Source organism: Nonomuraea sp. 10N515B (assembly GCF_052245915.1).
Classification (GTDB): domain Bacteria; phylum Actinomycetota; class Actinomycetes; order Streptosporangiales; family Streptosporangiaceae; genus Nonomuraea.
The window spans coordinates 57,168-114,838 of sequence record NZ_JBQQBQ010000025.1; the positions used below are offsets into that span (position 1 = coordinate 57,168).

Below are 57,671 nucleotides of genomic sequence, written 5' to 3' on the forward strand. Positions count from 1 at the left end.
CCGCCGGCCTTCGCGTGCTTGATCGCATTGGTGGTCAATTCGGAGACCAGCAGTTCGACGCGTTCAGCGAAGTGAAGGATCTCCCAATGGATCAGCATGCGGTGCGCCCACGCCCGCGCGGCGGGCACCGAGGCCGGCACCGGCGACAGGGTGTAGGAGCGCGACCGAGTGTCGTTCGACAGGCTACTCGTCATGCCCTGCAGGAAACGCTGAAGGGCCCATCCCCTCCACAGCAAATCCGTGCAGGAATGGCGCATCAATGCTGCATTAGGGCCTGCGACCTGCGGAGAAGCGAGGAATACTGGTATGAGGACTTCGCTTGGGAGCGATGGCGATGGCTAAACGCCGACAAAGGTTAACGCAACGGCGCAAAACACTGGGGCACTCCCAGGAAAGCCTCGCGCATGCGGTGGGTGTGGAGCGGTCGACGGTCGTGCGGTGGGAGAGCGGCGAGACCGAACCGCGGGCATGGCACCGTCCCAAGCTGGCCGAGGTGCTTCAGCTGCCGCTCGGCGAGTTGGACGACATCCTCGCTCCCACGCCAGACGACGAAGCAGATCGGCTCGCTTTCACGCTGCGCAACCCCGCTTCTGTCGACCTCGTGACGATCGCCCAGCTGGCGCAAGAGATCGAGCGTCTCAGCGCGGAGTATGACGCTGCCCCATCCACTTCGCTCCTGGCGGCCGCCGGCCAGTGCCACAACCAGGTGACGCACCTCTACAGCTTCGCGCGTGCCGGTCGAATCCGTCGCACGCTCGCTTTCTCTGTGGCCGAGTCGGCGACGCTCATGGGTCAGCTCATCTGGGATGCCTCGCAGAGGCGCGACGACGTCGTTCCCCTGCTGTACTTCGATCAAGCGATCTCAGCGGCGCGGGAGATCTCTGACACGGTGCTGGAGGCGCATGCCCAGCTGAGGAAAGGGTTCGTCGCGCTCTACGGAACCAAGGACCCACGCGAAGGGCTCAGGCTCTGCCGTGAGACCGCGCTCGTGAGCAACGCCACGAGCAACGTCCTGACCGGTCTTGGGCATCTCCATGTCGGTGAAGCCCACGCGATGCTCGGACAGCGACGGGACTGCGAGAAGGCGCTGGGGGCCGCGGCGGACAGCTTCACCCGGATCCACACCGATGACGAGGCCCTCCCTATGTACTCGTCCTCACAGTTCGACCGGATGGCAGGCTCGTGCTACCTGTTCCTCGGTGCGAACGGCAAGGCCGAGGAGATCCTGACCCGTACTGCTCGGAGCCTGGTCCAGTGGAAGAAGTCGCGCTCCATCGTGCTCGGCCACCTCACGCTGGCGTACATCAGGCAGGGCAAGCTGGAGGAGGCCTGCGGCACGCTGCACCAGGCGATCGACCTGATCGAGGAGACTCGTGGCGGGGGTGGCATGAACATCGCCTTCTCCGCCGGGCGGGAACTGGCGCCCTGGCGCCCTGGCGCCATGAGCCGTGGGTGCAGGAGATCAGTGATCGGCTGTTCGGGCTGATGACCACATGATGGGGTGGGCACATGAGCCTCGACCATCAGAAGAACGCCGTCAGGGAGCGGATCTGGTCGGCCCTGGTCGATGCTGGGATCTCCACTCCTGACGCTCGTGGCTACATCCCCGACTTCCTCGGAGCTGAGCGGGCGGCCGAACTCCTCGCGTCGACACCGCAGTGGCAGCGCGCAGAGACGGTCAAGGCCAACCCAGACACCGCGCAGCTTCCTGTCCGGGCCCGGGCGCTGGCCGAGAACAAGTTGCTCTACATGGCCGTACCGAAGATCGCGACCCTCCAGCCGTTCTACCTGATCGATCCGGGTCGTTCGCAGCTGTCGCCGGCGGAGGCCGCGACGAGCAAGGCCGCCGCAGCGAGCAGCCCGCTCGTCGGCACGGACGAGATGCGGCCGATCGATCTTGTTGTGTGCGGGACCGTCGCGGTCAACCGGCAGGGAGTGCGGCTGGGCAAGGGCGCCGGTTACTCCGATATCGAGGTGGCGCTTCTGATCGAGGATGGTCTGGTCAATGACGACACCATCATCGTGACCACCGTCCATTCACTGCAGGTTGTCGACGAGCCGCTGCCAGAGGCGGAGCACGATTTCCGTGTCGATCTCATCGTCACGGAAAGAGACGTCATTGTCTGTCCACGCTCACCAAGACCGAGTGGCTTGATATGGCCCAGCATGCCTGCGGAGAAGGTGGCCGCCATTCCTGTCCTGGGAATGCGAGCGCAGAGACGCTCCAACTAGGTCCACAGGTTAGTCTCCAATTAGGCATCCCGTTAGGGCACCGATCTAACTGGGAGGGTGCTGGGTGCATGCTCCCGCAGGTGGCTGCCCATCCACCAGGGTGGCGCCTGCCTCCGACTTTGGTACGGGTAACCCGTCCATAGAAGGAGGAGCAGGCACAGTAAAGCCTCCGACAGTCAGCAATTGCATTCCACTAAATCACCAAGCCATCTAACGCCATCTATTTAATATTCTCATTCATTTGCTATTCGCAAGGCCGGCCACTCCGACCTGAGAATATAGCAGAATATCCTCTCGAATTCCATTGATTCGATCTCCCATTCGCGGTTTAATTGAATTGGCCAAGAAAGGCGGCGCCCGGCACGGGAGCCGAAAGGGATCGGAGCAAGTCATGGCGAAATTCGACTCCGGAAAGTTCGTACCCGCGAGCGTGCCCGGCGCGACCCTCACACCGGAGGACATGGCCCGTGTGACGTCGGAAGACTGGGAGCAGATCCGGAAGCTCGCGCGCGGCTACTGCCGTACGGTCGACGCCACCCGATCGCGCAAGCGAATGGACGGGAGCGCAACCATCGTCAAGGGCGGTTACGCCCCCTACGGCACCGACGACGTCTCGGACGACGTCAACCAGGATGCGATTCTCCTGTTCGCTCAGCGTCTCCGCGACATCCTGAGCTCCTGCGAGCCGACTGCCGACGGATGGGTCTACGTGCGCCGGGACGGCGGAGAGATGCTCATCACCCGCACCACCCTCCAGCGGTGGGCAGTCCGCGATGCGGCGGCGCGCAACGGCTACCGCGTGGACGTCCCTCCGAGCGAGATCGACGCCACCCCCGGCGTGCAGCTCATGCGCGGGCTCCCCCACGTGGACAACGTGGCTCGGGCAGCCGTCGCCTTCTCCGCCGCTCAGCACAGCGCGGAGATCTTCCGGCAGGCGTACGGCCAGGGTGAAGGGTTCCCGACGCTTCGCCGGATCCTGCGTAAGGCGGAAGCGGCAGAAGACCTCGGGCGCGCGGGCATCTTCGCCACGATCGCCCAGGAGGAGTACGGCGGCGCGTACGGCTCCCGCCGCGCGGTGATCCGGGTGCGAGACGCGGCACGCGCGGAGGTCAGGGAGCTCTCTGAGCGCCTTGACGACGCGCGCAACGCCATGGTCTACACGAGTGCCGAAGCACCCACGAACGACTGATCCAAAGCACCTGAGCGCCCCGGCCGGCACCGGTCGGGGCGCTCGCATTTCTAGGTAAAACTGCAGGTCAGCGGACGCTTGGGCGGTTTGACGCACCGTATTTAAGTGACAGCAAGAAGCGACCGGCGGCGCCGCTCGCAGACGCTTCGCCGCGCCTTGCGGCCCACGCTTCAGCCCGGCGCTTCTCCTATGGGCTGCCCCATGACCTGCCGTCCCGATACGGGCGGCCCCCGCGTCCCCGAAAGGAAGACAGCCATGCCCGTCTTGGACGGCCTGGAGCTGCCAAGGGGCTGGAGGATCTCCTCCCGACTCCTCGCAGCGTGGCCCGTCGACAACGATCACCAACTGGAGCTCTGGCCAACCGGCCGCACGGAAGACGGGCGGATCCGGTGGCAGTACCGGCTCTCGCGACAGAACCACACGATCTTCACGGGATCCGACGTCACGTCGGGAGCCGGGGTGGTGTTCACTGCTGCAGAGCTGGTCTGTGCTGCCCGCACGGTGCTGGCGTACCTCACGCTTCAGGAGGGGGACACGGATCGCGAGTACTTCGACGCCTACACCAGCACCCAGATCGCGTGGCGCGACCAGTACGCCGAAGAGCTGTCCGTGCACGCCATGGATGATCTCTGTGGCTACTGCGGCGGCGATCACCTCTCCCCCGGTTGTCCGAACCGCGAAAGCGGGAGCTGACATGTCCGCCCGGTGGTTCGGCCTTTGGTGGGGCGGCAACGGCTACAGCCGACCGGAGGACGCTGATCTTGAAGAGTTCGTGTCCCTCGCGGACGCGAAACACAAACTGGCCGAGCGTTTCCTCCACGGCCACTGGCAGACGACCGTGTTCGCGTTCGTCCACAAGGAACCCACTCGCGTGCTCACGCCCTGCGTGACCGATGACTGCGAGATCTTGCTTTACCGCTCCCGGGACGGGGGCGAATGGCCCGACATGAGGATCTTCCTCGGGCCGCGCGGCGGCGTCCGCTCTGAGCGCTGCTGATCTCCCTTCTCCCCTGCCCCGGTCGGTCCGGCCGGGGCTTCGTCATGTCTGGAGGACACCCATGCCCGCTTCCCCTGACTCCAGCGCCCTCTACCTGCGCGATACGGCGGACTTCCTCTCCGTCGTCCCGTACCTTCTGGGGTTCCATCCGACGCTGAGTCTCGTAGCCGTCGTCTTCGATGCCGACGTGTTCAAGGGGGTCGTGCGCTTCGATCTCCCCGAGTGCTCCGTACAGAGCCCGGATCTGGCCGACGCATGCGCTCGCATCATCGCTCAGCACGCTCTCCCGAACGTCCTGTTCATCGGCTACGGGCCTGGCTGGCAGGTCACCCCGATCATGGATGCCGTCTTCACAACCGCCACCGCATCGGGCATCGAGATCATCGATGCGATCCGGTGTGAAGACGGCCGGTACTGGTCCTACGTATGCATGGACCCTTCCTGCTGCTCCCCCGACGGCGTGCCGTACGACACGACCAGCAACCCCGCCGCGCTGGCCGCTGTCCTGGCCGGATACGCCGCAGCACCGGACCGAGAGACCTTCCGCCAGCGCCTCGCCCCTGTTGTCGGTCCTGATCGCGATGCGATTAGCGACGCGACGACCGCCGCGCGCGCCCGTGCCGTGAACCAGCTCGACAGCACCGACTGGTTCGGGGAAGGCCTCCAACGGATCCGCGAGGGCTTCGATCATGTCCGGGCGGGACGACCGATCCCGGCGGATGAGGTCGCGTGGCTGGGCGTCCTGCTGACCGGCATATTCGTTCGGGACATCGCCCTCACTCTCTGCCACGAGTACGGCGAAGAGCTCTCAATGCAGCTCTGGGTGGAGCTCACCCGGAGGGTAGAGCCGGAGTTCGTCCCCGCCCCAGCCGCCAATCTCGCCTTCCTGGCGATGCGGTCGGGTGATGGAGCACTGGCCCGCGTCGCAGTTGATCGCGCGCTCGCGGTCGACCGCGAATACTCCTTCGCCAACATGATCCTCTGGGCACTCAACGAGGGCATTCCCCCGGAGCCGATCTCCGCCGTCGACTTCGCGGAAATGGCAACTCGAATCACTGAGATCGCCGCTGAGTATCCCAGCAGGGCACGCCCGGTACTCCCCCCCGCTCCCCGACCAGAGCTGATCAATCCTCCCTCAGGCGCCGGGCTCAGCCCGGCGCCTCCGTCATGTCTGGAGGAGACATGTCCAAGGAATCCCTGCAGTGGCTCAACGAGAACACGCTGATCGGTTTCACCGACAAGCGCAGTACGGCCTGGCACTACCGCGCCAGCCTGCAAGGCGCAGAGCCCAACCACTACCCCGGAGCGATCCCCGTCGGTGACGTCGAGCGACGCCTGTTCGGGTGGGACGCGCTCTCCCGAGCGATCTACGTCGACGACCCCGTGACCGGCGGGCTGTCCGAGATCCCCGAGCGTCAGGCGATCGTCCGCAGCGACAACGGCTACGTCATGGGGATCTTCTCCGACAGCTACGAACCGCATCCCTACCGCGAATGGCTGCTCGGCACGATCGCCCGGCTGCTCGACGACGACCTGTCGATCGGGTCGGCCGGCCTGCTCCGCTCCGGCGCCGTGGCCTGGGTGTCGGTGGAGGTGCCGGAGAACATCCGCACGCCGGAAGGTGTGGAGTTCCGCCCGAACCTCTTCGGCGCGACGTCCTTCGACGGCTCACTGGCCACCACCTTCAAGCGCGCGGTGACCAACATCGTGTGCGACAACACCATGGCCGCCGGTCTGGCCGAGCGCGGGCAACAGGTCAAGATCAAGCATTCGCGCCACTCCAAGCTCCGGCTCGCGGAGGCCCGCGACGTGCTCAACATCGTCTACGACGTGGCCGACGCGTTCACCGCGCAGGTCAAACAGCTCTGCGCAACGACCGTGAGCCCCGCTCAGTGGGCGCGCTTCCTGGACGAGTACGCGCCGATTCCGACGGATCGCGGCCGGTCCAGGACCCTCGCCGAGAACAAGCGCGAGAGCCTGCTCAAGCTCTGGCGGTACGACAACCGCGTGGCGCCCTGGGCCGGTACCGGCTGGGGTGTGCTCCAGGCCGTGAACACGCACGTCCATCACGAACAGATCGTGCGCGGCGCTGGCCGCGTGGAGCGTAACTATCTCCGCGCAGTGACCGGGGGCGTCGATGAGCTCGACCGCGAGACGCTCCAGACCTTGGAGAAGGTCCTCGACCGACCGGTGTTCCTGCGCGCCGCGTGAAGGTCCTCGGGTACGGCTGCCTTCGCTCCCCGGCAGCTGTACCCATGGCAGGATCGCCTTGCCAGCGACTACGCGGAGGGCGCATGAACGACGAGACAGCGGCGTTGCTCTTCGATGCGGTCGGCCGACTGGAGCTGAACATCCTCGCGCGCGAATGCCCGGCGATCGTTGTCCTCCAAGGCAACCGGCTCCTTGCGCTCAGCGATCATGACTATCTCCGGGACGACGAGACGGCCCGTTCATTCGAGACCAGAGCAGCCGCGAAAGCCCGAGAAATTGACGCTGTTCGATGGGTGCTGGCCGTACCTCAGGTCTGGGTGGTCACCTCCGGCGAGATCCTCACCCGCGCGGTGTCGAATCACCCCCTGAGAGAGGGGGAGCAGGAAGCGATCACCTGGATGAGCTTCGACCAGGAGGATGGTGTGGATTACGGCCGCGTGCCCTACACCCGCCGCCCGAGCGCGGAGCCAGTGTTCGGGGAGCCCGAGATCATCACGGTCGCGGTGCGACCTGACGCTTCGATGCCGGGAATTACGCTTCTCGATGCATTCGCATCTTTTGAGTAGAAGCGTGTTCGCAGCCAGTAGCCTAGGTGCTCATGAATAACACGAGCCTCGTAACTGAGGCTGTCGTGCTGACCCAGGTGAACAAGTGGGTCGGAGTCATCATCGCCGTCATCGCGACCCTCGTGGTCGCTCCAGACGGCAGCCGCATGCTCTTTAGCCGTACGTCCACGTGGATGCGGGCCCAGGTGAACCGTTTCCGGAAGAGGCCGCCACAATCCATTGGAGTTGTAGCTGGAGGCATGGGCGCGACCTTCGGCAATCTGACCATGACGGCCACGGCCCGCGCGTGGCATCCGAACGCCCCAGTGGATGAGCGCATCGAAGCTCTGCGCAGTCATATCTCGGATATCGAGGGTCGCCTGAACAAGACGAAGGAAGAGGTCAGCAGGGAACGATCAGCCAGAGAAGAAGTCATCGCCACCCTCACCACTGAGTTCCGCAGCAAGCTGGATGAGTTGCACCAGCTGCTGAAAGAGAAGGATCATCAGGCGGCGACCATCAACGCCCGAGCAATTCCTGTCATCGGCGCCGGCATCTTTCTCAACGGTGTTCCCGAAGCCCTGGCCGAGATTCCATGGCACCTCGGTTGGATCTTGCCCTTCGCAGGGTTCGGCCTCATGATCATTGCCGTGATGGACGCGAGGCGGCAAAGCCAAATCGCATGACAGCACTCGCAGCCGGAAGGGCCAGCAGTTGCTGGCCCTTCCGTGGGACTGCTCTTCCCATTCGGCCAAGAAAGGTGGGAGCGGTCCTCTCCAGGGTACGCCTGGTCAGCCAGGCCGTACCGCTCCCGCGTACTCCGCTTCTTGCTTGGCCGTCCAGCGTCCGACCTTCACCGTGCTACCGGTGTATGGCGCATGGACATACCGCTTGCCGTCGATATTGATCACCACGTGGTGGATGGTTGAGGGGCTCCTCGGATTGGTGGCGAAGAAGATCAAATCTCCTGGCTTGAGCTGGGAGCGAGCCACTCGGGCGCCCGCACTCCACTGCGTGGAGGTGTGACCCCCAACCTTGACGCCTGCCTTTGCCCAGGCGTACTCGGCTAGCCCGGAGCAGTCGAAGCCCTTCGTTCGGGCTCCCCTGCCGATACCCAGACTCGGACCGCCCGGCCCGCCGCCGCCCCAGGAGTACGGCAGGCCGATCATCTTGAGCGCTGCCTGGACTGCCACGGCGCCGCGGCCGGACTTGCCGATGGCTTCCAAGGTCTTGGGATCAAGAACCTTGTCGATCTTCTTGGAGAGCTCGGCGCACAGCCGTTTCGCTGCGGCGTCGATGATCTGCTCGGCGAGCTTGGCCAGGTCGTCAGTCTTCTCGGCACTTGGCAGCAGACCGCTCTGCAGCCCGGCGGCCACGTCCGCGATTACCGCTGAGCGGGGGAAGCCCAGAGAGATCGCCGCCTCCAGGCTGGTCCGTACGATCTTCGCGTCTTTGGCCGAGAGCTCCACCGGGTCGCGGCTGACGGACGGAGCCTGAGGCTTCCCGCCGAGCGCGCTTACGATCTTCTCGGCTCGGTCCTCGTGCTTGGCGTATGCATCGGGGAAGGTGGAGCGCTGAACCGTCTGGGCTGCCACCGTGAGGGGCTTGTTCTCCCAGTCCTTCACCTTCACCAAGCGCGAGAAGAATTTGCGCGCGGCGTACTTCGGATCGGAGACCTGAGCGTGGGAGCCCCATCCGTGCTGAGGGTGCTGCTGGAAGATGCCGAATGCCTGGCCGTGGTCTCCGACCACATCGTTCTTCAGATAGGACTCCTGGAGCGCGGTGGCGACGCCGATGACTGCAGCCCGTTTCGGCAAGCCGAGATCGTCCGCCGTGTCGACGATCGTTCGGGCATTCGTGGCTTGCTCGGAGGTGAGGCCCAGCCCCTGCGGCTTCACCCTGGCCGGCTGCCTGGTCCGCTCCGGGGTTTGCTCGGTGTAGGTGCAGGCGATAGAGGCGAGCTTGTCTGGATCAGCCTGCGCCTTGGCATACTGGCCACCTCCCGCCATGCCCGCGATCAGCGCGACGGATGAGACGAGGCCTCCGCCCGCGGCAACAGCCTTGAGGATTCCAGCTTCGAGGATCACTCGTCCACCTCCTTCATCGGCCCGAGGCCCGGCCAGTGCAAGGCCAGCTCGGCGAGCCGTACGCGCGGACCGTCCTTGTCGGTGGGGAGCCACCGCGCACCGGCCGGTCCGTCGTCGACCGAGCCGGCGTCGGCGCCGGGGTAGCCGGTGGCGATGGGGACGAACATGCGCGCCGGATGGTGCTTGAGCTTCTTGCGGAGATTGGCCTCACGCCGCTCGCCCTGCACCCAGAACAGGACCGGGGTCACGATCCGGCTGGACTCGGTGAGCTTGATGTAGCCGTCGAGCTTGTGCGCGACGCGATCCAAAGGCTCGGTACCGGTGTCGTACTCGAGGAAGAAGTCGACGCTGAGACCGTCCTCCCGCCACCGGCCGTAGGCGTCCGGTCGAGCGAGCGCTCCCCACTCCGCCTTGCATCGGTTCTCAGGCCACCAAGTGGTCAGCTCGCTTTCCGGATGACGGCATGCGTAGCCGTACAGGCTGGCTGCGATGCCGTTCGTGCCGACCGTGTGCCCGAGGCTGGAGGCGAAGGCAATGCCGATCGTGCGGTCGCGGCGGTAGCCGGAGTCGGCGAGGTCTACGCCGTCCTCCGAGGCGAGCACCGCGGCGGCGGTCTCCCCGATCACGTAGTGGTACGGCGCTGTGCCCATCGAGGGCGGGAGGTTGGGCCGGAAGCGCTCCAGCACACCCATGCGGGACAGGACGAGCAGCCGCTTCCGCGCTGAGTCGGCGGTGTCGAAGTACATCTCGGCGATCTGTGCCGAGGTCAGGACGCGGAAGTCACGGATCATGCGGATGAGCCGGCGGTCGCGGTCGGTGAGGCGGACCGCGAGCGCGTTGAGCATGCGTGGGGTGAACTTGGTGGTGGACATGGTGATCTCCTTCAGAGGGTGTGCCGGGCGTCCGGCTTGGGGGTGCTGGCGCTGGCCGTACGGCCGTGCGCTTGTGCGGCGACCGCCCGGATCCGCCGTGCGACGTCGGGGTCTGGATCAGGAAGTGGGCGCGTGCGCAGGGTGAAAGGCGGGGCTTCGGCCGAGCGCACGACGAGGCGGGCAGCGGCCTGGAAGGCGTCGAAGCCGCCCAGATCGTGGCTGGTCAGGTAGGGCGTGAAGTGGTGCTCTACCTCGCGGGCGTCCTCCGGCGAGAGTGAGAAATAGATCTTGTTGCGGGCGTCGGAGGAGATGGCTTGCCGCAGCTCGCGGGGGAGTTGGGCGAGATGCTGATGCGCCAGGATCAGCGAAACCCGGTAGGCGCGGGCCTCGGCGAGCATGTCGGCCAGGGCGTGCGGCAGGGTGAGGAAGTTGTGACACTCGTCCACGTAGACCGCGGCGGCGTTGCGCGACTGGCCGATCTTGGCCCGTCGGGCGGCAGCTTGCCAGACCTGGGCCAGGATCATGGAGCCGAGGAGCCGGGCGGTGTCGTCGCCGAGCACGCCCTTGGGCAGCCGGACCAGGAGGATGCCGCCGTCGAGGACGTCCGCGAGGTCGAAAGTGGAGCTCGTGGCGCCGAGCACGTCGCGGACGAAGGGACGGAGCAGGAAGGCCCGCAGCTTGTTCATGATCGGGGCGGTGACGTGGGCCTGCGCTTGCTCCGACAGCGCGGAGTACCAGGACCAGAAGCCTCGGAGTAGCGGATCACCGATCGTGGCGATCTGCCGTTGCCGGAAGGCGGCGTTGGACAGAAGCTCGGGGACGTCGGCGAGGGTGCCGCCGTTGCTGGCGAGCGTGAGGGCGCAACCGCGCAGGATGTCGTCGGTGCGTGGACCCCAGTAGTCGGCGTAGATCTGGTGGAAGATCCCGACGAGGTTGTCGACACCCATGGCCAGGTCGCCGCCACCGAGCACGTTGAGGGACGGCCGCGGGTGCCGATCGTCGGGGTCGATCAGCACGACCTTCTCGGCATGATCTTCGGGGATGAGTCCGAGGAGGTCGCGGACCAAGTCCCCCTTGGCCTCGATCACCACCACGCCGCGGCCGGCCTCGATGTCGGAGAGGATCATCTGGGCCAGGAGCGTGGACTTGCCGGTGCCGTTCGGCCCCATGACGTGCACGTGGTGGAAGGAGTCCGGCACCCGAAGGGCCACAGGGCGCTCGTGACCGGAGTCGGAGAAGCCGAGCACCTTGCCGGTGCGGGAGACCGCCGGCGAGGGTGGCACGCTGTTGGCTCCTGCTCGCTGGAGACCAGGAACTGCGGCATCGAGCGGCAGATGGGCGAGCGCGGCGAGCTCCGGCACCGACAGGAGGAAGCCGCGACGCATCCGACGCGACGCGAGCCGGTGCGCCGGAAAGAGCAGGCGGCTCCGTTCGAGCCGGTTGTGCCCGCTGAAGAGTGCGAAGGCCGCGGCGATGGCGTGCGCGCGCCCGGTGATCCCGTTATGGCGGACCTCGGCGAGGGCTTTGGAACTCGCCGGATCTGCCTGTACGGCGTAGCGGATCGCGACCTCGTACCTGGGCCGCTGGGCCTTCTCGCGAATCACCCGAGCTTCTGCTGACTCTGCGAGGAGCGAGACACGGTCCGGCCAGGGCGGCCGTATATGCGCAGGTCCAGGGACGATCAGGTCCAGGAGGCCGCGAATCAGGTTGGCCGGGAGTCGCCATCCTCGAAGCCGACGCCCGGTGGCGGGGCGAGCGAGGATCTGAACGCTGGCATGCTGCCACGCGGGCATACCGACCGCGGCACCGTTGATCGCCCGGAGCGGGTCGCTGCTGAAGTCGTGACGAATGGGGAGGCGCTCGGTGCGGGCGAGCACGAGCTGACCACCGGCGGCCTGGCCGGCGAGGGGGACAGGCTCGGTCGGCTCGCGGATTAGGGTGCGAGCGGAGGGCCAGGCGGCTTCGATCGCGTGCTCGACGAGTTCCTGCGGGATGCAGCCCGGCACCCAGAGCCGGATCCGGATTCCGCCGACACCGAAGAGGTATTCGAAGGCCAGGTGCGGCTGGCCGAGCAGCAGGCGCTTCCAAGCCGGCCGGAGTAGCCCGATCAGGTTGCCCCAGAGCGCCTCGGCGCCCGGCATATCGGCCACGGGCGGGGCGAGGATCTCGACGCAGCGGGCTCGCCGTGTGAGGTAGCTCTGGCGGAGCCGTACAAGAGCTGCTCGGAGCAGAACGAGCAGGATCTCAGCACTCAGGACGATCGCGGCGAGCTCCCATGCATGGACGATCAACCACCCGAGCAGCTCGTCCAGGACAGCGGTGGGGTCGTTGAGCCAGTCGTAAATCACAGGTCCGCCTCCTCGTACTCGGCGAGCTCCTCCGGCGAGGAGGTGACGAGGTCGTGCTCGCGGGCGCTGGAGATGACCTGCAGGGGGCAGCGCTGGCCGCTGACCCCTGCTGTGAGCAGGCCCGTGCCGCGTTCGGCGGAGAGCAGGAGCTGGCGCTCGCCGTCCGAGAGCCGGAACGCCTCGGTGACCTTGTCGATGGCCTGAGGCGCCTGGCGGAGCAGGATCTGGGTGGTGGAGTTGGCGACAATGGCCTGGCCCATCTCACTGCCGAGCAGGTCGGCTGCGTCCTGGGTGACGACCGACAGACCGGCCCAGTGCTTGCGCGCTGCCTTCGCCATCCGCAGCAGACTTGGCGCCTTCGGGGTCCTTCATCAGCAGCCACGCCTCGTCGACCACGACCAGTCGCGGGCGGCGGTTGAACGGGTCGGAGACGCGGCGCCAGACGGCATCCAGGGTGAGCAGCGTTCCGACGGCCTTGAGCTCGTCAGGAAGATCTCGGAGCGAAAAGACGATCAGGTGGGAGTCGGGGCGGGTGGTGGTGGGGCCGTCGAAGAGCTGGCGGTGGCTGCCCGTGACGTACGGCGCGAGCCCGGCGGCCAGGTCCTTGCCCTGGGGATCCTCGTTGAGGACTTTGGCGAGATCACGCAGGAGAGGCGGCCGGCGGTTCCAGGTGTGCGGGTCCTGGGTGATCCCATCCTTTCGGTACGTGGCCAGAATCGCGCGGTCGAGCGTGGCCTTTCCTGCGTTGCCGAGCGGCTCGCCGAGCATGACCGTGATCAGCGTGTGCAGAAACAGCGCCCGCCGGGTGAGCGGGTCATCCCCTCGCTGGTTCTTGGGCGGCAGGTCGAAGGGGTTCAGCCGAACCTTCGGAGCGCCCAGGTGAATGTAGGCGCCGCCGACGGCCGAGCAGAGACGGGCGTACTCATCCTCGGGGTCGATGACGGCGACCTCGATCCCCGCGTAGAGGGAGCGAAGAGCCTCAAGCTTGGCCAGGTAGCTCTTGCCGCTGCCGGAGCGGGCCAGGATGACCGAGTTGTGGTTGTCCTGGGCGAACCGATCCCACGCGACGAGGGAGGCGCTGGAGGTGTTGGCGCCATAGAGCACGGCGGTCGCACCCAGCTCAGTAGTCAGGTCAGGACTCGTGAACGGGAATGCCGAGGCGAGCGCGGGTGTGTCGAAGGTCCGGCGCATGGCCAGGTTGTCGTAGGCCAGGGGGAGACTCGACACCCAGCCCTGCAGCTGGCGGAACGCGACCTGACGTGCGTCCAGGAGCAGGGAGGCGGCCAGCGCCCTGACCTGCGCGCAGGCGTCATCGAGGTCCTCAACGGTAGACGCGTGGACGGTCAGGTAGATCGAGGCGCGGAACAGCTTGGCCTGGCCTCTTGCGAGCCTTGAGGCAAGCTCCTGCGCGTCCTCGGCCGCGGCTTCCCTACCTGGGTCCAAGAGCCGACCGTGCTCGTGATCGGAGCGCAGCCCGGACTCCAGCCGGGCCAGCTGCTTGCGCAACCGGTCGGTGGCCACCAACGAGGGAACCGGCTCGATGTGCAGGGAAACGTCCAGCCGTCCTGGATAGGTGAGCAGCGGCTCCAGCCAGCCGGGGGCGACTTCGCGTGGATAGCCGGTGATGGCCAGGGTGGCGCACACGCTGTCGCCCACATGCAGGCGACGGGCTTCCACGTGAACGACATCGGGGCCGAGGCCGGTTGATTGCGGGTTCGTACGGCGGGGCAGTCGGATCTTCACCACGGCTCTCCTCGCGTGATGACCTCACCGGGAAGGGCGATCTCCTCCTCGGGCAAGGCCGGGGCGGACGGGTCGAAACAGGAGGCCAGGAGCCCGCCCACCGCGCGAGCGTCCAAAAGCCGGGCGGTGAGCCCACAGGCACCGAGCACACGCGATGCCTCATCAAGGCGACGAAGAGCACGCGCCGCAGCGGCGTCACGGCCGTTGGTGCCGACGACGGGCTCACGGATGATCAGCAGGACCTGGCGGCGGAGTAGGTCATGGCACGCGGACAGATCAGCGAGGAAGGCAGAGTGCTCCAACGCCGCGCCGGCCAGGGCCGGGTGGGGGAGTCGGCGGGCGTTGTCCTCCAGGGCGCCGATGGTGTCCGAGAGGTCGACACGTTCGGCGCGGACCAGGATCTGGGCGGGTCCGGAGAGTGAGTTGAGCCATCGGCCGAAGACCGCGACCAGGGCGTCCTGCTCGTCCGGTGTGCGTAGAGCGAAGCTGACGGTGGATACCTCTGCGACGGCCGCGACACCATCAGGTCCGAGGTCGATCAGCCCATCGCCCGCGACGCCTCGCGCGGGGAGCTTGAGCGGGGCTGGCTGGGGTCCGGCTGTGGCGGCGATCCAGGTAGGTGGCATGGGGATGTCCTCAGGCATGGAGACCAGGTGTTTGGGGGACTGCTGGTGCCGGACGGCGGCGAGAAGGTAGCGATCCAGCGAGACGCCGTCGTGCTGGCCGATGGCCAGGAGGATCCCGACGACGGCAATCGGCAGGGCGACCACGGCGCAGACGATGAGCGACACCTGCTCGCCCACGGCCATGTAGGCGCTGTAGAGCAGGAGGCCGGTGCCGCCGAGGATGGCGAGCTGCCGGGCGGAGAACGAGCCGAGGATCTTGTCGGCCTGCTCGACATCGGCGGGGATACGGGCCACGGAGGTGTCCCAGGTCATTGGCTGCCACCCCCTCGCGGTTTGCGCGGGCGACGTCTCGGCGTCGGCGGGGGAGTACGGCGGGCGCCGGGGTTCTCGGGCCAGTCGACCTGGCCGGGGATGGGTGCGTTGGGTGGCACGATCGGCCGGACTGGGCGCTGACCGGTCGTCGGCGGCTCGATGGCCAGCCGGGGCTGCCTCCGGAGTGCCTGCATCTGGCCGAGGCCGGCCGGACCGTTGGCGTAGAAGCTTTCGCGGGGGTAGCCGTACACCGGCGTGGTCGGCTTGATCGGCTCCTGAGGCCGCGGCGTGGTCCGGTACTTGCCGGCGACCGGCGGGGCGGTCGGCGCATGCTTGACCGGTGCCGGCTCCCAGTCCTCAGCTCGGACGGGACGGCGGGCACCGACGGGCGCGTGCTTGATCGGTCCCGGCCCACCCCGTGCCGCCGATGCCGCGGTGGCAGCGGTGATTGCCGTGGATGTTGCCGCGCCTGCCGGTCCGCCGATTACCTTGCCGGCGATGGCAAGAGCTGCCGTGGCTTTGGAATGCCCTCCTCCGCCCCTTCCGAGGTGAAGGCCCTTGAGGACCGGCGCCGCGAGCTTGTACGCCACCGCGGTCTTGAAGATCCGGGTGATCATCGATCCACGTCCGCCCTGGACGAAGATCTGCCGGGAGATCCAGGACGGGATGCGGACCAAGATGATCAGCAGGCAGATGGCCAGAACGAGGTTGATCAATTGACCCGTGGGCTCGACGCCGAGGATGAAGCGGCCGTCCTGGTTGAAGAAGACGCGGACGGCCAGGACGAGCGTGAGCGACTGAGCGATCTGGATGACGAGGAGCCCGGAGAAAGCACGCCACCAGAAGCGGGCCACGGCCTCCGTGTGGGGGAGAGCATGGCAGGCCAGCCCGAGCGGCGCTGCGACGACCAGAAGCAGCACCAGGGCGCTGCGCATGATGAACGTGATGAGCAGCAGGATCAGCAGGACGACCGCGACGAGTGCCAGCAGAATGTAGAAGATCTGGCTGTTGCCGGGCGGCAGGATCATGAACTTGATGGATGTAGCCGCCTGCTTGGCGTCGAAGTCCTGCCCGAGCAGCGCCCCGGAGAGCGCGTTTGCGACTTCGATGATCTTGCCGCAGAGCAGGAAGCTGATGTTCGTGGCGAGGACGGCGATCCCCAGCCTGGGGATAACTTCCTTGACCGCGTAGCGGGTCTGGATCGTCTGATGCCCCATTGCCGCGATGGCACCGATCGTGGCAAGGACGAGGAAAGCGGAATTCGCGATCGCCGCCGTTGCCTTCCACAGGTCGAAAACCCTGCCGCTGGCAGATACGTCGGGCGTGGCCAGAAGCGTGTTGCCGAGCATGTCGAGCAGCGGCCTGATCGACATCGCGACCAGGTTGCCGAACCAGGCGTTGATCTGGCCTGTGATCCAGTCGCCGATTCCGATGCCGATCGATGGCTTGGCAGGTCCCCAGTCGAGTTCGGCCGCCGGGGCGGAAGGAAACGGGGACGGGGACGGTGTGGGTTCCGCCCAGGCCGGAAACGCGATGAGCAGCGGCAGGCAGGCGGCAACGAGCGCTACGCGAGCGATTGCCATGGTGTTCACCCGCCCACCACGCGCTTGAGCACGTTGACGAAAAGCGGGGCGAGGATGGCAAGGCCGTAGCCGAACGCTGCCGCCTTGAGTGCCGCCTTGGCCTTTTGCACCTCGCCCGGATCGCCGCCGGCAACCAGGTAGCGCAGGCCGCCGATGGTGAGCATCAGCGTTGCCAGGGCGGCAAGCAGGCCGATCAGCCAGTTCCGGAGGTTGTCGAAGACCTTGTTCAGGTCAGACGGGCACCCGCGCGGCCAGGGTGTGCGTCTCGGCCAGCACCGCGGTAGCCGTACCGGCAAGCAGTACGACCGCGACTGCCACGATCAGCGCGACCTTTGCCAGGCGGCGCCAGCGGCGCTTCGGGATGGAGAGTGCGGTCCGCGCGGAGCCGGTGAGGGTGCCCCAGCCTCCCTTCGATTCGGTAGTGACGGTGGTGGGCTGCGGATCTGAGGTGATCCGGCTCCGCGCGGAAGTCTCTTCCACCCTTCTAGGGGCAGCAGATGTGATCGTTAGGGACAGGGCGGCTTCGACTTCTCCGGCCCGGACCGCCTCGACGAGGATGGGCTCACTGCGCTGACGCCGCTTCTTGGCGGCCTCCACCGTCAGCCCGAGCCCGGCGGCGGCCTCGGCCAGGGTGAGTTTCTCCAGCCGGGTAAGGCCGATCAGCTCGGCGTCCAGCTCGCTGACGACTCCCTTGGCGACTGCGTCCGCCAGAACGAGATCCAGGTGCCCCCAGGGCACGGCCGGCGCCTTGGAGGCATTGTCGGAGATCTTCCTGGCCACGTTCGCTTCGGCGTTCTGCCGTGCTCGCTCACCGGCGCGGTAGGCGGTGTCGCACATCCGGGGCAGGACGTTGGGCCGGTCGACATCGATGGTGCGGACCGCTTCGATGAACGCGGTGAGCACCTCGGTGTCGATGTCGACCGGATCGCCCGCGACGAAGCCGCGGCACAGCCTCCCTGCGATCCCGCGCAGCGCCGGGACGGCCACGCCCACCGCGCCGACGAACCACTGCGGACCATCGTTGCGAGCGTGAAGGACAAGCCGGCGCCAGACGGTGTCGCGGGTGCTGTTGGTGATCGCGCGGGAGGTGAGCAGATCACGCAGTTCGGTCAGCAGGATTGGGCGCCGGGGGAGTTCGCCGCAGAGCGCCCGGCCGTCCACGGTCAGGCCGGCGGGGTCGCTGGCGACGAGTCGGAAGACATGCTCGGCTACGGCCAGCGGTGAGCTGTTCGCGAGAGGCGTCTCGTGAAGGTCGGTACTCATCGGGTTGCTCCACTACGAGAGGCATTTCGTTCTCGTAACCCGGTGTAGAAGCCACCTCTGGCGACCTTCTGGCGAGCGCTGAGCAGCGCAAACAGCACCTCTGGCGCCAAAGGTCAACTCTGTGCTCGCCAGAGCTGCGCCAGAGGGTTGCTCAAGATCGTTGTTCGACTGGTGGTGCGCCTGGTTCGGGATTGCGGCCCAGACGGGCGCTACGGATCTGAGGCCCGCCCCATCCGGCGATGACGAATTCCCTCAACGCCACCCACCACGCCGCCTGTACGGCAGGCATCTCCAGCAGGAGGTGCGCGCCGTGAGGCAGCCCTACTGGACCAACGGCCCAACCACCCTCTACCTCGGCGACGCCCGCGAGGTCATGGCCGAAATGCCCACCGCCTCGGTGGACTGCATCGTCACCAGCCCGCCCTATTACGGCCTACGCGACTACGGTGTCCCCGGCCAGTACGGCCAGGAGCCCACTCCGGCCGAGTACGTCGAGACCCTCCGCTCGACCTTCGCCGAAGCCCGCCGTGTCCTGGCCGACGACGGCACCCTCTGGCTCAACCTCGGCGACTGCTATGCCGCCAATTCCGACGGCTTCGCCCGCGGCGCTGACTACAACGACCGGCAACCGGCTATCCGGCCCCTATCTCGGCTCGCCGTCCCGCCCAAGAACCTGCTCGGCATGCCCTGGCGGGTCGCCTTCGCCCTCCAAGACGACAGCTGGATCCTGCGCAACGCGATCGTCTGGCACAAGCCGAATGCCATGCCGCAGTCTGTCCTGGATCGCGTCTCCGCCCGCTACGAACTGATCTTCCTTCTCGTCAAGCAGCGCCGGTACTGGTTCGACCTCGACGCCATCCGCGAGCCGTACACCGGCGACCGGCCGCTGTCGCGCCGCGCCCGCGCCGGCGGCAGCAAACCGAACAGCATCAAGAGCTCCTGGCCACCCGCAGGCAAGTACTCAACTGAGACGGAACCCTTCTGTGGAAAGAACCACGGCGCCGCCATGATGCCTACTGGCAGCGGGCACACCGCGGCACACGAGCACGGCAAAAATCCCGGCGACGTCTGGTCCATCTCCACTCGCCCGCTCAGGGCAGCTCATTTCGCCGCATTCCCCATCGACATCCCGCTCCGAGCCATCGCGGCTGGCTGTCGTCCCGGCGGTACCGTCCTCGACCCCTTTGCCGGAGCGGCAACCACAGCACTGGCCACGCGGCAACTCGACCGCCGCTTCATCGGCATCGAGTTGAACGAGAGCTTCTGCTCGCTTGCCAAAGCTCGCGTCCAAGCGGATCGAGCCACGAGTGGGGGCGACGGCGTATGGCCCCAATGACCATCGCAGAAGTCCAAGCTCTTCCAGCGGTTGTTCCCCTGCTCACTGCGGCCAGAGCTCTCGGGCTTAGCCGGAACACGGCATATCGACTCGTCGCGCGCGGCCAGTTCCCGTGCCGGGTGATCCAGACGGGGGACAGCTACCGAGTACCTACGGTTGAACTACTCGCGCTCCTCGGACTCGCCCCGAGCAAGGACGAGTAGCCACAGGAGAGCGACGGTCTCTAGCCTCTCATCGACAAGAGGCTAGAGACCTCTATGCAAGCACAGCGAAACCCAGCCGACTCTCGGGATTCGCAACAAAGCGCTCAGCCAGTGCGAACCAGAGGTTTTGCGCTGTCTCTTCCACCAACACTCCGCCCACCGCCTTGATCGCTGTGGCAGCTTTCACGCGTTCCTCGTGATCAGCCATGAACCCGTACGACCAGGCTCCATGATCGATCTTCTCGGTTAGCTCCTTGAGGAGATCCGTCGCCTGTGGATGAGCAGACAGGGCCAGCCCTGCTTGGCGACAGGCCCACTCGCTTGTTCGTACGTAGCCGTCCCGATCGAGGAAGAGCCCCTCAACCAATCCCGCGCGATACCCGCCAGGCCAGAGGGTCAGGTCGTTGCTCGACGCACAGGCTTCAACGCCGTCCGCCATGACCATGAAGGTTCCAGTCATGGCGCGTTGGGCTACAGCGACGCCCAGGAGGTGCTGGTCAGGCTCCTCGATGTCCGACAGGTTGGCAGCCTTTAGGCGAGTCGCAAGGGCGTTCCGGGTGAAGATGCCGCCGTCACGAAGATCTCGGACGAGAGCAGACGGCTGGCCGATGATGACATGGGCGAGACGCCGAAGTGCCCAGCGGACCCACAGCAGGCAGGCATCGATCCCAACAAGGACCAGTTCCTCCGCGATCTCCGGCTGGTGCGCCCGCCCGTGACCCGTGCCGAATTGATTCCTGATCTCCGCCAGTTGGCTAACGATGGTGAGAGCCCCCTGAGCGACGTTTCGGACCGGGGGCGCCGCCATCCGGCCGGGGGAGCGCGAGATCCATGACCTCACTCTGGTACGCCGAGGGCCCAACCACTGAAGGCTCTGAATGAACTTGCCTGCGTGAAACAACTTGAACACCCAGAGCATCGGTCTATGCCAACGCGCCACGGTCAAATGACGGTCAAACGATCAAAAGGCCGCTCCCCGATCTCCGGGAAACGGCCTCTGAACTGGGAAAACTCTGTGGGGCTAAGAGGACTTGAACCTCTGACCTCTTCCTTATCAGGGAAGCGCTCTAACCGTCTGAGCTATAGCCCCGCGCACCGAACGCTACCGCATCCGCAGATCAGAGGCGAACCGGTTGTTCGGACGAGGAAAAGCTTACCGCCTCCGGCATGCTGCTCGCGCCGCCCTCACCCCGAGCACAGCGCGAACAGCATGCCCCATGGCGCTTCTACTCGGCCTCGCTGAAGGTCACCTCAACGCCTCCGACCAGGTCAGAGGAGATGTTGTAGATGACCGCCCCCAGCGTGGAGAGAGCCGTGATCAGGACCACGTTCACGGCCCCGATCAGCGCGGTGTATCCGAGGATCCGCACCGGCTCGAACCAGGAGGCGATGTCGATCGGGATCGAGCTCTGCCCCTGCTCGCCCTGGCCCAGCTGGTTGACCAGGTCCACGATCGAGTCGAAAACCCCCAGCGCGGACAGCACGCCGTACAGGACGGCCACTGCCACGAACAGCACCACGAAGCACACCAGGGAGACCACGAAGCTGAACTTCATGGCCGACCACGGCTCAACGCGGCGCAGGACCAGGTGGGCCTTGCGGGGCAGCCGGCCCGCGCCGGCGTTCGAAGACTTCTTCTTCGGCAGCTCGAGCGCGGGCGGGGCCTCAGTGGCCAGCGAAGGCCGGATGCGTACGGTGTCGTTGCCCTCCGTCTGAGGCGCAGGAGGATGCGGCGCGGGCGCGGAGGCAGGAGCCTGCGACCGCTGCTGCGCGTCCTCCTTGGGCGGGACAGGCTTGCCCTGCGCGGGCGAGGTGATTTCCTGTCCTTCGTCGACCGGGTTGAAAATCTCGGTTTCTGCGGGCTTGTTTGGTTGCTGTCCGTTACCCGAAGCCGCCTTTGTCCTGGCGGCACCACCACCCTGGGCGCTCATGGACTACTCTCCTCCCCCGTCTTCCTCAGTTTCCACCGAAGTCTCCATCGACTCCGCGTTCCGGGCGAGGGCCACCACGCTGTCGCCTTCCGCGAGATTCATCAATCGCACTCCCATGGTCTGGCGGCCGGACTGCTTGATCTCGCCGGCACTCGTCCGGATCACCCCGCCGGCGGACGTGATCGCGAAGACCTCGTCCTCTGGGTTGACCATGACGGCTCCGACCAGCTTGCCACGGGAACTCACGATTTTCGCCGTCAGCACGCCTCTACCGCCACGGCCCTGAACTGGATACTGCTCCACTGGCGTCCGTTTTGCGTACCCACCCTCGGTGGCGATAAGCACATCTTGACCGTCGGCCATCCGATTCATGGAGAGAAGTTCGTCACCCTCGAGGAACCTCATGCCGATGACACCGCTGGTCGCCCGGCCCATGGGGCGAAGCGCCTCGTCGGAGGCGGTGAACCTGATCGACTGGGCTCCCCTGGAGACCAGCAGCAGGTCGTCTTGCTCGGAGACCAGGCGGGCTCCGATGACCTCGTCGTCCTCCCGCAGGTTGATCGCGATCAGACCGCCGGACCTGGGGGAGTCGTATTCGGACAGGCGGGTCTTCTTGACCAGGCCGCTGCGGGTGGCCAGGACGAGATAGGGGGCGACGTCGTAGTCGCGTAGGTCGAGAACCTCCATAACTGTTTCGTCGGGCTGCATGGCAAGAAGGTTCGCCAAATGCATGCCTCGGGCGTCACGCGCGCCCTCAGGAAGCTCGTACGCCTTGACGCGGTAAACCCGGCCCTTGTTGGTGAAGAAGAGCAACCAGTGGTGCGTCGTGGTGACGAAGAAGTGGTCGACGATGTCGTCCTGACGCAGCTGCGCACCGCGTACGCCCTTGCCGCCGCGCTTCTGGGCGCGGTAGAGGTCGGTCCTGGTGCGCTTGGCGTAGCCGCCCCTGGTGATCGTGACGACGATCTCGTCCTCGGCGATGAGGTCCTCGATCGACATGTCGCCGTCGTAGGCGATGATCTCGGTCTTGCGCTCGTCGCCGTAGCGGCCGACGACCTCGGCGAGCTCGTCGTTGATGATCTCCCGCTGGCGGGCCTCGCTGGCCAGGATCGCGTTGTACTCGGCGATCTGCGTCATCAACGCCTCAAACTCGTCCTGGATCGCCTGGCGCTCCAAGGCGGCGAGCTTGCGCAGCTGCATGTCGAGGATGGCCTGCGCCTGCACCTCGTCGATCTCCAGCAGCGCCATGAGGCCCTGCTGGGCGTGCGCGGCGGACTCCGAGGCCCGGATCAAGGCGATGACCTCGTCGAGCCGCTCCAGGGCCTTCAGCAGGCCGCGCAGGATGTGCGCCCGCTCCTCGGCCTTGCGCAGCAGGTAGCGGGTCCTGCGAACGATGACCTCGACCTGGTGCGCCACGTAGTGGCGGATGAACTGGTCGAGGCGCAGCGTCCGCGGCACACCGTCGACCAGCGCCAGCATGTTGGCGCCGAAGGTGTCCTGCAGCTGGGTGTGCTTGTAGAGGTTGTTGAGGACGACCTTGGCGACCGCGTCCCGCTTGAGGACGATGACGAGGCGCTGGCCGACCCGCGAGGAGCTCTCGTCGCGTACGTCCGCGATGCCGCTGAGCTTGCCCTCGCGCACCAGCTCGGCGATCTTCAGGGCGAGGTTGTCGGGGTTGACCTGGTAGGGCAGCTCGGTGACGACCAGGGCCTGCCGGCCCTTGTCCTCCTCGACCTCGACCACGGCGCGCATGGTGATCGAGCCGCGCCCGGTACGGTAGGCGTCCTCGATCCCGCGCCGGCCGACGATCAGAGCCTTCGTGGGGAAGTCCGGCCCCTTGACCAGCTTGATCGACGCTTCGAGCAGCTCTTCGTCATTGGCCTCGGGGTTTTCGAGATACCACTTGACCGCCGCGGCCACCTCGCGCAGGTTGTGCGGCGGGATGTTGGTCGCCATGCCGACGGCGATGCCGCCCGAGCCGTTGACCAGCAGTTGCGGGAAACGCGCCGGCAGGACGTCGGGCTCCTGCGACTTGCCGTCGTAGTTGGGGCGGAAGTCGACGGTCTCCTTGTCGATGTCCCGCAGCATCTCCATGGCGATGGGCGCGAGCTTGCACTCGGTGTATCGCATGGCGGCCGCCGGGTCGTTGCCCGGCGAGCCGAAGTTACCCTGCCCGTCGACCAGCGGGTAACGCAGCGACCACGGCTGCGCCAGGCGGACCAGCGCGTCGTAGATCGAGGTGTCGCCATGCGGGTGGTAGGTGCCCATCACGTCGCCGACGACGCGGGCGCACTTGAAGTAGCCGCGGTCGGGACGGTAGCCGCCGTCGTACATGGCGTAGAGCACCCGCCGGTGCACCGGCTTCAAGCCGTCGCGTACGTCCGGCAGCGCCCTGGACACGATGACGGACATCGCGTAGTCCATGTAACTGCGCTGCATCTCGGACTGGATGTCCACCGGCTCGATGCGGTCAGCCGGGGGAGTGGTGTTCACGTCCGTCACGGGTAATGGTCCTTCTTAAACGTCGAGGAAACGCACGTCGCGGGCGTTGCGGATGATGAAGTCGCGCCGGGCTTCCACGTCTTCGCCCATGAGCACGCTGAACAGGTCGTCGGCCTGCGCCGCGTCGTCGAGCGTGACCTGGCGCAGCAGCCGGGTCTCCGGGTTCATCGTGGTCTCCCAGAGCTGGCCGGCGTTCATCTCGCCCAGACCCTTGAAGCGTTGTACGTTGTCGCGCGGCCGCGGGTCCGGCTTGCCGTTGGCGATGCCGTCGGCGATGACCGCGTCGCGCTCGGGGTCGGAGTAGGCGTATGAGGCGTCCTCGCCCTTGCGGTCCCACTTGATCTTGTAGAGCGGCGGGCACGACAGGTAGACGTGACCGGCCTCGATCAGCGGCCTCATGAACCGGAACAGCAGCGTCAGCAGCAGCGTGTTGATGTGCTGGCCGTCGACGTCGGCGTCGGCCATGAGGATGACCTTGTGGTAGCGCAGCTTTGCGATGTCGAACTCGTCGTGCACGCCGGTGCCCAGGGCCGTGATCAGCGCTTGGACCTCGTTGTTCTTCAGGACCTTGTCGATCCGGGCCTTCTCGACGTTGAGGATCTTGCCGCGGATCGGGAGGATCGCCTGGAAACGCGAGTCGCGGCCGCCCTTGGCGGAGCCACCGGCCGAGTCGCCCTCGACGATGAACAGCTCGCACTTCTCCGGGTCGTTCCACTGGCAGTCGGCCAGCTTGCCCGGCAGGCCGCTGCCGGACTCCAGCAGCGACTTGCGCCTGGTCAGGTCGCGGGCCTGGCGGGCGGCGATGCGGGCGCGCGAGGCCTGCAGCGACTTGTTGATGATGTCCTTGGCCTCGCCGGGGTTGCGCTCGAACCAGTCGCGCAGGTGGTCGTTGCAGGCCTTCTGCACGAACGACTTGGCCTCGGTATTGCCCAGCTTGGTCTTGGTCTGGCCCTCGAACTGCGGGTCGGACAGCTTGACCGAGATGATCGCGGTCAGCCCCTCGCGGACGTCCTCACCGCTGAGGTTGTCGTCCTTGCCTTCCTTGAGGAACTTCTGCTCGCGCGCGTAGCGGTTGACGATCGTCGTCAGCGCCGCGCGGAAGCCCTCCTCGTGGGTGCCGCCCTCCGCGGTGTTGATCGTGTTGGCGAAGGTGTAGACCGACTCCGAGTAGGAGTTGTTCCACTGCATGGCGATCTCGACCGCGATGCCGTCGCCCTCCTCCTCGAAGGAGATGATCGACGCGTGCGCCGCCTCCTTCTTGGTGTTGAGGTGCTTGACGAAGTCGGCCAGACCGCCCTCGTAGTGGTATTCGACCGTGGTGGGCGCGCCGTTGACGTGGTCGGGACGCTCGTCGGTCAGCCTGATCTTCAGGCCCTTGTTGAGGAAGGCCGTCTCCTGGAAGCGCCGCGAGAGCGTCTCATAGTTCCACGTCGTGGTCTCGAAGACGTCCTCGTCCGGCCAGAACGTGATCGTGGTGCCGGTCTCGTCGGTCCCCTCGCCCTTGGCCAGCGGCGCGACGGGCTTGGAGTGCTCGTAGCGCTGGCGCCAGTAGTGGCCGTTCTGCTTGACCTCGACATCCATGGCGGTGGACAGCGCGTTGACGACGGCCGAGCCGACGCCGTGCAGGCCGCCGGAGACCGCGTAGGACTGGCTGTCGAACTTGCCGCCCGCGTGCAACGTGGTCAGCACCACCTCGACGGCGGAGCGTTTCTCCACCGGGTGGATGCCCGTGGGGATGCCGCGGCCGTCGTCGACCACGCGCACGCCGTTGTCGGCCCGCAACGTGATGTCGATGGTGGTGGCATAACCGGCCAGCGCCTCGTCCACCGCGTTGTCCACGATCTCGTAGACGAGGTGGTGCAGGCCGCGCTCCCCGGTGGAGCCGATATACATACCCGGTCGCTTGCGAACCGCCTCAAGTCCTTCGAGTACGGTGATTGAGCTAGCGTCGTAGGACAACTGCGAAATCCTCCTGCCGCGGACACGCGGCGGGGGAGGCCATCAAATCGCAAAGCTGCCCCTGCCGTGCCCGTCACCGTCGTGAGTGCCCCGATGCGCGGTCACCCGGGGGAGTCGGCTTGCTGCCGGGGTGACACGCAAGCGGACGTGTCCGGAATCCTTTTTCATTCTACCGCCTCCGGAGGCCTGAGGTGGCAATGAACGCGCCTGTGATGCCCGCTAGCTTGATTTGCCCCCGGGCCAGCATCCCCCCTCCGGAAAGGGGGCTTATCGCGTCTGTGGCTTTCTGATCGCCCCCGGCGCCCAACCGCAGCGGCTGGACGCCTCTATCCGTAGGTGTCCCTTGGGCCTCTGCTTCCGGTCACCCGCAATCCACCTGAAGGTCGGGGCGCGTTCTGCGGCGCCCTGACCTTGACTTTCGTCACCGTGCCGTCGCCCAGTTCCTCATTGAGCCTGCGTACGAGGGTGCGGGCGAGCAGCCGCACCTGCGTGGCCCAGGCGGTCGAGTCGGCCGCGATCAGCACCTCACCGTCCTCGAAGGACTCGGGCTTGGTGTGCGCGGCCAGGTCAGGACCCACGATGTCGGCCCAGCGGCCGAACACGCCGCCGACCGCCGCCGACCGCTCCCAGCCGCGAGCGGCCAGCAGATCCGCGATCGCCCGTCCGAAAAGTTGTGGATCACCGCTGTCCCTGCGCGGCCCCTTCCGCCTCGGCTCACGCCGGGGGAGCTGGCCGCGCTTGGCCGCGTCCGCCTTGGCCTGGGCGAGCTTCTCCCTGGCCATGGCCACGCCCTTGGCCGTGGGGTTTTCCTCATCGGACACGGGTCACGCTCCCCTCCGCGACGTCGAATCTGGCTCCGGTCAGCTCATGTGGCACGTCATCCGGTACGGCGGCCGTGATGAGCACCTGCTCGGCGGGCGCGACGATCTCGGCCAGCCGCCGCCTGCGCTGGCTGTCGAGCTCGGCGAACACATCGTCGAGTATCAGCACGGGATCGCCGCCGTCGGCCCGCAACAGGTCGTAGGCGGCCAGCCGCAGTGCCAGCGCGAACGACCAGGACTCGCCGTGGCTGGCGTAGCCCCGGGCCGGCAGGTCGCCCAGGCCGAGGATCAGGTCGTCGCGGTGTGGGCCGACGAGGGTGACGCCGCGTTCCAGCTCCGACTGGCGGACCTCTATTAGCCGCTCCCGCAGCCGTTCTTCAAGGGTTTTCCCCAAGTCTGTGGATAACGTCTGTGTATCGAAAGATCCGCGCTCACCGGCGATTTCACCCTCCGGACCCCCCTCATCGGCATCCCCACCTGTGGACAACGTGCTCCGGTACGCGAGCGTCGCCGGGGCGCTCGCCGGGGCCAGTGCCGCGTACGCGCCCGCCACCAGCGGCCGCAGTGCCTCGATGAGCTCCAGCCGCGCCCGCAGCAGCTCGGCGCCGTGCTTGGCGAGGTGGGCGTCCCACACCTCCAGCGTGCTCAGCACGTCGCCCGCTCCCGCGGCGGCGAACGCGGTGTCGCTCTCCTTGCGCCGGGCGCTCCTGCTGCCCCTGCGGGCCTGCGCGGCCGTACGCAGCAGGGCTCCGCGTTGCTTCAGCACCCGGTCGTAGTCGGCGCGGACACCGGCGAACCTGGGGGCCCTGGCCACCAGCAGGTCGTCGAGGAAGCGGCGGCGCTCGGAGGGGTCTCCCTTGGACAGTGCCAGGTCCTCCGGCGCGAACAGCACCGTGCGCAACAGCCCGACGACGTCGCGAGCCCTGGACACAGGGGAGCGGTTGAGCCGCGCGCGGTTGGCCCGGCCCGGGTTGATCTCCAGCTCGATGAGCGCCCGCCGGTTGTCCCTGTGGACGGCGCAGCGAATGATCGCCCGCTCGGCACCCCTGCGCACCAGGGGCGCGTCGCTCGCCACCCGGTGGCTGGAGTGCGTCGCGACATAGCCAAGGGCCTCGACCAAGTTGGTCTTGCCCTGGCCGTTGGGCCCCACGAAGGCTGTGGCGCCCGGCTCCAGGCCGAGCTCCACGGAGGCGTAGGACCGGAAGTCGGTCAGCGACAGGTGGGCGACGTGCACCCCAAGAAGGTTAGTGCGCCCCGCCCATCACCGGGGTCACGGCACGCTTGCTATCGGTCGGTCTCGCGGGGCGGCGTCACGTCCGCGCCCGGTGCGTCGGCGCCTTTGCCCGTGCTGCCCTCGGTCGAGGTGATGGCGTGGCCGCCGAACTGGTTGCGCAGCGCCGCGACCACCTTCATCGAGGGAGAGTCGTCCTGGCGCGAGGCGAACCTGGCGTAGAGCGCGGCGGTGATGACCGGCAGCGGGACCGCGTGGTCCACAGCCGCCTGCACCGTCCACCGGCCCTCGCCGGAGTCCTGTGCATAACCGCGCAACTGGTCGAGGTGCTCGTCGTCGTCCAGTGCCCGCACCAGCAGGTCGAGCAGCCACGAGCGGATCACGGTGCCGGTGCGCCAGCTCTTGAAGGAGCCCTTGACGTCCTTGACGACGTCGGAGGCCTCCAGCAGCTCCCAGCCCTCCGCGAAGGCCTGCATCATGCCGTATTCGATGCCGTTGTGGACCATCTTCGCGAAGTGCCCGGCACCGACCTCACCGGCGTGGACGAAGCCGTCCTCACCCTGGGGCTTGAGCGTCTCGAAGATCGGCATCAGCCGGTCGACGTTGGCCTGGTCGCCGCCGCACATGAGCGCGTAGCCGTTCGTCAGTCCCCAGACGCCGCCGCTGACGCCGCAGTCGACGAAGCCGATGCCCTTCTCGGCCAGCTCGGCGGCGTGCTTCTGGTCGTCCGCATAGTGGGAGTTTCCGCCGTCGACGACGATGTCGCCCTCATCGAGCGCCTCGCCGAGGTCGTCGATCGTGGACTGGGTGGGTTTGCCCGCGGGGACCATGACCCAGACCACGCGCGGCGCCTGCAGGCGCTCGACCAGGTCTTTCAGGCTGGTCACGTCGCTGATCGACGGATCGCGGTCATAGCCGACGACCTCGTGACCGCCGCGGCGCAGCCGTTCGGCCATATTGCCGCCCATCTTGCCCAGTCCGACCATGCCGATCTGCATGTTGTCCTACCCCCTCGTCAGGCTTCCATCATCCCCGATGACAGGTTCAGCCTGACAGGCGGATGGGCATGATCAGATATCGGTAGTCGGTGGCGGCGCCGTCCTCCACAGGCTTGCCACCGGTGAGGATAGCGGGCTTCGTCGATGTGGTCATCTGGAGCCTGGCCACGTCCGAGTCGATGGCGCCCAAGCCCTCCAGCAGAAACTGGTGGTTGAAGGCGATGTTCATCTCCTCGCCCTCGTAGTCCACAGGCAGGGCCTCGACAGCCTGCGCCTCGTCGCCGCTGCCCGCCTCGAGCACGACCTCCCCGCTCTTGAACGCCAGCCGTACCGGCGTGTTGCGCTCCGCGACCAGGGCCACACGCTTGACCGCCTCCACGAACGGGCCTGTGGACAAGTCGGCGCGCGCGGAGAACTCGGTGGGCAGCAGCGACCGGTATTTGGGGAACTCAGGGTCGAGCAGCCGCGTGGTGGTCCGCCGGCCCGCGCTGGAGAAACCGATCATGCCTTCGCCGGTACCGCCCGCGGAGCTGAGCGCGATCTCGACCTCCGCGCCGGTGCTGCCGAGGGCCTTGGCCGTGTCGGCGAGCGTCTTGCCGGGGATCATCGCGATGGCCGCGAAGTCGGGCTGACCCGGCTGCCACTTCAGCTCGCGTACGGCCAGCCGGTAGCGGTCGGTCGCGGCGAGGGTCACGGTGTCGCCCTCGATCTCCATGCGCACACCCGTGAGCATCGGCAGCGTGTCGTCCCGGCCGGCGGCGACGGCGACCTGGCCGACGGCGGAGGCGAACACGTCACTGCCGACCCGGCCCGCGGCCGGCGGCATGGCCGGGAGCGACGGGTAGTCCTCCACCGGCATGGTCAGCAAAGTGAATCGAGCGCTGCCGCAGGTGACGACCGCCTTGGCGCCGTCCACCACGAAGTCCACAGGCTGTGCGGGAAGGGCGCGGGTGATCTCGGCGAGCAGCTTGCCCGAGACCAGCACGACTCCCGGCTCCCCGGTGTGGAGTTCGAGCGTCACCTCAGCGGAGACCTCGTAGTCGAATCCGGACAGCTTCAATCGCTGCTCGTCGGTGACCTCCAGGCGCATGCCGGCGAGAACGGGCACCGACGGGCGCGCCGGGAGGCTGCGTGCCGTCCATGCCACCGCCTCAGCGAGGACGTCTCGCTCGATTCGGAACATCACGGTGATCAGCCTCCTGCTTCGTCGTTGATTCAAGGATCTCAAGGATCCACCCTCCCGCGCTCGCGCTCCGGGAGAAGCCCAACTATGGGTCTTTGAGTTCTTAGTTAGAGATAGAAGAGGTCATCACACTAGGGGCTGTGGGAACTGTGGACAACCAGCGTTGTGGCTGGTCAGCGGCACTTTATTCATCCACTGCGGTTGTGGGTGGAGCCTGGGGGAAACTTCCGCGCCTGGGGACGGCGAAATTTTGCCCACAGCTCTTCCCCAGATCATGGTCCGTTCATCCACGGGGGAAGCGGGGTTATCCACGAGGTTTCCACAGCTTATCCACGGGGTAATCGGGGGCCTTCTGGAGTCCCAGATCGGCTGTTCACAGGCCGTCCACAAGTTATCCACGAGTCGTCCCCAGATCTGGGGGAGATGTCCCCACCGTTGTCCCCAGCCCCTGTGGGCGGATTTTTCACGCCATCGTCGGGCGTACGGCCGCGTCCTTTCGGCGTTTTCGCTGCTCCACAGTGTTTTCCACAGGCTGTGCATGACTATCAAGATCCACGCTGTGTCTGCTTGATCCGCATTGTCAGCTCGTTGACCTGGTTGTACATCGACCGGCGCTCGGCGATGAGCGACCGGATCTTGCGCTCGGCGTGCATCACAGTGGTGTGGTCGCGGCCGCCGAACTGCTGACCGATCTTCGGCAGCGACAACTCGGTCAGCTCGCGCGCCAGGTACATCGCGATCTGCCGGGCGGTCACGAGCGCGCGGCTGCGCGAGGTGCCGCACAGGTCGTCGATGCTGATGCCGAAGTAGTCGGCGGTCTCGGCCATGATCGCCGCGATGGTGATCTCGGTGTCGGACTCCGAGGTGATCAGATCCTTCAGCACCACCTCGGCGAGCTGCAGGTCCACGCCCTGCCTGTTGAGGCTGGCGAACGCGGTCACCCTGATCAGCGCGCCCTCGAGCTCGCGGATGTTGGTGGAGATCCGGCTGGCGATGTACTCCAGCACCTCGGGCGGCGCGGCCAGGCCCTCCTGGATCGCCTTCTTCCTGAGGATGGCGATCCGGGTCTCCAGCTCGGGCGGCTGGACGTCGGTGATCAGGCCCCACTCGAACCGGTTGCGCAGCCGGTCCTCCAGCGTGATCAGCTGCTTGGGGGCGCGGTCGCTGGAGATGACGATCTGCTTGTTGGCGTTGTGCAGCGTGTTGAAGGTGTGGAAGAACTCCTCCTGCGTCTGCTCCTTGCCCTCCAGGAACTGGATGTCGTCCACGAGCAGGATGTCGATCGCCCGGTAGCGGCCGCGGAACCCGTCGGCCTTGTGGTCGCGGATGCTGTTGATGAAGTCGTTGGTGAACTCCTCGGAGCTCACGTATCTGACCCGTGCGCCGTCGTACAGGCTTTGGGCGTAATGCCCGATCGCGTGGAGCAGGTGCGTCTTCCCCAGGCCCGAGTCGCCATAAATGAAGAGCGGGTTGTACGCCTTCGCCGGCGATTCGGCGACGGCCACCGCCGCCGCGTGGGCGAACCTATTGCTGGCTCCGATGACGAATGTCTCGAATGTGTACTTTTGGTTGAGCCGGGCGGGTTCGCTGGGCTTATTGCTCTTGGCCTCCCACCGGTTCGGCGCCGGTTCCGGGGCTTTCTCCACAGGCGGTTGTGCCTGTTCAAAAGCGAACCCAGGCTGTGGATAGTCGGTGGATATCTGCGTCGGCTCCGGCTGTGGAGAATAGAACTGCGGGGGCTCAGAAGCCGGGTTGTGCTGGGGTTGCGCGGCCTGTGAATAACGCAGCTGACTCTCCACACCTTGGGGATAACTGTGAGTCACAGGCTGTTGATGGGGGTCGCCCGAAGACTGCTCCGGCGCCGTCGTGTCGATCATCACGGCCAGCCGCATGGTCCGGCCCAGCTCTTGGGACAGCGCGTGCGCCACGAGCGGGCGCAGCTTGCCCTCGATGAGGTCCTTGAGGAAGTCGTTGGGGACGCCGAGCACGATCGTGTCGTTGGCCAGAGCGATCGGCCGCACCATGGACAGCCAGGTGCGCTGCTGGATCGGCACGTTTTCGTTGAGGAAGTTGCGCAGGGCCCTCCCCCATACCGTGCCGAGGTCGACACCGTTCACAGTGTGATTCCCCTCCTCCCTCTCGCGGCCCCCCGCGATCGTTTATCCACATGGCGCGGGCCGCCCGGTCATTCGGCGGCCCTTCGTCCACAGCGTGGCGGCCGGGTTTCGTACCCAGCCCCTCCACAGGATCTCCACAGGATCTCCACAGCTGTGCACAGGGTTTCTGCGGGTCCGGAAGGGCCGACAGTAGCCCTGTGCACAGCTGTGTTCAAGACGTTGTCCACAGCGTAGTGGCACCCGGGTGCACATACTGTGGACGCCGCCGGGCGGTGGAAAACCGGGCTGTGGATCCGTGGATAACCGTTCCGGTTTGACCTGGGGCGGCCTTCGCCCGTAACGTACGACGGTCGGCTTGTCACGCGACGGCTATTTCGCGTGCCCTCGCATTCCTGACAGGCCATCCATGTGTGTTAAGCGTCCCTGGGGCGCACCATCAAGCCTGGAGCCCACCCGTGAGCAAGCGTACTTTCCAGCCGAACAACCGTCGCCGCGCGAAGACCCACGGCTTCCGGCTGCGGATGCGCACCCGGGCCGGTCGCGCCATCCTCGCCGCTCGCCGCCGCAAGGGCCGCGAGAAGCTGTCGGCCTGACCGTTCCGCGTCCGCCTGACGAGAGATCCGTCACATGGACTGCCGCCCGGGCCTTGATCGGGCACGACAGTAGGAAGGCAGTCCCACGAGCAGGTTTCTCGTCCGACCAGCTGGCCCGCCGGTGATTCTCGCCGGCGGGCGATAGGCGTATACGGTGCTGTCCCGGCAATCCCGCATGCGGCGCGGGGAGGATTTCGAGGCGGCGGTCCGGCGCGGCAAGCGCGCGGGTCGCCCGACTCTGGTGGTACATCTCGGCACGTCCGGGGAAGAGTCACCTCTGGTGGGTTTCGTGGTGAGCAAGGCCGTCGGCGGCGCCGTTACCCGAAACAAGGTGAAGCGACGGCTCCGACACCTGATGCGGGACCGTCTGCACCGGCTGCCGCGAGGTAGCCTGCTTGTGGTACGCGCCAATCCACCGGCCGCGTCCGCGCGATTCGAGCAACTGGCCGCCGAGCTCGATTCCGCGCTGGATCGTTTGCTCAGGCGGCGCGAGTCCTCGACGGGTGGACAGAGATGACGGAGCAGGCGCAAGAGGCGCCGAGCGAGGCGCCGAGCCTCGCCGCACGGGTGCTGATCATCCCGATCCGGTTCTATCGGGCGTTCATCAGCCCGATGCTCGGTCCGCGCTGCCGGTTCTACCCGTCATGCAGTGCATACGGACTCGAGGCGATTGCCGTGCACGGAGCGGTGCGCGGCATTTGGCTGACTGTCCGGCGCATCGGGCGGTGCCATCCATTCCATCCCGGAGGTATTGACCCGGTGCCCCCACGCCCGGTCCGGTCTCACGAAACGCAAGGGAGATAGCTCGGTGGAGCTGTCCTGGCTGAGCTGGCTGTATGAAGCCGTAGCCCAAGTCATCATCTGGATCCATACTGGTTACAGCACGGTCCTCAACCCGGACAGCGGGCTGACCTGGTCGTTGACGATCATCACGCTGACCGTGTTCATGCGGGTCCTGATCTTCCCGCTCTTCCTGAAGCAGATGCGCTCGTCGCGGAAGATGCAGGAACTCGCCCCCAAGGTGCAGGAGATCCGCAAGCGCTACAAGAACGACAAGCAGCGCATGAACCAAGAGGTCATGGCGCTCTACCAGGGCGCCGGTGCCAACCCGCTCGGCGGCTGCCTGCCCATCGTCGCGCAGTTCCCCATCTTCATCTCCATGTTCACCGTGCTGCAGGCGATGGCCAACGGCCGCCCGGTGTACGGCATGAGCCAGGAACTGGTGGACAGCGCACGGTCGGCGCACATCTTCGGCGCGCCGTTGCCGGCCAACTTCTTCATGTCCTCGACGGACATCGCGGGCTTCGATGCGGGCGTCGTACAGACCAAGGTTGTCCTGGGGATCTTCGTCGCGATCAGCTCGCTGACGACGTTCCTCACCGTCCGGCAGAGCGTCACCCGCTCCATGGCGCAGATGCCGGACAACCCCATGGCGCAGCAGCAGAAGATCCTGATGTACATCTCTCCGCTGTTCGCCTTCTTCAGCCTGAACTTCCCGCTCGGTCTGATCATGTACTGGGTCACCACCAACGTCTGGACGCTTGGCCAGCAGCACTGGTTCTACAGCCGGCACCCGATGCCCGAGTTCGACGCCAAGGGCAACGTGGTCCCCGTCCCGCCGAAGCAGGGGCTGATCGCCAAGCTGCGCAAGACCCCGCCGCCGGAAGAGCAGGCGCCTCCGCCCCCGCCGGAGCCTAAGATCATCAGGCAGCAGCCGAGCCGCCAGCCCCGCAGCAAGCGCACCGGCAGCAAGAAGTCTTGAACACGAAGGAGAGGCCGGCCATGACCGAGGCCGAGGAGAAGAAGGCTCCTGATCTTGCCGCACTCGAGCAAGAGGGCGAGATCGCTGCCGACTACGTCGAGGGGCTTCTCGACATCGCCGACATCGACGGCGACATTGACATGGACGTCGAGGGCGACCGCGCCCTGGTCTCCGTGGTCGGGCTCAAGAGCTCGGAGCTGGTGGGACCCGGGGGGGAGGTCCTGGAGGCTCTGCAGGAGCTGACCCGCCTGGCCGTGCACCGGCAGACGGGGGAGCGCTCGCGGCTGATGCTCGACGTCGCCGGCTATCGCGAGCGGCGGCGTGCGGAGCTCACCAAGCTCGGCACCGAGGTCGCCGGGCAGGTCAGGGAGAGTGGCGAGCCGAAGGCGTTGCAGCCGATGACGCCCTTCGAGCGCAAGATCGTCCATGACGCGGTCGCGGACGCCGGGCTCCGCAGCGAGTCCGAGGGTGAGGAGCCCCACCGGTACGTGGTGGTCCTGCCTGCCTGAGTGTCATCCGATGCGGCCGTCTGCCCCGCCTTCGTGCGCGGTGGGCGGCCGTTTCCTTTTATCCTTGTACGTGGTGCGTACGGCTGATATCAGCCGGTATTTGCGCCTATATACCTATAAAGCACTGCCGGGTATTCCGGGGGCTCGACGCGGTGGCGGCGTGCTCGAGGGTCACCTTTGGGCCAGCCCGCTAGTCTTCCTTTGTGATCGCCCCTCTAGCCTTGGGTAGGGACCGACTTCGAACCTTGGGGCATGCCCCTGGCTCCAGCTTCGGGCCTATCCTCGCCCCTCCTCGTCAGTGCGTTCACTCCCGGCTACGACCTAGCACCAAGAAAGGGCCATCAACCAGTGAGCGATGAGCTTCCGGCGCCGCCGGACATAGCGCGGGACGTCTTCGCCGGGGAGGCTTGGGACCGCGCGAACGCGTTCGCCGAGCTGCTGGCGGGTCCTGGCGTGGTCCGCGGGTTGCTGGGCCCGCGGGAGGTGCCGCGGATCTGGGATCGCCACCTGCTCAACTGCGCGGTGGTCGCTGAGGTCGTTCGGCCGGATGTGCACCTGGTGGACATCGGGTCGGGCGCGGGGTTGCCCGGGCTCGTCCTGGCGATCGTCCGGCCGGATATCACGGTCACGCTGCTGGAGCCGCTGCTACGCCGTACCGTGTTCCTGGAGGAATGCGTCGATGCCCTGAAGCTCGGCAACGTCGAGGTGGTGCGGGGGCGGGCGGAGGAGCTGGTGGGCAAGCGCGTGTTCGACGTCGCGAGCGCACGGGCCGTGGCGCCGCTCGACCGGCTCCTGAAGTGGGCGATGCCGCTGCTCCGCGAGGGCGGCGAGCTGATCGCCATGAAGGGGGAGCGGGCCGCCGGTGAGCTGGCCGAGGCGGAGGAGCAATTGCGGGCCAGCGGGGCCCGAACGGCTGAGCTTGTGACCGTCGGGCGCGGTAAGGTCGAGCCGCCTGCAACATTGGTTCGGGTGGTAGCGGGTCGCCCGCCGGAGCAAGCAAGGCGGCGACGAAGGAGGTGACGGTTATGCCAGTCGCGTCATGCGGTCTTGGATGGCCGGGCAACCGTTCTTCGGAGAGTGCAACCGGGGTTGGCTGGCCCGAAATGGGCGTGTCGCGACAGCAAATTCCCGGCACCGGCATACCACTGGTTGAAAGGATGGCGATCGTGACCCAGACCCCCCTGAACCCCGGTGATTCGCCGTTGGTACGAGAGGCGCTCAGCTCAGTGGTTTCACGTGAAACATCCGCAACCCCGATGGCCGCTGCCCAGGCAGGCGAGACCCCAGGCGATGGCGACGGCACCTGGCCCCGCCCTCACAAGTGCCGCGTGATCGCGGTCGCCAACCAGAAGGGTGGCGTAGGCAAGACCACGACGTCGGTGAACATCGCCGCCGCCCTGTCCATGCATGGCCAGCGGGTCCTCGTGGTGGACCTGGACCCGCAGGGCAACGCCTCCACGGCACTGGCCACCGAGCATCGGGGTGACGTGCCGGACGTCTACCAGGTCCTGGTCGACGACCTGCCCATGGCGGACATCGTCAAGCAGGTCCCCGACATGCCGAACCTCTACTGCGCTCCGGCCACCATTGACCTGGCGGGAGCGGAGATCGAGCTGGTGTCCCTGGTCGCGCGTGAGGCCCGCCTCCGCCGGGCGCTGGGGGCCTACGACGCGATCGACCTGGACTACATCGTCATCGACTGCCCGCCATCGCTCGGCCTGCTGACGGTCAACGCGCTGGTGGCCGCGGACGAGGTCATGATCCCTATCCAGTGCGAGTACTACGCGCTGGAGGGCCTCGGTCAGCTCCTCAGGAACGTGGATCTCATCAAGGCTCACCTGAACCCGACTCTTCGGTTGTCGACCATCGTCCTGACGATGTACGACGGGCGTACCCGACTGGCGTCGCAGGTGGCGGACGAAGTGCGAGCCCACTTCGGTGACACGGTGCTCAACGCGGTCATCCCACGGAGCGTCCGCCTGTCGGAGGCACCCAGCTATGGGCAGTCGGTCATGACGTACGATCCGGGGTCGAGCGGTGCGATGGCGTACATGGACGCCGCCCGGGAGATCGCGCACCGCGCCACCGTAGCCTGACGATCACCTCAGGATCGTTTCCTCTCATCCCAATGTCGTTCGGAGGCGCGGGCCGTATGGTCCTGCCCCGGGTCCCTTCGGTTGCGCTTTATCGGGGGAGCAGCGTCTTCTACGCCGAACCGCGTCTGAGAGCACCGCGTGCGGGGACCGTTGTCGGTGAGGGCGCAAAGCCCGGTGCGCCTCGCCAGCGTCGGACTGCGCGTGCCCCAACTCCGGCTCCAGCTCCTGCCTCCGGCTCCCTGCGCGGGCCAAGGGTGGCGGTGGGCCCTGGGGACAGTCACTCGTTGGGCAGGTATGTGACCGTGTCGGTGCAAATCCAATAGGACGGAGTGTGGCGAGGGGGCGCTCCGTCGGGCGCGCACCGGTAACCTCTCCTGGAGTGACCGGAATCGGCCGGGTGGTGAGGAGACGCAGTGAGTCAGCAGCGGCGGGGATTGGGCAAGGGACTCGGGGCGCTCATCCCGACCGGACCTATCGTTGACAGCACGGGGTCGGCGCCGGCGTCGGGCAACGGATCGCCGGCGGAGACCGGCCCCAAGCCGATTGCCGGAGCGTACTTCAAGGAGGTCGCCCTCAAGGCGATCGTTCCCAACCCTCGCCAGCCACGTGAGATCTTCGACGAGGAGCGACTCGAGGAACTGGCCGCGTCCATCCGCGAAGTCGGTCTGCTACAGCCGATCGTGGTCCGGTCGGTTGGCGGTGGTCAGTATGAGCTGATCATGGGGGAGCGGCGCTGGCGTGCGTGCCAGCAGGCCGGTCTGGACCCGATTCCGGCCATTGTCCGCAACACACAGGACACTGATCTCCTGCGGGACGCTCTTATCGAGAACCTTCAGCGCGAGCAGCTGAACGCACTCGAAGAGGCGGCCGCGTACCAGCAACTCCTCGACGACTTTCAGGCGACGCACGAGCAGTTGGCGCAGAGGGTAGGGCGCTCTCGTTCTCACATCACCAACACCTTGCGCCTGCTGAACCTGCCGCCTGAAGTCCAGCGCACGGTGGCCGCCGGCGTCATCAGCGCCGGCCACGCCCGGGCTCTCCTTGGCCTCGACTCGGCCGAAGAGCAGATTCAGTTGGCCAAGCGAATCGTGGCAGAGCTGCTTTCGGTGCGGGCCGTGGAGGAGATCGTCTCCATGGGTAGCGCCAAGGCCGCCCAGAAGGCGCCTCGCGAGCGGCAGTCGGCCAAGCCCACGGCGCCCGGCCTGACCCATCTGGCCGACCGCCTCTCGGACCACTTCGAAACCAAGGTCAAGGTGGACCTGGGACGTCGGAAGGGCCGGATCGTCGTGGAGTTCGCGACGATCGATGACCTGGAGCGCATCATCGGCGCCATGGCGCCAGAGGCGGTCCGCGCTATGCGGGAGGGCTAACGCCCTATGGGTTAGGGGGAGCGCCGACTTTGTCTCACGGTTTCACGTGAAACAACGAGGGTCTTTTCCCGCGCTGCGCCCATCCAACGCGAAGTCGGCCGACCTATGTTGGAACCGGCTCGGTGGAGTTACTCGCTGGGCCAGACGGACGTACCCTGCTTCAGTCGACGCTCCGGCCCGCTGGCTTGGCGGCTATTCGGCTGGGTCGATGTTTCACGTGAAACGCGCCGGTGTTGGGTGCGAGCAGGCTGCGATCAAAGCCTGTATCCACGCCTCCACCGTGCGCCTCTCTCCGCTTCACGCACTGCGCGCCAGCGCCACTGGCCACTTGGCAAGCGGTGCGCGCCCGCCACGCGCCGCGCGCCCGCCACGCGCCGCGCGCCCGCCACGCGCCGCGCGCCCGCCACGCGCCGCGCGCCCGCCACGCGCCGCGCGCCGACGTCCGCCCTCGCACGCGTCTCGCCCGGCGCCCATACGCTCCCGCCCGGGCATTCCACCGGGCGATCAAGCCTGCGCCATGCGCCATGCGCCATGCGTCGGCGTCCACCCTCGCATGCGTCTTGCCCCGCGCCCATACCTCCCGCCTGCGCACTCCACCGCGCGATCAAGTCTGCGCCCGCGCCACGCTCGAGGCGCCACGCTCCACGCGTCCGTTCCACGCGTCCGCTCCACGCTCCACGCTTCACGCGTCCGCTCCACGCTCCACGTTTCACGCGTCCGCTCCACGCTTCACGCGTCCGCTCCACGCTCCACGCTCCACGCTTCATGTGTCCGCTCCACGCGTCCGCTTCGTGCGTCCGCTCCACGCGTCCGCTTCGTGCGTCCGCTCCACGCGTCCGCTTCGTGCGTCCGCTTCGTGCGTCCGCTTCGTGCGTCCGCGCCGCGCGCCACGCGCCCACGTCACGAGGCATGCGCCGCGCGTCGGCATCCGCCCTCGCTCGCGTCTTGCCCACGCCCCAGCCGCACGCGCCTACGCGTTTCGCCGCGCGCTCAAGCGTGCGCCGCCGCCTGCGTCACGCGCGACGCGCCCCATGCCACGCGCCGTCCGCCCTCGCTCGCGTCTTGCCCGCGCCCATACGCGCGCGGCTGCGCGTTCCGCCGCGTGGTCAAGCGTGCGCCGCCGCCTGCGCCAGGTGTCGCTCGCGCCCACGCCCACGGCCATGCCATGCGGCCGCGCGTCCGGCTCCCCGCGTCTGGCCCTCGGGCCATGCGCTTGCGGCTGCGCGTTCCGCCGCGTGGTCAAGCGTGCGCCGCCGCCCACGCCAGGCGTCGCGCGCCCACGCCCCATGCCATGCGCCCCACACCCACGCCACGCGCCGCGCGTCCCCCTCTCCGCGTCTGGCCCCGGCCATACGCCCCGCGCCTGCGCGTTCCGCCGTGCGCTCAGCCTGCGCCCATGCCAGGCATGCGTTTGGGTGGTGCGATGTGAATGTCTCGCTTGTGCCGCGCCGTGCCGCCGCTGCGGCGCATGCCCGCGCCATGCCTGCGCCACCCATGCCCGTGCCTGACTCGGCGCCGCGTCAGTGCCCACCCCACCCCCGCCCGTCCTGACCCTGCGCCGCGGGTGCGCCATGCCGGCGGCCCGCGCTTGAGCGGGCACTCGTGCGTGCCGTGTGCTCGTGCTCGCGGCGTGCGGCCGGGACGGCGGCATCTTCGGGCGCTCGCTGTTTCACGTGAAACAGAGGAGAGGTCGGCGGGGAGCCTGGGAAGGGCAGGGGAGTGCGGCGTGGGTGCGATGGGGATTAGGGAGACCGCCGTGGGAGTACGACGTGTTTCACGTGAAACGGAGGTCCGAGGAAACGTGTGGTCTACAGAGAGGCGGCGGCCTTGCGGATGTCGTCCAGGAAGTCGTCTACGTGTTCAGGCGCCGTGTCGAAGGCGGTCATCCAGCGGACGACTCCCGTCGCTTCGTCCCAAGGATGGAAGAGATAGCGGCGGCGGAGAGTCGTCCTGATGGCGGGTGGGAGGGTGGCGAAGACGGCATTGGACTGGACCGGCTGAGCCAGGGACAGCCCGGGGATGTCCGCGATGCCGTCAGCCAAACGCATGGCCATCTGATTGGCGTGTGCGGCGTTCCGGCGCCACAAGTCGTCCGTCAGGAGGGCGGAAAGTTGTGCTGAGATGAAGCGCATCTTCGAGGCCAGCTGAAGCGATTGCCGTCGCAGGAAGGGGACGGCGTCGGTCAGTGATGGATCGAGGACCACGACGGCCTCCGCGGCGAGGGCGCCGTTCTTGGTGCCGCCGAAGCTGAACACATCCACCCCAGCGTCGGTCGTGATGGTTTTCAAGTCGCAGCCGAAGTAGGCCGCGGCATTGGCGAGCCTGGCGCCGTCCACATGAAGCCGTAGGCCTACCGCGTGCGTGGCCTCGGCGAGGTCGGCGATCTCTTCGGGGGAGTAGCACGTGCCGAGTTCTGTGGCTTGAGAGATGGAGACGACCGCTGGCTGTGATTCGTGGGGGTTGCCGATCCCGGACAGCCGGGATCTGATGTCGGCGGGTTGAAGCTTGCCGTGCTCGGTGGGGACCGTCATCAGCTTCACGCCGAGCAGGCGCTCTGCCGCCCCGGCTTCATGGGTGGCGATGTGGGCGCTGTTGGGACAGATGATCGCGTCGTAGCGGCCGAGCATGAGCGCCAACCCGACCATGTTGGCGCCTGCTCCGTTGAGAACCGCAAAGCCTTCCGCGCCTGGGCCGAACGACTCTTTGATCCTTTCCTCGAAATCCGAGGTCCATTGGTCGTCTCCGTAGGCGGGTGCGTCGCCGTGGTTCGCCGCAGCCATGGCTTCGAGGATGTCGGGGTGCACGCCTGCGTGGTTGTCGCTGGCGAAACTCTTTGGGTACGTCGAATCGATCAGCACATCGTAAGGCTACGACCCGTGGCTCGCTGGCCGGCGATCCGCAGGCTCACGGTCTCGGTGTCTCGGCCAGGACGGTACGCGTGGCTGACCAGCTTCTGTGGCTGCTCGTGGTGTGCTGGGTGATGTCAGGTACGGGAGCGGGCGGCAGCGTTCTGGAGGAGGGTGCGGCACAGGTCCCCCAGATCCTGGCCGGCGGCCTCAGCGGACATCGGCAGGAGTGAGGTCTCCGTCATTCCGGGAGCCACGTTGACCTCAAGGAAATGGGGAACGCCCGCGGCGTCCACGATCAGGTCCGTGCGGGAGATGTCACGTAGGCCCAGTGCGGTGTGGGCGGTTACGGCGGTTTCCGCGCACGCCGCAGCCGCGGCGGCAGGGAGCCGGGCCGGGGCGAAGAACTCGGTGTGCCCAGCCGTGTAGCGGGCCGCGTAGTCGTACACGCCCTCGTCCGGGACGATCTCCACGGCCGGCAGCGCCACGGGGCCGTTGCCGAGGTCCACCACCGAGACCGCCACTTCCACACCTTCCACGTAACGCTCGATCAGAGCAGTGTCGCCGTAGGCGAAACAGCCGACCATGGCGGCGGGGAGCTCTTCTGCTGTGCGTACGATCGACGCGCCCAGTGCCGAGCCGCCCCGGGCCGGCTTGACGAACAAGGGCAGGCCGAGGCGCTCGACGATGCGGCCCAACACCACCGTGGCACCCAGGTCGTGGAACGTCTCTTTGGGGAGGGTGACGGACTCCGGGGTACGAAGGCCGACGGAGCGGACGACGGCCTTGGCGGTGGGCTTGTCGAAGGCGACCCGGCAGGCGTCCGGATCGGCGCCGACGTACGGCACATTAAGCAGCTCCAGGACGGAACGGATTGCGCCGTCCTCGCCCGCGCCCCCGTGCAGGGTCACGAACACCGCGTCCGGAGGGTCGGCGAGGATCGACGGCACGAGGGATGCGTCGGTGTCCCGGGTCTCCACGTCGATGCCTGCCGCGCGCAGCACCTCACTGACTCGGCGACCCGAGCGCAGAGACACCTCCCGCTCATAGGAGAGGCCTCCGGCCAGCACGAGCACGTGGCCCAGATCGCTCATCACATCTCCTCTGCTGATCGAACGCTGTCCAACCGTACCGGCGTCGGGGGCGAATGGCGTACGTGAGGTGCTTCTCCCCGCGAGTCTGCCCATGGTCGTGGGATTTCCGTGCACACGGGAACTCACGTAGTCGCCGTTCTCGTCGGTCCCTTCTCATCCGTCCTATCTGGTAGTTGATGATGCCGGGTGATGAGCAAGGCGACCGCGCCGAGAGGGGCGGCTGCCTCCTTGCGACGCCGTGCGTGTGATCGGGCAGGCCTCATTGCGGCATGCATGAACTTGTCCCCACGGGGTGCCAGATGCGCGGCTGCAGCGGCAGAAGGGGGTTGGTGACGAGCGGGCCGGTGCCGGACTGAGGACTGGTGTTGGGATGAGCGTCACCGCGACGCGCGGCCCATGTGTCCTCGGGCTATACGGCCTGGGCGAAGCCGTCTCCACCGAGACGGCTTCGCCCAGGATGCGAGGCGAGCTCAAGTAGGCTGAGTGACCGAGCTCGCCCGCGACGCGCCGACACCGACTCGACGACACCGGCGAGGCGTCGTCTCAGCCCAACCCGCTGTCAGCACGGTCCAGCGGCACTGTGCCGGCGAGCGGGCGGTTACTAGGCCAGGTCCGGGCCGGGAGTGTCCACGCCGGGGTGTTCGCGCACCGAGCCGGTCCCGAACGTGTCCCGCAGTTGCATCTCCTGCTCGATCACCCCAGCGAGCCGCCGCACCCCTTCCCGGATGCGGTCCGGCTCGGGGAAGCAGTAGGACAGGCGCATGTGCCGAGCCCCGCTGCCGTCCGAGAAGAACCCGGTCCCGGGAACGAACGCCACGCGCTCGGCCACCGCCCGCGGCAGGATGGCCTTCGAGTCGAGCCCTTCCGGCAGGGTGGCCCAGACGAAGAAGCCGCCGGCGGGGCGGGTCCAGGTGACCTCGGGTGGCATCAAGGCGTCGAGGGCGTCCACGAGCGCATCACGGCGCTCGCGGTAGAGCTCCTTGAACGACTTGATCTGCTCCCGCCATGGCTGCGTGGCCAAGTATTGGCCCACGGCCAGCTGCGTGAAGGAGGAGTGCGACAGCACGGCCGACTCCATGGCGAGCACGAGCTTGTCGCGGATGGCATGCGGGGCCAGCGCCCAGCCGACCCGGAAGCCGGGGGCGAGCGTCTTGGAGAACGACCCCAAATAGACCACGCCGTCGGGATTGTCGGCCCGCAGGGCGCGCATGGGCTCTCCGTCGAAGCCGAGCAGCCCGTATGGATTGTCCTCGATGATCAGCACCCCGGCCCGCTGGCAGATGTCGAGCACCTGCTGCCGGCGGGCGAGGTTGAGCGTGACGCCGGCGGGGTTCTGGAAGGTCGGGATCGTGTAGAGGAACTTGATGGGCGCGCCTGCGGTCTCCAGCGCGTAGATCGTCTGGGCCAGCGACTCGGGCACGATGCCCTGATCGTCCATGGCGACGTGGACCACTTTGGCCTGGTAGGCGGCGAATGTGCCCAACGCTCCGACGTACGACGGGCCCTCGGCGAGCACCACGTCGCCCGGGTCGATGAAGATGCGGGTCATCAGATCAAGCGCTTGCTGCGACCCCACGGTGACGACCACGTCGTTCGCCCCGGCCTGAATCCCCTCCAGCCGCATGACCTCGCAGATCTGCTCGCGCAGGTGCGGGTCGCCCTGGCCGGAGCCATATTGTAGCGCGACCGGGCCACGCCTGGTCACGAGGTCGGAGACCAGCTCACCGACCATGTCGAGGGGGAGGGCCGTGACGTACGGCATGCCGCCCGCGAGCGAGACCACCTCGGGCCTCGACGCGACGGCGAAAAGAGCTCGGATCTCGGAGGCGACCATCCCGGTAGCTCGCGCGGCGTACCGATCGACGTAGGCGTCGATGCGCGACCCTTGGGTCGCGGGTGTCTGACCGTGATCCAGCTCTTCTGTCACGGCCCACCTCCTAGGTGTCATACGGGGCGGAAATACCAGATTACGCCAGACGGACATGTCGCACGTGACCGGGCTCAACCGTCGTGGTGTCCGCTGGCGGCATCTTCACTCGGCTACGATGCCAGGTGTGGACGCGGTTTTCGCGCGCTTTTCCGGGTCAACGATAGGGGCGGTAGTTGTCGCGCCGACTGGTCAACATAACCCTGGACAATCTTGAAGATTTGCCGCGGCGCTGCCGACGGTGCGTGTTCTGGGAGCTCGATCCCGTCAGCGGGGAGCGAGCGGTGGACTCGGGCGACCCAGGGCTGGAGAAGGAAGCCTGGCTCTCCGCCACGCTGCTGGAGTGGGGGAGCTGCGGGAAAATCGCCTATGTCGATGGCGTGCCCGCGGGGTTCGTGCTGTACAGCCCGCCGCTCTACAGCCCGCGTTCGGTGGCCTTTCCCACCTCGCCTGTCAGCGCCGACGCCGTGTTGCTGATGACGGCTCACATCATTCCCGAGTTTTCGGGCGGCGGGCTCGGGCGGATGCTGATCCAGGGAGTGGCCAAAGACCTGACGCGGCGCGGGGTCAAAGCCATAGAAGCTTTCGGGGACCTCAAGTGGGAAGAGCCTAGTTGTGTAGTTCCTGCGGATTACTTGCTTTCTGTGGGGTTTAAGACGGTTCGTCCGCATTTGCGATTCCCGCGACTCCGCCTGGAGCTCAAGACCGCTGTCTCGTGGCGTGAGGACGTCGAGGTGGCTCTGGAGCGGCTCCTGGGCTCCATGAGCCCGGAACGCGCGCTGCGCCCCGTCTGAGCGCCGCTCAGCCCCACACGCTGCCGCTCAGCCCCACACGCCCCCGTTCAGCCCCGTGCGCCGCCGCCCAGGTCGTACCCGAGCCGTACGCGAGAGCCCCCCGCGGATACGACCGCGGGGGGCTCTGCCTGGCGAAGCGCGCCGTAACAGGCGAACTAGATGATGCCGTCGAGCTCGCGAAGCAGCATGGCCTTCGGCTTGGCGCCGATGATCTGCTTCACGACCTCCCCACCCTTGTAGACGTTCAGCGTGGGGATCTGGAGCACGCCGTATTGGCGCGGAACCTCAGGGTTCTCGTCGATGTTGAGCTTGACGATCTCCAGCTTGTCGCCGTGCTCGTTGGCGATCTCCTGCAAGATGGGCGCGACCTGACGGCACGGGCCGCACCACTCGGCCCAGAAGTCGACCAGCACAGGCTTGTCGCTCTTGAGGACCTCTGCTTCGAAAGTGGCGTCGGTGACAGCCTTCACGGTGCGCTCCTTACTTCTCGTTGTCGGCTAGCCAGCGCTCGGAGTCGAGCGAGGCCGCACAGCCGGTGCCGGCCGCGGTGATGGCCTGGCGGTAGGTGTGGTCGACGACGTCACCCGCGGCGAAGACGCCGGGGATGTTGGTCGCGGTGGTCGGGGCGGCCACCTTGATGTAGCCGTCTTCGTCGAGGTCGATCTGGCCCTTGACGAGGTCGGTGCGTGGGTCGTGGCCGATGGCGAGGAACAGCGCGTCGGTGGCGAGCTCGCACTCCTCGCCGTTCTTGACGTTACGCAGCTTCACCGCCTCGACCTTGGTGTCACCGAGCACGTCGACGACCTCGGAGTCCCAGATGAAGCGGATCTTCTCGTTGGCGAGCGCCCGGTCCTGCATGATCTTGCTGGCCCGCAGCGTGTCGCGGCGGTGCACCACGGTCACCATGCGCCCGAACCGGGTCAGGAACGTGGCCTCCTCCATCGCCGTGTCGCCGCCACCGACGACCACGATGTCCTTGTTACGGAAGAAGAAGCCGTCACAGGTGGCACACCAGGACACACCATGCCCGGACAGGCGCTTCTCGTTCGTCAGGCCCAGCTCGCGGTAACCGGAGCCCATGGCCAGGATGACGGACTTGGCGTAGTAGGTCTCGGTGTGGGTCTTGACGACCTTGGGGTTGGCCTCCAGGTCCACTTCGACGACGTCGTCGGCGACCAGTTCGGCGCCGAACCGCTCGGCCTGCTTACGCAGGTTGTCCATCAGGTCGGGGCCCATGATGCCGTCGGGGAACCCAGGAAAGTTCTCCACGTCGGTGGTGTTCATGAGCGCGCCGCCCGCGGTGACGGAGCCCTCGAAGATCAGCGGCTTGAGCTCGGCGCGCGCGGAGTAGACGGCCGCGGTGTAGCCAGCTGGGCCGGACCCAATGATGATCACGTTACGAACGTCGCTCAACGCTCCACGCCTTCCTCGTCTGCTGTTGCACCGGCGTCAACAGATCCTAGGCCGCCGTGATTCCCTGCCCTACCCACGACGCCCTGGCGAAACGGAAGTCCTTCGCCGGCGTGGCCCTCGTAGGGCCACCTGACCTGCGGCAACAGCGTGGGGCGGTACTCTACCGCAAACGAAAGAGCCCGCCGAAGCGGGCTCTTTCGCGGATGTCTCCTACCAGCGGCCCATGGTGGGCTTACGCAGGTTCTTGCAGTAGAACGGGTCGACGATGTCGATGCGGATCTTCTTGGCCGGCTTGTTCTTCCATGAGGCGAAGATGAGGGCCTCTTGCCCGTTGTACTGCCCCTGGTCGACCGCGAAGACGTCGAGCTTGCTCCGGCTGCTGACCTTGCTCGCGCACTTGGCGACCTGGTCGGCGCTGGCGCCGTCGCCGCCCAGCACGGTGGCGAAGCCGAAGAGGCTCTCCAGCGGCTGCCGCAACACGTTGTCGCTGTAGTTGTAGCCGCTGTCGGTCACGGTGTACGCCCTGGCCTTCGGCGGGCTCTTGGTCTCCTCCTTGCTCTGCGCGAGGGGCGGGGGCGTGCCGCCGCCGCCGCCTCCGCCGGAGGCGAGCAGACCTGCCGAGACCGCGGCCGTGCCCACCACGGCGGCGGCCGCCGCGGCCGCGACCGCGGGCAAGGCCCACCGGCGCCGCCTGACGGGTCTTGGCTTGGCCGGGACGATGGTGCCGTCGTCGGAGACCACTCCCAAGCGCACAGGCTCGGGCTCGGGGGCCTCGACCGGCCGCTCCCACGGGGCGTCCCGCATGAGCTCGTCCCAGTCAGGTGTTTCCACGAGGCCGACGCCTCCGCGCCGAGACTCGGACTCGGCCGCCAGGGCCTTGTCGATGCGCAGTGCGACACCCATCGGCATGGCCGGCGTGGGGGTCGCCGCGAGCACCTCGCGAACCGCCGCCAGATCGGCCAGTAGCTCCCCACAGGGGTCGCAGACCGCGAGATGCTCGCGGACCTGGTGCGCCGTGGCGACGTCCAGGAGACCCTCGGCCAAATCGGCCAGGGTGTCCAGATCGTAGTGCGTATCACCCGTCACGAAGTTCTGCTCCCTTCGCGGATGAGACGCGATTGAGGTCCGATCGGTTCCGCAGATGCGAAAGAATTGGGGCAAGTTTCGCGCGCCCTCGGGCGCACCGGCTCTTCACCGTGCCGCTGGGCACCTCGAGCACCTGAGCTGCGTCTTCGACCGAATAGCCCATCATGTCGACGAGCACCAGTGCCGCACGCTGGTCGGCGGGCAGGAGTTTCAGCGCGGCCGAAACCTCCATCGAGACCTCGCGCTCGACGGTCTGGTCGGGCAGGGGCGACTCGCGCTCGGCGGCCTCGATGAGCTCGTCGTCGGCCACCGGCCGGACGGACTTGCGGCGCATCCTGTCGAGACAGGCGTTGACCACGATGCGGTGCAGCCAGGTGGTGACGGCTGCCTCGCCGCGAAACGTGGCGGCTTTGCGATAGGCGGAGACGAAGGCGTCCTGCACGGCGTCGGCGGCCTCGTCAGGGTCACCGAGCGTCCGCAGGGCGACCGCCCACATGCGGTCGCGGTGCCTTTTGACGATTTCGCTGAAGGCGTGAGGATCCCCGTTGATGTGCGCGGTCAGCAGCTCGGCGTCAGTGACCGCCGGCCGATCCGCTGCTGAGGGTGTCTCGGGTGGGGAGTTCACAAGAGAGATTCCTGATTATGCCGATCCGGGAGAGTGCACCACTACTTCATAGATGGTGCCATGAAACTTGCCTGCATCCGCCGGAACACGCGTAAACCAGATCAAAACGTACTGCCCGCTTGCCGCCTGATCAGGGGTCAGTGTGGTCTTGCCTGCCGCGTCCTTCTCGGTCGCCACCGTCTTCAGAGCGCCGAGATCGGGCGAGTCGCCGACCTTGAGCTCGACGGTCGCGCCGGGCGTATCGGCCAGCGTAGCCACCACGTCGCTGATCTGAACGGACTTGCCCATGTCCAGCAGCAGGCCTACACCCTTCTTGAGGTTGCCCAGCTCGGCGCTGGTGTAGCCCTCGGTCTCCCAGAAGGTGCTGGGCTTGCCGTCGATGGCCAGCCCGGCCTTGTCCGACTTCTCGTCGTTGTCGCCGAGCGGGTCGAAGCCCTGGGCCTTCCCCGGCTCGACGGCCTGGACAGGGGTCGAAGCCGTGGCCGTGGCGGTCGGGGTGGCGCTCTTGGCCTCGGGGCCGGTCGGGCTGCCCAGGCTGCGGCCGATCGTCCAGGCGCCGACGCCGACCGCGGCGATGACGAGCAGCACCACCAGCGTCATCAACACCCTGTTGAGGGTGCTACCGCCGCCGGACGGCCGCCGCGGCCGAGGGCCGGTGGGCCGCGACTGGGGGACGTGGAGGTGCTGGCGGTGGGCGATGTCCAGGCCCTCGGTGTGCGAGGCGGAGGCCACCGCCGGCGTCGAGGGGTAGGCGATCGGGATCGGCATGGGCCTGGCCACGTCGGCCAGTGCCTCGGCGACCTCGGCCGGGCTGGACAGCGCGCCCTGGCCCTTGCGGGACTCGGGCAGGCACGCCCGCACCGTCACCGCGTCGAGGTAGCCGGGCACCCCGGCGGTGACCTGGCGGGGCGTGCAGAAGTGGCCGTCGGTCATGGGAGCGGCAGGCAGCCCGCCCTCTTCCTCGTCGCCCGGCCAGTGGCCGGTCAGGCCGGCGTAAAGCAGCCGGCCCAGCCCTTCGGCGTCGTCGAGCGCCGGCTGGTCGGTGGTCAGCCCGTACATGGCCGCGTCGACGGCGACGCCGAGCACCTTGACCGTGTTTCCGGTCGTCCACACCAGGTGCGAGGGACGCAGGCACAGGTGGTAGAGCTTGGCCTTGTGGGCGTGCGCGAGCGCCTCGGCGGCCTCGGCGACCAGCCCGGCAGCGCGCTCGGGCTCCATCGGGCCGGAGGCCAGCAGGTCAGTGAGGGTCTCGCCGGTGACCCACTCGCTCACGACATAGGCGTGCTTGTCGTCTTCGGCCGCGTCGAAGACCTGGGTCAGGCGCGGGTCGGTGAGCCGGCTCGCGGCGCGGGCGGCCGTGACGACCTCGTGCACGCGGGGGAAGTCCGGCGAGAAAGTATGCACGGCCACCGGACGGGCCAGGATCTCGTCAATGGCCTTCCACAACGTGGCTCCGTCGGACTCGCTGACGCGGTCCTCGAGCCGGAAGCGCTCGGCGAGGCGGGTGCCGGGTTCGACGGCCGACGTGCTCACAGGCTCACTCCACTTGGCCGATCGGGCGTGCTCATGGTTCGACTCACCTGCGTGGTCGTGTCCCACGAAGGCACGCTATGCCGGGTGGATCCGCCCACGCCCCTCCTGCTTCCATTCGCGCGTGTCGGCCTCCATCGTAGTGCCGAGTTTCTTTACCGACCTACCCGTCTCGCGACCATCCCAACGATCGAGTTGACCTCTGGTATGCGCATTCTGTGCGCCACGCCGAGGTACAGCACCAGCCCGAGGCCTCCGCCGACGGCCAGAACGATCAGCGAATTGACGAAACCGAGACCGCCCAACACCTGCGTGACCACCCAGACCGCGGCCAGCGCCAGCACGGCCGTGGGCAGCGAGGCGAGATACATCCTGGTCAGCGCCATGCCGACGGCCCACCCACCGAGCCCCTGCACCCGGCGGCCGGCCAGCCACCAGGCCAGGACCGCGCCCAGCCCGTACGCGATCGCGTACGCCAGAGCCAGCCCCATCACCGCGTACTCGGCCGGCAGCAGCACGTAGAAGACCACCATCAGCCCCGCGTTGACCGCCGTCGTGCCCGCCCCGACGAAGACCGGCGTCCGGGTGTCGCCGAAACTGTAGAAGACCCGCAGCAGCAGCTGGAACACCGAGAACGGCACCAGCGCGAGGCCGTAGACCTGCAGCACGTTGCCGATGTAGACCGCGTCGGCCACGGTGTTGGCCCCATGGCCGTAAATCGGCACGGTGATCGCCGGGCCGAGCACCATGAGCAGCAGCGACACCGGCACCATCATCGCGCAGACGAGCCGCACACTCGCCCCGAACTCGCTGCGCACGTCGTCGAAGCGGCCCTCCCCGACGGCCCGGCTCATCCGGGGCAGCATGGCCGTGATCACCGAGACGCCGATGACGCCGTACGGCAGCTGGAACAGCTGGAACGCCAGCGTGTAGGGGCTGATGCCGTGACCCGGCACCTCCACGCCGGCCTGGCTCGACAGGTTGACGGTCAGCAGGAAGCCGAGCTGGGTCACGATCACATAACCGATCGTCCAGACCCCGGCCTTGGCCATCTCGCCGAGCCGGGCGTTCCACACGTCGAAGCGCGGCACGAACGAGAAGCCGGCCCGCCGCAACGCGACGATCAGCACGGCCGCCTGCGCCACGATGCCGGCCGTGGTGCCCAGGCCGAGCAGCGCCAGATCCCCGTCGCTCACCCGATCGATGTCGCCCTTGGCCGAGCTCACCACGGCGTAGGCCAGGAACACGCAGATGACGACGAGGTTGTTGACCACCGGCGCCCACATGGGAGCGCCGTAGCGGTCGCGGGTGTTGAGTATGGCGCCCGCCACCGCGCCCACCCCGAAGAAGGCCAGCTGCGGCAGGATGAAACGGGCCAGCGTGGCCGCGACCTCGAACCTCGCGCTGCCCGGCGCCCAGTCGGTGTAGAGGTCGATGAGCAGCGGCGCGGCGAACACCGCGAGCACCGCGACGCCCACAAGCGTGACCGTGGCCACGGTCAGCAGCCGCTGCTCGTAGGCCTGGCCGCCGTCGGGGTCGTGCTGCTGCGCCCGGATGATCATCGGCACGATGACGCTGCTCAGCACCCCCAGAAGCAGCAGGTCGAGGATGCTGTACGGGATCGCGTACGCCGCGTTGTAGGAGTCGCCCAGAGCCGCCGTGCCGATGGCGTACGCGAGCACCATGGTCCGTACGAACCCGGTGACCCTGGACACCATCGTGCCCGCCGCCATGATGGCGCTGGCACGCAACATGCGGCTCATACGGTCTCACTCTCCCGGTTCCTGGAGGCCCGCGCGCTCTTGCGCTCCGACCTGCGCCGCACCACGCGCGTGACCACGGCGGCGAGCATCACGGTGAGCGCCGCCCCCACGATGACCGAGGCGACGCCGGTGTAGCCGGTGGTGCGGATGGTCAGCCGCTGCGGTTCGCCATAAGCCTGGCCGTCGGCGGTCTTGAGCTGGACCGTGACGGTCGTGTCGCCGCTGGTGCCACTGGTGGCGGTCATCGGCACCTGAACCGTGCCGCTCTGCCCGACGCCGATGGACAAGGGCTCCTCTTGCTTGAAGTTGACCTGCAGCAGCTTCTCGTTGTTGGACTTGACGTCGATGTACAGGGCGATGGGGGCGCCCAGGGAGTTGCGCACGCTGATGGGGACGACGCCGTTGCTGCCGGCCAGCGTCTTAGGCCGGTCGGGCCGCGCCTCGACGATCTCGACCTTGTCCATCCGCTCAGTGACGGCCGTGTTCACCCGGTTGGTCACCGAGCGGCCCATGCGCGTGCTGTTGCGCCAGGCCGACGAGGTCAGCCTGAGCACCGCCGCGTCGAAGCTCGACTGCGTCCTGGTCGTCGTGATCAGAGCCGTGAGCTGCGCCTTCGACGCGACTTCCTTGACCGGCCCCAGGTATTTGCCGCTCAGCTCTTCCTTGCGCGCCTCATCGGTGTAGGTCAGGCCGGCACGCGGGACCGACGCCTTGCCCCGCTTGATGGACTCCAGCGAGGTCAGCTCCAGCCACGGCAGCCGGTTGGCGGCCTTGATCAGGCTGGTGACGAGCGTCGGGTTGGGATCCCAGCGTCGCGACGGGGCGACGACCAGCGACCTCGGCTGGGTCTGGCCGGCCTCTGCGGAGATCATCGCGGTCTCGGCGATGAAGCGCTGGGTGCTGAGCAGCACGGACGTAGGGGCCGTCGGCTCGAACAGGCGGCTCAGCTCGGCGTCCGCGACCAGCGCGGTGACCTGGCCGTTCACCGAGTCGAGCGTCGTGGCGGCGTCGGGTGTGAACGTGACCGGCGGCTGCGGCGGCAGGTTGGTCGAGTTGAGCAGGACCGTGTTCACCTTGTCATCGCTGACAGAGAGCAGGTCGAGCGCGTCGGGGTCGAGCAGTCCGGCGGCCGGCCAGTTGACGGTGGTCTTCACGTCGTCGCGGTTGAGCAACGCCTTCGCCTTCTGCCCGCCCAGCTGGATCGCCCTGTTGGGCAGGTCGTCCAGCCCCTGGTGCGCGAGCGAGGCCACGTCGGGATCGGCGTAGGGGACCGCGACCACGGGGGAGGCGGCCAGCGAGGTGCGCATGGACGTCAGCCACTGCCCGGCTTCGGCGTTGGCCGGCTTGCGCTCCGCGCCGTCCTTGGTCCTGACCCGGTAGTTTCTCGTCATCATGTCGAGGTCGTCGAGCAGCGCAGGGTCGACGAACCATGTGACGCTGGTGGGCGCGGACTGGGCGATGGTCGCCACGTCGGCCAGCCGCCCCTTGCCGGTGATCGACTGGCTCAGCTTGTCGTCGACGAACAGGGCCTCGCCGTTCGCCCCCGCCGCCGGGTCGACGTCGGTCGCCCGGTGCGGCTGGTCGATGACGGGCAGCGCGATGGCCAGCTTGTTGCGCGGCGGCTTCGGCATCGTGGGCGGCGCGTAGGTGAGGAAGGTCCGCTGGGCCGCCAGCGGCACCAGGTTCTGTGACACGTCCACCGCGATCGGGTAGACGCCGAACGTCCGCATCCCCATCTGGATGGGCGTCGCCGTGAACTCCCAGCGCTCCTGCTGGCCGGGCGCGAGCGGCGGGATGTCCATGGCCGAGGAACTGGACGCCGCCATGCTCGCCAGGGTCGCGGTCGTCTGATCGGCCTGGTAGGCCGTCATCGAGACACGGTTGGTGAATTTCTGCGCCGAGTAGCGCAGCCGCACACGCAATGCCGACTGCGGCGCGCCGGTGTCGTTGCGCACCGTGCCGGTGAACTTGATCACATCGGTCATGTTCTTCGGAACGTCCGGAGAGATCGACGTGATCGTCACAGCGAACGGAAGCCTGCTCACGATCGCGGCAGCCGTGCTCGGCGCCGCGGCCACCATAGGGGCGAGCAACGCAGCGGACAGCACGGCGAGCAGCGTGGTCTTACGGATCACGCGGATGCCCGAGCTGGAGGACGACGACGCACGCCCGCAATGCTACGGGTTCAGTGCCGCCGCGCGACCGCCTCACGTGATCCTCTGGGGCGTGTGCTGCACAGGTCCACCATCTTGCCTGGCAGAAGGGTCAGCAGGTCGAGCGCGCGAATGGCGAGGGCGGTGTGGCGTTCGCCGGTGGCGGAGAAGACGGGCTCGGTGTCGGCGCGTAGCCGGTCGTCGATGAGCATCGGCAGCGACTCCGGCAGCAGCAGCGGGCAGACCAGCCCGTCGGCGTAGTCGGTGGCCGCGTTGACGACGTGGGCCGGGGCCGGCCGCACCTGGCGCATGCCCAGCAGTCCGCCTACGGCTCCTGGACGTGGGAGAGTCGCGACCGAGGAGGCGACCGCGACGACGGCCTCGTTGCCGACCCTGGTGGCGACCTCGAAAACCGTGACCATCAGGCACCTCTCGGGCGCGGCGGAGAGCGTCTCGGGTAGTTCGTCCGCGCAAGTCATAGGGCGCGGAAGGCGTACGATCTCATGATGGACCTGGTGTGCGAGGAGCCAGCGGTGGATCGCGAGGGCGTCCTTCATATAGACCTCCTAGCCTCAGCCTCGTTGCCATGGCCCCCGACGGTCCCTTGACCGACGGTAACCCGGACCCGGTGTGGCTCGGGGGATATGTTCCGGAAGTTCAGACAGACAAAGGACCCGACCCGGTTTGTCCGACTCAACTTTGACCGAAAGCCAGCAGCGGGCCATGACCGACCTGTTCCGCAAGATCGCCCCGGTGGCCGACGAGCTCGGCCGCCTTTTCGCTGCGAAGGGCCACGAGCTGGCCCTCGTGGGCGGTCCCGTGCGCGACCTCCTGCTCGGCCGCAGTGGCAACGATCTCGACCTGACCACTGACGCCCGCCCCGAGCAGGTGCTGGAGATCATCAGGGCCTGGGCCGACGCGGTGTGGACGATCGGCATCGACTTCGGCACGGTCGGCCTGCGCAAGGGCAACTGGCTGCTCGAGATCACCACCTACCGCAGCGAGGCCTACGACCCGAAGTCGCGCAAGCCTGAGGTCATGTACGGCGAGACGCTGGAGACCGATCTGGAGCGGCGCGACTTCGCGGTCAACGCCATGGCGGTGCGCCTGCCGGGACACGAGTTCGTCGACCCGTACGGCGGGCTCGGCGACCTGGCGGCCAAATTGCTGCGCACCCCCGGCACCCCCGAGCAGTCGTTCGGTGACGACCCGCTGCGCATGCTGCGTGCCGCCAGGTTCGCCTCGCAGCTCGGGTTCGCCGTCGACGCGCAGGCGGTGGCCGCCATGACCGCGATGGCCGAGCGTATCGAGATCGTCTCCGCCGAGCGCATCCGCGACGAGCTCGACAAGCTCGTCTGCGGCGCCAACCCGCGGGAGGGCCTGCGACTGCTGGTGGAGACCGGACTGGCCGCGCACGTGCTGCCCGAGCTGCCCAAGCTGCGCCTGGAGATCGACGAGCACCACCGGCACAAGGACGTCTACGAGCACTCGCTGACCGTGCTCGACCAGGCCATCGCGCAGGAGGAGGACGGCAAGCCGGACCGGATCCTGCGCTGGGCGGCGCTCCTGCACGACATCGGCAAGCCGAAGACCCGCCGTCACGAGCCGGGCGGGCGGGTGTCGTTCCATCACCACGAGGTGGTCGGCGCCCAGCTGACCAAGAAGCGCATGAGCGAGCTGAAGTTCCCCAAGGACGTGGTGTCCGACGTCGCCCAGCTGGTCGAGCTGCACCTGCGTTTTCACGGCTACGGGACGGGCGAGTGGACCGACAGCGCCGTGCGCCGCTACGTACGCGACGCCGGGCACCTGCTGGACCGGCTGCACAAGCTGACCAGGGCCGACTGCACCACGCGCAACAAGCGCAAGGCCGCCGCGCTGTCGCGGGCCTACGACCACCTCGAGGAGCGCATCGCCCGGCTCGCCGAGGAAGAAGAGCTGGCCAAGATCAGGCCCGAGCTCGACGGCAACGAGATCCAGCGCATCCTGGGCATCGGGCCCGGGCCGGTGGTGGGGCAGGCATACAAGTTCCTGCTCGAGCTCAGGCTCGACAAGGGCATGATCGGCAAGGAGGCGGCTACCGAGGCCTTGCAGGAGTGGGCGCGGGCGAACGCCGCGGGCGAGTGATCATCCGGTAGGCCATCGCCGCGATCTGATAGCCGATCGCGGCGATCGCGACGGCCAGGTAGGACTTGCCGTTCGCGGGCAGGATCATCGCCGACAGGCCCGCGGCGAGGACGTACATGCCGTTGAACAGCATGTCGTAGATCGAGAACGCGCGGCCCAGGTAGATGTCCTCGACATCGCGCTGGACCGTGGTGTCGGCGCAGATCTTGACGCTCTGCCCGGCCACGCCCAGCACGAACCCCGCGATCGGCAGCCCCCACTCCTGGAACGGCAGCACCAGCGCCGCCGTCAGCACGCCGGCCGCCGACAGCGCGATCGGCACCCAGCGCTCGATCGTGAACCGCTCGGTCGCGTACGGGGTGACGATCACGGCCAGGAAGTAGCCGACGGCGGAGGTGGCCACGACCAGGGTGACTCCCCCCAGCGCGGCGTCGGGGTCGCCGTCGTAGAAGTAGTAGCGGTAGAGGATGATGCCCAGCGCGGTGGCCATGCCGTAGAAGAAGCGGTGCGCGGCCATCGCGCCTATGGTGGCGGCCGCGACGCGATGATGGACCAGGTGCTTCGCGCCGTCCACGAGGCCGGCGACCACATGGCGCACCGCCTCGCGCGCCTGCGGCCTGCTGGGGTCGGACTCCGGCCCGAGCAGGCGGCGGTCCATCGTCCGCGCGACCAGCGCGCTCAGCCCGAACACCACGCCCGAGATGATCAGGAGCAGCGCCACGCCCTGGTCGTCGCCCCCGAAGACCTTCCGCAGCAGAAAGCCGACGCCCGCGCCCACGAACGTCACCACGGTGCCCGACGTGGGCACGACCGCGTTGGCCGCCATGAGCCGGTCGGCGGGCACCACGTGCGGCAGCGAGGCGCCGAGGGAGGCCAGGAAGAACCGGTTGACGCCGAGCACCGCCAGCGCCGCCCCGTAGAACGCGGCGTCGGGTACGTCGGCCGCCACGAGCCCGGCGGCGACCAGCAGCAGCGCGCCGCGCACGAACGGCGCCACCACCAGGATCTGCCGCCGCGACCAGCGGTCGATGAACACGCCGACGAACGGGCCGAGGATGCTGTACGGCAACAGCAGCACCGCCAGGCCCGCGGCCACCTGGAGCGCGGTCGTCTGGCTCTCAGGGCTGAAGAAGGCGAAGCCGGTCACGCCGAACTGGAAGATCCCGTCCGAGAACTGGGAGACCAGTCGCGTGCCGAACAACCTTCTGAAATCCCTGCCGCGGAGCACCACGCGGAGGTCGGCGACGAATGACACGCCGCCAGCCTAGCCAAGCGGCCCTCCTAGGATGAGGCTGCGTGGGTTCCAAGTGGTCGTCATGATCTCGTACGCTTCATAGCGTGACGATCGAGGAACACGTCGTGCTGGTCGACCGTGACGGCCGCGCGCTCGGCACCGCGCCCAAGACGTCGGTGCACGGCCGCGAGACGCCGCTCCATCTGGCGTTCTCCAGCTACGTCTTCGATCATGAAGGTCGCGTGCTGCTCACCAGGCGTGCCGATCACAAACTCACGTGGCCCGGGGTCTGGACCAACAGCTGCTGCGGTCACCCGCTGCCCGGGGAGGCGCTGGAGTGGGCCGTCGTGCGCCGGCTCTCCTACGAGCTCGGGCTCGCGGCCGAGCAGGTGGATCTGCTGCTGCCCGCCTTCGCCTACCGGGCCGTCATGGCCAACGGCATCGTCGAGCACGAGCTCTGCCC

General features: G+C 67.5%; 53 protein-coding genes and 1 tRNA gene (2 of these 54 cut by a window edge). 22 read left to right on the forward strand and 32 right to left on the reverse strand.

Annotation, left to right across the window (positions count from 1 at the left end; all coding sequences use genetic code 11):
• Positions 1-194, reverse strand: the start of a protein-coding gene (locus ACTWQA_RS31920) for an ATP-binding protein (protein WP_443162727.1). Its footprint begins 226 nt before the window's first position; only the first 194 of its 420 coding nucleotides appear in the window; its start codon is at positions 192-194; its stop codon lies off the left edge, out of view.
• A gap of 134 nt (positions 195-328) precedes the next feature.
• On the opposite strand from ACTWQA_RS31920, the gene ACTWQA_RS31925 reads away from it, so the two are divergent.
• The 9 genes from ACTWQA_RS31925 to ACTWQA_RS31965 all read left to right on the forward strand — a co-directional run bounded on the left by ACTWQA_RS31925 (position 329) and on the right by ACTWQA_RS31965 (position 7,860).
• Positions 329-1,486, forward strand: coding sequence for a helix-turn-helix domain-containing protein (locus tag ACTWQA_RS31925; protein WP_443162791.1), 1,158 nt, complete (start codon positions 329-331; stop codon positions 1,484-1,486).
• Between the two features lie 23 nt (positions 1,487-1,509).
• Entirely contained in the window at positions 1,510-2,232 is a 723-nt protein-coding gene (locus ACTWQA_RS31930) for a 5-formyltetrahydrofolate cyclo-ligase (RefSeq protein WP_443162728.1), read from the forward strand.
• A gap of 391 nt (positions 2,233-2,623) precedes the next feature.
• Positions 2,624-3,421, forward strand: coding sequence for a hypothetical protein (locus ACTWQA_RS31935; protein ID WP_443162729.1), 798 nt, complete (start codon positions 2,624-2,626; stop codon positions 3,419-3,421).
• Positions 3,422-3,676: 255 nt separating this feature from the next.
• Positions 3,677-4,114: a hypothetical protein gene (locus ACTWQA_RS31940; RefSeq protein WP_443162730.1), complete on the forward strand. Its 438-nt coding sequence runs from the start codon at positions 3,677-3,679 to the stop codon at positions 4,112-4,114.
• 1 nt (position 4,115) lies between these two features.
• Positions 4,116-4,418, forward strand: coding sequence for a hypothetical protein (locus ACTWQA_RS31945; protein WP_443162731.1), 303 nt, complete (start codon positions 4,116-4,118; stop codon positions 4,416-4,418).
• A 61-nt stretch (positions 4,419-4,479) separates the two neighbouring features.
• The gene (locus ACTWQA_RS31950) at positions 4,480-5,643 is read left to right on the forward strand and encodes a DUF4192 domain-containing protein (protein ID WP_443162732.1); all 1,164 of its coding nucleotides are present in this window, start codon (positions 4,480-4,482) and stop codon (positions 5,641-5,643) included.
• Positions 5,601-6,629: a DUF932 domain-containing protein gene (locus ACTWQA_RS31955; RefSeq protein ID WP_443162733.1), complete on the forward strand. Its 1,029-nt coding sequence runs from the start codon at positions 5,601-5,603 to the stop codon at positions 6,627-6,629. The genes ACTWQA_RS31950 and ACTWQA_RS31955 overlap by 43 nt, the downstream gene beginning before the upstream one ends.
• Positions 6,630-6,712: 83 nt before the next feature.
• Positions 6,713-7,195 carry a hypothetical protein gene (locus ACTWQA_RS31960; RefSeq protein WP_443162734.1) on the forward strand — a complete coding sequence of 161 codons (483 nt, stop codon included), beginning with the start codon at positions 6,713-6,715 and terminating at the stop codon, positions 7,193-7,195.
• Between the two features lie 32 nt (positions 7,196-7,227).
• Entirely contained in the window at positions 7,228-7,860 is a 633-nt protein-coding gene (locus ACTWQA_RS31965; RefSeq protein ID WP_443162735.1) for a hypothetical protein, read from the forward strand.
• 105 nt (positions 7,861-7,965) lie between these two features.
• Here ACTWQA_RS31965 and ACTWQA_RS31970 read toward each other — a convergent pair whose 3' ends face one another.
• Genes ACTWQA_RS31970 through ACTWQA_RS32010 form a run of 9 tightly spaced genes read right to left on the reverse strand, consistent with a single transcriptional unit; the run spans position 7,966 to position 18,008 of the window.
• The gene (locus tag ACTWQA_RS31970) at positions 7,966-9,261 is read right to left on the reverse strand and encodes a C40 family peptidase (protein WP_443162736.1); all 1,296 of its coding nucleotides are present in this window, start codon (positions 9,259-9,261) and stop codon (positions 7,966-7,968) included.
• Positions 9,258-10,133: a replication-relaxation family protein gene (locus ACTWQA_RS31975; RefSeq protein ID WP_443162737.1), complete on the reverse strand. Its 876-nt coding sequence runs from the start codon at positions 10,131-10,133 to the stop codon at positions 9,258-9,260. The genes ACTWQA_RS31970 and ACTWQA_RS31975 overlap by 4 nt, the downstream gene beginning before the upstream one ends.
• A gap of 11 nt (positions 10,134-10,144) precedes the next feature.
• Positions 10,145-12,481, reverse strand: a complete 2,337-nt coding sequence (locus tag ACTWQA_RS31980; protein WP_443162738.1) for a type IV secretory system conjugative DNA transfer family protein — start codon at positions 12,479-12,481, stop codon at positions 10,145-10,147.
• Positions 12,478-12,819: a TraG/VirB4 family ATPase gene (locus ACTWQA_RS31985; protein WP_443162739.1), complete on the reverse strand. Its 342-nt coding sequence runs from the start codon at positions 12,817-12,819 to the stop codon at positions 12,478-12,480. The genes ACTWQA_RS31980 and ACTWQA_RS31985 overlap by 4 nt, the downstream gene beginning before the upstream one ends.
• Complete coding sequence (locus ACTWQA_RS31990) at positions 12,743-14,224, reverse strand: VirB4 family type IV secretion system protein (protein ID WP_443162740.1); 1,482 nt, start codon at positions 14,222-14,224, stop codon at positions 12,743-12,745. The genes ACTWQA_RS31985 and ACTWQA_RS31990 overlap by 77 nt, the downstream gene beginning before the upstream one ends.
• Entirely contained in the window at positions 14,221-15,162 is a 942-nt protein-coding gene (locus ACTWQA_RS31995; protein WP_443162741.1) for a PrgI family protein, read from the reverse strand. Before ACTWQA_RS31995 ends, ACTWQA_RS31990 begins: the two co-directional genes overlap by 4 nt.
• A complete protein-coding gene (locus ACTWQA_RS32000) occupies positions 15,159-16,745 on the reverse strand; it encodes a conjugal transfer protein TrbL family protein (RefSeq protein WP_443162742.1) in 1,587 nt (528 codons plus the stop codon). Before ACTWQA_RS32000 ends, ACTWQA_RS31995 begins: the two co-directional genes overlap by 4 nt.
• A 5-nt stretch (positions 16,746-16,750) precedes the next feature.
• On the reverse strand, positions 16,751-17,041 hold the full coding sequence (locus tag ACTWQA_RS32005; protein ID WP_443162743.1) for a hypothetical protein: 291 nt from the start codon (positions 17,039-17,041) through the stop codon (positions 16,751-16,753).
• Positions 16,977-18,008, reverse strand: a complete 1,032-nt coding sequence (locus ACTWQA_RS32010; RefSeq protein WP_443162744.1) for a hypothetical protein — start codon at positions 18,006-18,008, stop codon at positions 16,977-16,979. The genes ACTWQA_RS32005 and ACTWQA_RS32010 overlap by 65 nt, the downstream gene beginning before the upstream one ends.
• A gap of 160 nt (positions 18,009-18,168) precedes the next feature.
• Here ACTWQA_RS32010 and ACTWQA_RS32015 point away from each other — a divergent pair, with 160 nt between their 5' ends.
• Entirely contained in the window at positions 18,169-19,344 is a 1,176-nt protein-coding gene (locus ACTWQA_RS32015; RefSeq protein ID WP_443162745.1) for a DNA-methyltransferase, read from the forward strand.
• Positions 19,341-19,547, forward strand: coding sequence for a helix-turn-helix domain-containing protein (locus tag ACTWQA_RS32020; RefSeq protein ID WP_443162746.1), 207 nt, complete (start codon positions 19,341-19,343; stop codon positions 19,545-19,547). The genes ACTWQA_RS32015 and ACTWQA_RS32020 overlap by 4 nt, the downstream gene beginning before the upstream one ends.
• Positions 19,548-19,599: 52 nt before the next feature.
• On the opposite strand, the gene ACTWQA_RS32025 is transcribed toward ACTWQA_RS32020, so the two are convergent.
• From ACTWQA_RS32025 to dnaA, 10 genes are all read right to left on the reverse strand, one after another.
• Positions 19,600-20,466 carry an abortive infection family protein gene (locus ACTWQA_RS32025; protein WP_443162747.1) on the reverse strand — a complete coding sequence of 289 codons (867 nt, stop codon included), beginning with the start codon at positions 20,464-20,466 and terminating at the stop codon, positions 19,600-19,602.
• Positions 20,467-20,563: 97 nt separating this feature from the next.
• Positions 20,564-20,637 (reverse strand) — tRNA-Ile (locus tag ACTWQA_RS32030).
• Positions 20,638-20,773: 136 nt separating this feature from the next.
• Entirely contained in the window at positions 20,774-21,478 is a 705-nt protein-coding gene (locus ACTWQA_RS32035) for a DUF3566 domain-containing protein (protein ID WP_443162748.1), read from the reverse strand.
• Between the two features lie 3 nt (positions 21,479-21,481).
• The gene (gyrA, locus tag ACTWQA_RS32040) at positions 21,482-23,980 is read right to left on the reverse strand and encodes a DNA gyrase subunit A (RefSeq protein WP_443162749.1); all 2,499 of its coding nucleotides are present in this window, start codon (positions 23,978-23,980) and stop codon (positions 21,482-21,484) included.
• A gap of 15 nt (positions 23,981-23,995) precedes the next feature.
• A complete protein-coding gene (gene gyrB / locus ACTWQA_RS32045; RefSeq protein ID WP_443162750.1) occupies positions 23,996-25,939 on the reverse strand; it encodes a DNA topoisomerase (ATP-hydrolyzing) subunit B in 1,944 nt (647 codons plus the stop codon).
• A 326-nt stretch (positions 25,940-26,265) separates the two neighbouring features.
• Positions 26,266-26,760, reverse strand: coding sequence for a DUF721 domain-containing protein (locus ACTWQA_RS32050; protein ID WP_327587087.1), 495 nt, complete (start codon positions 26,758-26,760; stop codon positions 26,266-26,268).
• Complete coding sequence (gene recF, locus ACTWQA_RS32055) at positions 26,750-27,994, reverse strand: DNA replication/repair protein RecF (protein WP_443162751.1); 1,245 nt, start codon at positions 27,992-27,994, stop codon at positions 26,750-26,752. Before recF ends, ACTWQA_RS32050 begins: the two co-directional genes overlap by 11 nt.
• A 50-nt stretch (positions 27,995-28,044) precedes the next feature.
• The gene (gene gnd, locus ACTWQA_RS32060) at positions 28,045-28,989 is read right to left on the reverse strand and encodes a phosphogluconate dehydrogenase (NAD(+)-dependent, decarboxylating) (RefSeq protein WP_443162752.1); all 945 of its coding nucleotides are present in this window, start codon (positions 28,987-28,989) and stop codon (positions 28,045-28,047) included.
• 46 nt (positions 28,990-29,035) lie between these two features.
• Positions 29,036-30,175, reverse strand: coding sequence for a DNA polymerase III subunit beta (gene dnaN, locus ACTWQA_RS32065; protein ID WP_305917583.1), 1,140 nt, complete (start codon positions 30,173-30,175; stop codon positions 29,036-29,038).
• Positions 30,176-30,717: 542 nt separating this feature from the next.
• Positions 30,718-32,250 carry a chromosomal replication initiator protein DnaA gene (dnaA, locus tag ACTWQA_RS32070; protein WP_443162792.1) on the reverse strand — a complete coding sequence of 511 codons (1,533 nt, stop codon included), beginning with the start codon at positions 32,248-32,250 and terminating at the stop codon, positions 30,718-30,720.
• 494 nt (positions 32,251-32,744) lie between these two features.
• On the opposite strand from dnaA, the gene rpmH reads away from it, so the two are divergent.
• The 8 genes from rpmH (at position 32,745) to ACTWQA_RS32110 (ending at position 38,619) form a co-directional block, all read left to right on the forward strand.
• Positions 32,745-32,882, forward strand: coding sequence for a 50S ribosomal protein L34 (gene rpmH / locus ACTWQA_RS32075; protein ID WP_043614899.1), 138 nt, complete (start codon positions 32,745-32,747; stop codon positions 32,880-32,882).
• Positions 32,883-33,036: 154 nt separating this feature from the next.
• Positions 33,037-33,399 carry a ribonuclease P protein component gene (gene rnpA / locus ACTWQA_RS32080; RefSeq protein WP_305917581.1) on the forward strand — a complete coding sequence of 121 codons (363 nt, stop codon included), beginning with the start codon at positions 33,037-33,039 and terminating at the stop codon, positions 33,397-33,399.
• Positions 33,396-33,686 carry a membrane protein insertion efficiency factor YidD gene (gene yidD / locus ACTWQA_RS32085; RefSeq protein ID WP_327587092.1) on the forward strand — a complete coding sequence of 97 codons (291 nt, stop codon included), beginning with the start codon at positions 33,396-33,398 and terminating at the stop codon, positions 33,684-33,686. The genes rnpA and yidD overlap by 4 nt, the downstream gene beginning before the upstream one ends.
• 4 nt (positions 33,687-33,690) lie before the next feature.
• On the forward strand, positions 33,691-34,644 hold the full coding sequence (yidC, locus tag ACTWQA_RS32090) for a membrane protein insertase YidC (protein ID WP_443162753.1): 954 nt from the start codon (positions 33,691-33,693) through the stop codon (positions 34,642-34,644).
• Positions 34,645-34,664: 20 nt separating this feature from the next.
• Positions 34,665-35,153, forward strand: coding sequence for a Jag family protein (locus tag ACTWQA_RS32095; RefSeq protein WP_305917578.1), 489 nt, complete (start codon positions 34,665-34,667; stop codon positions 35,151-35,153).
• A 348-nt stretch (positions 35,154-35,501) separates the two neighbouring features.
• The gene (gene rsmG, locus ACTWQA_RS32100; protein ID WP_443162754.1) at positions 35,502-36,173 is read left to right on the forward strand and encodes a 16S rRNA (guanine(527)-N(7))-methyltransferase RsmG; all 672 of its coding nucleotides are present in this window, start codon (positions 35,502-35,504) and stop codon (positions 36,171-36,173) included.
• A gap of 236 nt (positions 36,174-36,409) precedes the next feature.
• On the forward strand, positions 36,410-37,249 hold the full coding sequence (locus ACTWQA_RS32105; RefSeq protein ID WP_327587095.1) for a ParA family protein: 840 nt from the start codon (positions 36,410-36,412) through the stop codon (positions 37,247-37,249).
• A gap of 413 nt (positions 37,250-37,662) precedes the next feature.
• Positions 37,663-38,619, forward strand: coding sequence for a ParB/RepB/Spo0J family partition protein (locus ACTWQA_RS32110; RefSeq protein WP_443162755.1), 957 nt, complete (start codon positions 37,663-37,665; stop codon positions 38,617-38,619).
• Positions 38,620-40,427: 1,808 nt separating this feature from the next.
• On the opposite strand, the gene ACTWQA_RS32115 is transcribed toward ACTWQA_RS32110, so the two are convergent.
• From ACTWQA_RS32115 to ACTWQA_RS32125, 3 genes are all read right to left on the reverse strand, one after another.
• Positions 40,428-41,477: a threonine aldolase family protein gene (locus ACTWQA_RS32115; RefSeq protein ID WP_443162756.1), complete on the reverse strand. Its 1,050-nt coding sequence runs from the start codon at positions 41,475-41,477 to the stop codon at positions 40,428-40,430.
• 125 nt (positions 41,478-41,602) lie between these two features.
• Positions 41,603-42,559: a D-alanine--D-alanine ligase family protein gene (locus ACTWQA_RS32120; RefSeq protein ID WP_443162757.1), complete on the reverse strand. Its 957-nt coding sequence runs from the start codon at positions 42,557-42,559 to the stop codon at positions 41,603-41,605.
• Positions 42,560-43,160: 601 nt separating this feature from the next.
• The gene (locus ACTWQA_RS32125) at positions 43,161-44,486 is read right to left on the reverse strand and encodes an aminotransferase-like domain-containing protein (RefSeq protein WP_443162758.1); all 1,326 of its coding nucleotides are present in this window, start codon (positions 44,484-44,486) and stop codon (positions 43,161-43,163) included.
• A gap of 176 nt (positions 44,487-44,662) precedes the next feature.
• Here ACTWQA_RS32125 and ACTWQA_RS32130 point away from each other — a divergent pair, with 176 nt between their 5' ends.
• Positions 44,663-45,280, forward strand: coding sequence for a GNAT family N-acetyltransferase (locus ACTWQA_RS32130; RefSeq protein ID WP_443162759.1), 618 nt, complete (start codon positions 44,663-44,665; stop codon positions 45,278-45,280).
• Positions 45,281-45,435: 155 nt separating this feature from the next.
• Here ACTWQA_RS32130 and trxA read toward each other — a convergent pair whose 3' ends face one another.
• The 8 genes from trxA to ACTWQA_RS32170 form a co-directional block, all read right to left on the reverse strand.
• Positions 45,436-45,750 (reverse strand): thioredoxin, encoded by a 315-nt coding sequence (gene trxA, locus ACTWQA_RS32135; RefSeq protein ID WP_138671814.1) that lies wholly within the window; start codon positions 45,748-45,750, stop codon positions 45,436-45,438.
• Positions 45,751-45,760: 10 nt separating this feature from the next.
• Positions 45,761-46,693, reverse strand: coding sequence for a thioredoxin-disulfide reductase (trxB, locus tag ACTWQA_RS32140; RefSeq protein ID WP_443162760.1), 933 nt, complete (start codon positions 46,691-46,693; stop codon positions 45,761-45,763).
• 210 nt (positions 46,694-46,903) lie between these two features.
• A complete protein-coding gene (locus tag ACTWQA_RS32145) occupies positions 46,904-47,779 on the reverse strand; it encodes an anti-sigma factor family protein (protein ID WP_443162761.1) in 876 nt (291 codons plus the stop codon).
• The gene (gene sigM / locus ACTWQA_RS32150) at positions 47,769-48,404 is read right to left on the reverse strand and encodes an RNA polymerase sigma factor SigM (protein ID WP_305917569.1); all 636 of its coding nucleotides are present in this window, start codon (positions 48,402-48,404) and stop codon (positions 47,769-47,771) included. The genes ACTWQA_RS32145 and sigM overlap by 11 nt, the downstream gene beginning before the upstream one ends.
• 15 nt (positions 48,405-48,419) lie before the next feature.
• Positions 48,420-49,937, reverse strand: a complete 1,518-nt coding sequence (locus ACTWQA_RS32155; RefSeq protein WP_443162762.1) for a protein kinase family protein — start codon at positions 49,935-49,937, stop codon at positions 48,420-48,422.
• Positions 49,938-50,089: 152 nt separating this feature from the next.
• A complete protein-coding gene (gene murJ / locus ACTWQA_RS32160; protein WP_443162763.1) occupies positions 50,090-51,697 on the reverse strand; it encodes a murein biosynthesis integral membrane protein MurJ in 1,608 nt (535 codons plus the stop codon).
• Complete coding sequence (locus ACTWQA_RS32165; RefSeq protein WP_443162764.1) at positions 51,694-53,832, reverse strand: DUF6049 family protein; 2,139 nt, start codon at positions 53,830-53,832, stop codon at positions 51,694-51,696. The genes murJ and ACTWQA_RS32165 overlap by 4 nt, the downstream gene beginning before the upstream one ends.
• A 50-nt stretch (positions 53,833-53,882) precedes the next feature.
• Positions 53,883-54,407 carry an aminoacyl-tRNA deacylase gene (locus ACTWQA_RS32170; protein ID WP_443162765.1) on the reverse strand — a complete coding sequence of 175 codons (525 nt, stop codon included), beginning with the start codon at positions 54,405-54,407 and terminating at the stop codon, positions 53,883-53,885.
• 166 nt (positions 54,408-54,573) lie between these two features.
• Here ACTWQA_RS32170 and ACTWQA_RS32175 point away from each other — a divergent pair, with 166 nt between their 5' ends.
• On the forward strand, positions 54,574-55,974 hold the full coding sequence (locus ACTWQA_RS32175) for a CCA tRNA nucleotidyltransferase (protein WP_443162766.1): 1,401 nt from the start codon (positions 54,574-54,576) through the stop codon (positions 55,972-55,974).
• Here the strand turns inward: ACTWQA_RS32175 and ACTWQA_RS32180 are convergent.
• Positions 55,925-57,229, reverse strand: coding sequence for an MFS transporter (locus ACTWQA_RS32180; RefSeq protein ID WP_443162767.1), 1,305 nt, complete (start codon positions 57,227-57,229; stop codon positions 55,925-55,927). The genes ACTWQA_RS32175 and ACTWQA_RS32180 overlap by 50 nt on opposite strands.
• An 83-nt stretch (positions 57,230-57,312) precedes the next feature.
• On the opposite strand from ACTWQA_RS32180, the gene idi reads away from it, so the two are divergent.
• On the forward strand, positions 57,313-57,671 hold the 5' portion of the coding sequence (gene idi, locus ACTWQA_RS32185; protein ID WP_443162768.1) for an isopentenyl-diphosphate Delta-isomerase. It continues 226 nt past the right edge of the window; only the first 359 of its 585 coding nucleotides appear in the window; it begins with the start codon at positions 57,313-57,315; the stop codon falls past the right edge of the window.

Coding starts and splice junctions, on each gene's coding strand:
- ACTWQA_RS31925 (WP_443162791.1), top strand. CDS start 329: ATGGCGATGGCTAAACGCCGACAAAGGTTAACGCAACGGCGCAAAACA.
- ACTWQA_RS31930 (WP_443162728.1), top strand. CDS start 1,510: ATGAGCCTCGACCATCAGAAGAACGCCGTCAGGGAGCGGATCTGGTCG.
- ACTWQA_RS31935 (WP_443162729.1), top strand. CDS start 2,624: ATGGCGAAATTCGACTCCGGAAAGTTCGTACCCGCGAGCGTGCCCGGC.
- ACTWQA_RS31940 (WP_443162730.1), top strand. CDS start 3,677: ATGCCCGTCTTGGACGGCCTGGAGCTGCCAAGGGGCTGGAGGATCTCC.
- ACTWQA_RS31945 (WP_443162731.1), top strand. CDS start 4,116: ATGTCCGCCCGGTGGTTCGGCCTTTGGTGGGGCGGCAACGGCTACAGC.
- ACTWQA_RS31950 (WP_443162732.1), top strand. CDS start 4,480: ATGCCCGCTTCCCCTGACTCCAGCGCCCTCTACCTGCGCGATACGGCG.
- ACTWQA_RS31955 (WP_443162733.1), top strand. CDS start 5,601: ATGTCCAAGGAATCCCTGCAGTGGCTCAACGAGAACACGCTGATCGGT.
- ACTWQA_RS31960 (WP_443162734.1), top strand. CDS start 6,713: ATGAACGACGAGACAGCGGCGTTGCTCTTCGATGCGGTCGGCCGACTG.
- ACTWQA_RS31965 (WP_443162735.1), top strand. CDS start 7,228: ATGAATAACACGAGCCTCGTAACTGAGGCTGTCGTGCTGACCCAGGTG.
- ACTWQA_RS31975 (WP_443162737.1), bottom strand. CDS start 10,133: ATGTCCACCACCAAGTTCACCCCACGCATGCTCAACGCGCTCGCGGTC.
- ACTWQA_RS31985 (WP_443162739.1), bottom strand. CDS start 12,819: ATGGCGAAGGCAGCGCGCAAGCACTGGGCCGGTCTGTCGGTCGTCACC.
- ACTWQA_RS31995 (WP_443162741.1), bottom strand. CDS start 15,162: ATGACCTGGGACACCTCCGTGGCCCGTATCCCCGCCGATGTCGAGCAG.
- ACTWQA_RS32000 (WP_443162742.1), bottom strand. CDS start 16,745: ATGGCAATCGCTCGCGTAGCGCTCGTTGCCGCCTGCCTGCCGCTGCTC.
- ACTWQA_RS32010 (WP_443162744.1), bottom strand. CDS start 18,008: ATGAGTACCGACCTTCACGAGACGCCTCTCGCGAACAGCTCACCGCTG.
- ACTWQA_RS32020 (WP_443162746.1), top strand. CDS start 19,341: ATGACCATCGCAGAAGTCCAAGCTCTTCCAGCGGTTGTTCCCCTGCTC.
- ACTWQA_RS32025 (WP_443162747.1), bottom strand. CDS start 20,466: ATGCTCTGGGTGTTCAAGTTGTTTCACGCAGGCAAGTTCATTCAGAGC.
- ACTWQA_RS32035 (WP_443162748.1), bottom strand. CDS start 21,478: ATGAGCGCCCAGGGTGGTGGTGCCGCCAGGACAAAGGCGGCTTCGGGT.
- gnd (WP_443162752.1), bottom strand. CDS start 28,989: ATGCAGATCGGCATGGTCGGACTGGGCAAGATGGGCGGCAATATGGCC.
- yidD (WP_327587092.1), top strand. CDS start 33,396: ATGACGGAGCAGGCGCAAGAGGCGCCGAGCGAGGCGCCGAGCCTCGCC.
- ACTWQA_RS32095 (WP_305917578.1), top strand. CDS start 34,665: ATGACCGAGGCCGAGGAGAAGAAGGCTCCTGATCTTGCCGCACTCGAG.
- ACTWQA_RS32105 (WP_327587095.1), top strand. CDS start 36,410: ATGGCCGCTGCCCAGGCAGGCGAGACCCCAGGCGATGGCGACGGCACC.
- ACTWQA_RS32120 (WP_443162757.1), bottom strand. CDS start 42,559: ATGAGCGATCTGGGCCACGTGCTCGTGCTGGCCGGAGGCCTCTCCTAT.
- murJ (WP_443162763.1), bottom strand. CDS start 51,697: ATGAGCCGCATGTTGCGTGCCAGCGCCATCATGGCGGCGGGCACGATG.
- ACTWQA_RS32170 (WP_443162765.1), bottom strand. CDS start 54,407: ATGAAGGACGCCCTCGCGATCCACCGCTGGCTCCTCGCACACCAGGTC.
- ACTWQA_RS32175 (WP_443162766.1), top strand. CDS start 54,574: ATGACCGACCTGTTCCGCAAGATCGCCCCGGTGGCCGACGAGCTCGGC.